We start from the raw sequence: 57,671 nt of genomic DNA, 5'->3' as shown, positions 1-57,671 counted from the left end.
GAAAACCGAAGCGGGTACCGACTTCATCTGGAATTAATGGTTTTTTAAGCTTACTATCAATATGAATATCGACGACATGATCCAGAGTATGTTGACTCTCTGTTTTTACAATTGCAGAAATCGCTACCGTCTGAATTCCGTTCCTTCGAAGTTCTTCAGCTAGCTTGATCGCTTCTTCATCGGTTGAAAAACGAGTTATTAATAGAACAGAATCGACACCCTCCATCTCGTTCATTTTTCCATTCGTAAATAAAGGCTTAGCGGACTTTAACGGCTCAGCGCCAACCAAAGCTTCGGTTACAACGGCTGCCATCTCACCAAAGCCATGTACGAATATGGCTCCCTCGCTAATTACAGACTGGGCAAGAATTCTTGCGCCATCCTCCATATTCATTTCCTCTTGCTCCATGATCCGATTAAAATGTCCCTGAAGCTGCGTCGTAAACATTTTTAACATATATGTAATTTTCCTTTCTAAACAATTTATATATTTCCATATATTATCATTATAACGTTATATGAAAAAAATAAGAAATGATGTCGAATTATGTTGATTAAACTTATTTCGCTCTTTGAAATAAAGTTTTCTGCGTAAAAAGAAGGAAATTTGTTACTTTTGGTAGAATTAAAAATGAATAACGATATAATAATATTCGAAAAAACGAACGTCCAAAAAACGGTCGTAAATACCAAGGCAAGTAATCCTATTATTTTTATCTATTTAAGGGGGGTTTTTACAGAATGTCAGAAAAAATCTTAATTGTGGATGACCAATACGGAATACGAATTTTGTTAAACGAAGTTTTTCAAAAAGAAGGTTACAAGACATTCCAAGCAGCTAATGGAGTACAAGCAATCGATATTGTTCAAAAACACTCTCCAGATTTAGTTTTACTAGATATGAAAATACCTGGTATGGACGGGATTGAAATCTTAAAAAGACTTAAAAAAATTAATCAGGATATTCGAGTCATTATAATGACGGCATATGGAGAGCTTGATATGATTCAGGAAGCGAAGGATTTGGGAGCAATTACCCATTTTGCAAAGCCTTTTGACATTGACGAGCTACGTGAAGCAGTTAGGGCAAATATTCCATTAAAATTCGAATAAAAAACACAAAAAATGATTAAACCGCGTTATTATTAAAATGAAAACGCTTCAGGTGAAAACGCGTGAAATCAGGTCTCTTGCGAAATCAAAATCTTGTGATATGCTTAGTACTGTATTGTTGCTATTCCTTATTACAAAAGGCATTTTTATGTGCTTTTTGTCATGTTTTCTATCTACGTTTTACATATTATGATTTTGTTTCGGTCATTCTATTAGGTGATACGAAATCTTTGGAATAGGATACAATTAGCCTCGGTGTTTCTTTGCCGTGGTTCTATGTGTATAGGGCATAAACCCTACATAAAAAACGGTACAAAAGGAGGAAATTCACATGCCTTTGGTTTCAATGAAAGAGATGCTTGAAAAAGCAAAAGCAGAAGGGTATGCAGTAGGTCAATTTAACTTAAACAACCTTGAGTTTACACAAGCGATTCTACAAGCTGCACAAGAAGAAAACTCACCAGTTATTCTAGGTGTATCTGAAGGTGCGGGCCGATATATGGGTGGATTCAATACCGTTGTTGCAATGGTGAAAGCACTTATGGAAGACTATAAGGTTACGGTTCCAGTTGCTATCCATCTTGATCATGGCTCTTCTTTCGAGAATTGTGCAAAAGCCATTCACGCTGGATTCACATCTGTTATGATTGACGCTTCTCATCATCCATTTGAAGAGAACATTGAGATTACATCTAAAGTTGTTGAACTTGCACATTTCCACGGAGTATCTGTAGAAGCAGAGCTTGGTACTGTTGGTGGACAAGAAGACGACGTTATTGCAGAAGGTGTTATTTACGCTGATGTAAATGAGTGTGTTGAGCTTGTCAACCGCACTGGTATTGATTGCTTAGCGCCTGCTCTAGGTTCTGTTCACGGTCCTTACAAAGGTGAACCAAACCTTGGCTTCAAAGAGATGGAAGAGATCGGAAATAAAACTGGTTTACCACTAGTACTTCACGGTGGAACTGGAATTCCAACAAAAGATATCCAAAAATCAATTTCTCTCGGAACTGCAAAAATCAATGTAAACACTGAAAACCAAATTGCTTCAGCGAAAGCAGTTCGTGAAACACTAGCTGCTAAGCCAGATGAGTATGATCCACGTAAATATTTAGGACCTGCTCGTGATGCGATTCGTGAAACAGTAAAAGGCAAAATGCGTGAATTCGGATCTTCTGGAAAAGCGTAAGAAACCTTTTTGAATTTCGAACGTCTAATTAAATAGATTGGAGAATTATCTCCAAACCATATAGAAAAGCCGCTAATTTCCTGTTATGTATAACGTGATTTGGAAATAGCGGTTTTCTTGCGTTATAATAAGAAAAGCGCAAAGCGCGCCCGAAGCTAGAGACAAAAAAGCGCAAGGTAATCCTTGCCGAAACTGGGAGTCAAGGGGTAATTGCAGATCATCAACACATAGAAAAGTGGAAGGAGCTGATTTGTGTAACTTACCCAAACGAGATTGAAACCTAGACGAACGTTCAAACGTACATCTATTAGACCTTCAACTAGAATCACTTCAATCACACTTCAAAAAAAGATCCACAACTTTAGTACTATGGAAGAATTCCCTAAAGAAATATCTTTAGTGGACGAATTTGATTGTTTTAGTGAAAAGGTATAAAATGAAACATGATTTTTATATTTTTGAGTAAACTAAGAATTAATACTTGTACATTTATGCAGTGAATTCGTGTTAAAATATACCAATTCGAGTGAAGTGATGTTACGTGCTACGTAACGTAAATAGGGAATAGAACTGCCGAAACACTGATTTTAGTCACCAAACAGGGTGTATCCGCGGCATTCAAGGTTCCCTTACAATACCGTTATCTTCGCTAGAAGGGAGCCACATATGGAAAAACTAAAAATAGCAGGCGGTTATCCACTAAAAGGATCTGTAAAAATCAGTGGGGCAAAGAACAGTGCGGTTGCTCTCATTCCAGCAACAATCCTTGCAGAATCGCCGGTTACAATTGAAGGACTACCTGATATTTCAGACGTGCAAATTTTAGGTGATTTGCTTGAAGAAATCGGGGGTCATGTAGAGATAAGTAAAGAAGAAATCTACGTTGACCCAACTAATATTGTGTCAATGCCATTACCGAACGGAAAAGTAAAAAAGCTTCGTGCATCCTATTATTTAATGGGTGCCATGCTTGGTCGTTTTAAAAAGGCGGTAATTGGTTTACCCGGTGGCTGTCACCTAGGTCCAAGACCAATTGACCAACATATCAAGGGCTTTGAAGCATTAGGGGCAGAAGTGACGAACGAACAAGGTGCAATCTACCTTCGTGCCGATGAACTACGCGGTGCTCGTATCTACCTTGACGTTGTAAGTGTTGGTGCAACGATAAATATCATGCTCGCAGCAGTCCGCGCAAAGGGACGTACTGTCATTGAAAATGCTGCAAAAGAACCGGAAATTATTGATGTTGCGACCTTATTGACAAGCATGGGAGCCAAAATAAAAGGAGCCGGAACAGATGTCATCCGTATCGATGGCGTTGATTCCTTACAAGGCTGCCGTCATACCATTATTCCTGACCGCATAGAAGCTGGTACATATATGATTATTGGTGCCGCAATGGGTGAAGGTGTCTTAATTGATAATGTCATCCCACTCCACTTGGAATCCTTGATTGCCAAGTTCCGTGAAATGGGTGTAACCGTTGAAACAAGTGACGATCAAATCTGGGTTGCCGGAAATAAGGATTTAAAATCTGTTGATATTAAAACGCTTGTGTATCCAGGTTTCCCAACCGATCTCCAACAGCCTTTTACATCCTTGCTCACAAAAGCAAGTGGAACAGGCATTGTGACAGATACCATTTATGGCGCAAGATTTAAGCATATCGATGAGCTTCGTCGTATGAATGCACAGATTAAAGTTGAAGGCCGTTCAGCCATTGTTACTGGACCTGTACAGCTTCAAGGAGCAAAAGTGAAAGCAAGTGACCTACGTGCAGGAGCTTCACTAGTTGTTGCTGGTCTTATGGCAGAAGGCATTACAGAAATTACAGGACTTGAGCATATCGACCGTGGTTATAGCCATTTAGAAGAAAAGCTAACAGGCTTAGGTGCAACGATATGGAGAGAAAGTCTAACAGAAGATGAAATTGAACAGCTTCAAAATTCATAAATGTATGAAAAATGCCAAACTCCCACTACAAAAGGTGGGAGTTTTCATGTATCCTTAAATGGAAAAGTAGAGAGAAAGCGTTTTTATGTTATGGGGATGTTACACATAAAGGAAAAAGAGACTACTATCTGCAAGGGGGAAGGAACATGGAAAGAAGCTTATCAATGGAGCTTGTACGGGTTACAGAAGCAGCAGCATTAGCATCAGCCCGTTGGATGGGGCGTGGCAAAAAAGATGAGGCTGACGGTGCAGCAACTTCTGCAATGAGAGACGTATTTGACACAATTCCTATGAAGGGACAAGTTGTTATCGGCGAAGGAGAAATGGATGAAGCACCGATGCTGTATATCGGTGAAAAGCTTGGAAATGGTTACGGGCCTAGAGTGGACGTCGCGGTCGACCCACTTGAAGGCACCAATATTTTAGCGTCCGGTGGATGGAATGCGCTTTCTGTGTTAGCGGTAGCTGATCACGGTAATTTGCTCCATGCCCCAGATATGTATATGGAAAAAATTGCAGTTGGCCCAGAAGCAGTGGGGCTAATCGACATTGATGCACCGATAATCGACAACCTGAAAGCAGTCGCTAAAGCGAAAAATAAAGATATTGAAGACGTCGTGGCAACAGTCTTAAACCGTCCAAGACACGAGCATATCATCGCACAGCTTCGCGAAGCTGGTGCGCGGATAAAATTAATTAATGACGGTGACGTTGCAGGAGCGATTAACACAGCATTTGATCATACAGGTGTTGACATTTTATTCGGTTCCGGTGGAGCTCCTGAGGGTGTCCTTTCAGCAGTGGCGCTAAAGTGTTTGGGAGGAGAAATCCAAGGGAAGCTTATTCCACAAAACGATGAGGAAATGGCTCGTTGTATAAAAATGGGATTAGATGTTTCAAAGGTGCTCCGGATGGAAGACTTAGTCAGCGGTGACGATGCCATATTTGCAGCAACAGGAGTGACAGACGGCGAGCTTCTGCGCGGGGTTCAATTTAAAGGATCAATCGGGACAACTCATTCTCTTGTTATGCGTGCGAAATCGGGAACTGTAAGATTCATAGATGGCAGACATAGTTTGAAGAAAAAGCCAAATTTAGTAATTAAATAGAGTAGGGCGAGTCTTTGGGCTCGCTTTTCTTCATAAAATAGGCCTTTGCCATGAATACGTCATAACTCTATCAAAATAAGGGTATTGATTAAAATTACGAGAATAGGGTAAAATAGAGTAGACTATTGTGCATAATACTTCTGAACAATTTCAAAACATGGGATTTCATTTGCCCAACTAAAAAAATGAGTACCGCTGTGAAAACTTCAATGCAAGCCTCAGAATGCTTCTACATCATTCCATCCATACCGATTCATATAAATTGCTTCAAAGGATCCCTTTCTTATAAAAAGGGGAGGTGAGAAAACGCTTTTATATGATGGACGAATGAACCATTCATCAAATGCGCCTTAGCGTATCTGCTGAACGTTAAAAGCCAACCAATTGGAGAGCATTACGAGAAATAGCAAATAAACAAAAATATAAAGAGTGGTGTACGAATGAGTATTACAATTTCAAGCTTAGAAAACATGAAGCTAAAGGAATTATATGAATTAGCACGTGAATTTAAGGTTTCCTACTATAGCAAATTAACAAAGAAAGAGTTAATTTTTGCGATTCTAAAAGCGCGTGCTGAGCAGGATGGCCTTTTATTTATGGAGGGTGTTCTTGAGATAATCCAATCAGAAGGATTCGGATTCTTACGCCCAATCAACTATTCTCCGTCCTCAGAGGATATCTACATTTCAGCCTCCCAAATCCGTCGTTTTGATCTGCGAAATGGGGATAAGGTATCAGGTAAAGTTCGTCCTCCAAAAGAAAACGAACGTTATTACGGTCTTCTTCACGTTGAGGCTGTAAACGGGGATGACCCAGAATCTGCGAAGGAACGTGTACACTTTCCAGGTTTAACACCTCTATATCCAGATCGCCAGGTGATTTTAGAAACAAAACCAAACCATATTTCAACTCGAATTATGGATATTCTAGCACCAGTTGGTTTCGGTCAGCGTGGTCTGATTGTGGCGCCTCCAAAGGCGGGTAAAACAATGCTGATAAAAGAAATTGCAAACAGCATTACGACCAACCATCCAGAGGCTGAATTGATTGTCCTCTTAATCGACGAGCGTCCAGAAGAGGTTACAGATATCGAACGTTCTGTAGCAGGTGATGTAGTAAGTTCAACCTTCGACGAAGTACCGGAAAACCATATTAAGGTAGCTGAACTCGTCCTTGAAAGAGCGATGCGTCTTGTAGAGCACAAACGCGACGTCATCATTCTTATGGATAGTATCACACGTCTTGCGAGGGCTTATAACCTCGTTATACCTCCAAGCGGTCGTACGTTATCCGGGGGAATTGACCCTGCAGCATTCCACCGTCCAAAGCGATTCTTCGGAGCAGCGAGAAATATCGAAGAAGGTGGAAGCTTAACCATCTTAGCGACTGCGCTTGTTGACACAGGTTCACGTATGGATGATGTCATCTATGAGGAATTCAAAGGTACAGGTAACATGGAGCTTCACTTAGATCGCTCACTTGCTGAAAGACGTATCTTCCCTGCCATTGATATTCGTCGTTCTGGAACTCGTAAAGAAGAGCTTCTCATTGAAAAAGACAAGCTTGATAAAATTTGGGCGATCCGTAAAGCAATGTCAGACCAACCAGATTTTGCAGAGAAATTTTTACGCAAACTTAAGCAAACTAAAACAAATGCAGAGTTCTTTGAAATGCTTGAAGCGGAAAAGAAAGCAGCGGTTGCAAGAAGAAGTAACAGTAGACCAGAAGCGTAATAAGTGTGCAGTGTCGTGATTCTTCCTTAAATGATTGTTGGAAAAATTAACGTTTTTTAACAGCAGGATTAAGTTGCAATTCACGCCTTCACTTGTTATAATTTCAACATGTGCGTTTTAGGTATTCAAAATTGCATGTGCAGTTTTGCTAAAACGTAACTCTGTTTCGATCAATGATTCAGGGCGGAAGGAGATGAGACGAATGAAATCAGGAATTCATCCAAACTATAAAAAAGTTATGGTGAAATGTGCTTGTGGAAATGAATTTGAATCTGGTTCTGTAAAAGAGGAGTTACGCGTTGAGGTATGCTCAGAGTGTCACCCATTCTATACAGGCCGTCAAAAATTCGCTGATGCAGGTGGACGTGTAGATAAATTCAACAAAAAATACGGTATTAAATAATAATACTGATTTAAAAAGCCAGAAACAGGCAAGTCTTTTCTCCTTGCCTGTTTTTTGTGCTACTAGACCTATTTTTACTCGCAATTATTCTTTTTTTACCTCATAGAAAAAATCCTCATACTTACGGTCAATAGATGACTCAGGTAGAAATAACCGAGGAAAGGAGACCTTCGTTTCATGTATATTATGAAGCAAAGTGGCTGGCTTGAAGTAATTTGTGGAAGCATGTTTTCAGGAAAATCCGAAGAATTGATTCGACGTGTTCGTCGTACTGAATTTGCCAGACAATCTGTTCAGGTATTTAAGCCTCAAATTGATAATCGCTATAGTGATAACTCTGTTGTATCTCATAATGGGACATCCTTTATTGCAAAACCAGTGGCAACCTCTGTTGAGATTTTGGAACAGGTTTCTGCAGATACAGATGTAGTGGCAATCGACGAAGTCCAATTTTTTGATGATAAGATTGTAGAAGTTGTCCAAATTCTTGCCAACCGTGGCCATCGTGTCATTGTTGCAGGCTTGGACCAAGACTTCCGCGGTGAACCATTTGGAAAGGTTCCTGAGCTTCTTTCATTAGCTGAGCTTGTAACAAAACTTCAGGCGGTTTGCTCTGTATGCGGTTCTCCGTCAAGCAGAACACAGCGTTTAATTAATGGACAACCAGCATCCTACGATGATCCGGTTATTTTAGTTGGTGCTTCTGAGTCATACGAGCCGCGTTGCCGTCACCATCATGAAGTACCAGGAAAACCACTTTTAACATCAGTCACACAAAAGGATACAATGAAATTATAAGGCACTCCGAGTGAGTGCTTTTTTTGAACATAAAAAAGATCAGGCTGTCTGTCCTGATCTAAAATAGAAACCCGAGTACTTTTTTACGTTTTCTTGACCCCTCTACTGTTTCAAGGGTTGCGGCAGTTTGTGTTTGAAGCTCTTCTTTTTCTCTTTCAAGCTGTTCGATGTAAGCCTCCAATTTCTGCATTCGTTTTTGTAGCTCATCGATTTCTTTGCGATGCTGCAGAAGCTGGTAGGAGACAACATCACTTGCTTTTTCCTCTATCCTTCTTTCGTTCTCCTTAATCCGTTCCATGATGGTGTTTAATTTATCTGAGAGTGTTTTATCTGAAGCTTGTACCATTTTCCGTACGGTCCCCTTCCTAGGCTCTGGTGGTGCTAGTTCGATTTTATCAAATGGGACCCCAGATTTCACTTGATTGCGAATTTCTTCGAATAAAGGTAGGTCAGATTCCTCAAACACATAATGGCCGTATTCATTTTTTTCACATGGGATATTAAAGTTTTTAATCCATTTCCGAACCGTTTTTGTTGAAACCCCTAATTTTTTTGCAAGCCTCGCCGTATTCACACCAACCCACTCCCCCTTTTTTCCGATTCCTTTTATAGTAGTACCATTCTCCCTTTATCTGCAAAATCCTTCTAGGTAGACAAAACTAGTATCATTTCGTCAAAGATAGAACTAATCTTACATAAAACCTGTATTTCGACAGCATAATTGGAATAAATGGTGTTTATTATAGTACACATTTAGTCCTGTTAATATATGAAAATAGTATTATATCCGAGGATATTAGAACATGATAGTTATATTTACTTTATTGTAATAATAGTATGAAAAACATGGGGTGTAGGAATTGCTTTGGCAGAAGTCCACACTTCTATAGCACATAAGGGTTTAAACTCCGACTGGTTAATGATTTGGTGCCAATACACCAGGGAACATTTAAAAGGAGGATTTATAATGACCAATGAAGTATATCAATTATTAGCAATTATTATTTACATGGTTGGAATGGTATTCATCGGTTGGTATGCATATAGACGTACATCAAACCTGACGGACTACATGCTTGGCGGGCGTGGACTTGGGCCCGCGGTGACGGCTTTAAGTGCCGGTGCTGCGGATATGTCTGGCTGGCTACTCATGGGTCTTCCAGGGGCTATTTATTTGAGCGGGCTTGTTGAGGCATGGATTGCTATTGGTCTGATAGTCGGTGCCTATTTAAACTATGTACTAGTTGCACCACGTCTTCGCGTCTACACGCAAGTATCAAATGATTCTATTACGATTCCGAGTTATTTAGAAAATCGTCTGAAAGATAAATCTCGTCTCTTACGTGTTGCTTCAGGTAGTATAATTCTTATTTTCTTTACCTTTTACGTATCTTCAGGCATGGTGGCAAGTGGTAAGTTTTTCTTCAGTTCTTTCGGACTTGACTACCACACTGGCCTTTTGATTGTATCAGGTGTCGTAATTTTCTATACGTTGTTTGGCGGATTTTTAGCGGTCAGCTATACGGATGTTGTGCAAGGGCTGATTATGTTTTTTGCACTTCTTCTCGTTCCGATTGTCGGGATATTTCTTACAGGTGGATTCTCAGAAACGGCAACGAGCATTCGGGAAGTTAACCCACAATTGTTGAACCTCGTTTCTGGTGCTTCATTCCTTGGGATATTGTCTGCGGTCGCATGGGGCCTTGGTTATTTCGGGCAACCACATATTATTGTCCGTTTCATGGCGATCACCTCGGTAAAAGAAGTGAAAAGCGCACGTCGAATCGGAATTGGATGGATGCTCCTAAGTGTATTTGGGGCTATAGCAACGGCACTTATAGGGTTTGCTTATTATCAGCAAAATAGCGATACACTTGCTGATCCGGAAACAGTTTTCATCGTTATGGGGCAGATTATTTTCCATCCATTTATCGCGGGAATTATGCTTGCGGCTGTACTTGCAGCGATTATGAGTACAATTTCTTCGCAGCTAATCGTCACATCATCTGCACTCGTTGAAGATTTGTATAAAGCGGTCTTTAAGTCAGATGCATCAGATAAGCAATATGTGTTTTTAGGAAGAATGGCCGTACTTGTTGTATCGATTATCGCGATGGTACTGGCTTGGCCGAATAACGAGTCCATTTTGAAAATCGTATCGTTCGCATGGGCAGGATTTGGGGCTTCGTTTGGTCCAGTCATCTTACTATCCTTATATTGGCGGAAGGTTACAGCTACTGGTGCCCTGTGGGGAATGATTACAGGTGCAATTACTGTTTTGATTTGGGGGAACGTGAAACTATTGACAGATACGCTTTATGAGATTGTTCCAGGTTTCTTAATCTGTTGGATTGTAACGTACGTTGTAAGTTTGGTGACATATCGACCAAATGCCGAGATTGATAGGGAATTCACTGAAGCACTTGAAGTGTTAAATAAAGAAAGCTGAAGGCCTGCGGTTATACCGTGGGTTTTTTGGTCTTTATTTTAAGTGTAGCCCTCTTCTATTGTCCAAAACCAACAAAAGTGTGGCTGATTTATTGTTTTGAAAGAACATTGTTGAGAGATATCTCAAAATTGTAAAATTAGTTTTAATATTAAATCTTCTGGGAGGTGTTTCGTAAAATATGGAAGCGATTACAAGGGGTTTTTTCCTATTTTTATCGAAGAACAGCACACTTAATAAAATTGCTCAAAAAAGGGGCGGGAGTTTTGCTGCTGGAAAAATTATTGGCGGCACGAATTTTCAAAGCTCAATTCATTTTATTCGTGAACTAAATAAACAAGGATTATCCGTTACGGTGGATCATCTAGGTGAATTTGTTGATTCAGTAGAGGTTGCTAATGAACGAACGGAGGAATGTATCCAAACAATCGAAATGATAAGCAAAGAGAATCTTGATTCTCAAGTGTCGGTGAAGATGACTTCTTTAGGCCTTGATATTGATAGAAACCTTGTTGTTGAAAACATGACTAGAATCCTAGATACAGCTGAAAAGCATCATATTATGGTCACGATTGACATGGAGGATGTCCCGCGCTGCCAAGCAACCATCGATCTATTCAAGCAATTTAGAGAGAAATATACCTGTGTCAGCACAGTTTTGCAGGCGTACCTATACAGAACAGAACAGGATTTAAAAGACCTAAGCTCCCTCAAGCCATTTTTACGGCTTGTAAAAGGGGCATACAAAGAACCAGCAGATGTAGCTTTCCCTGATAAAAAAGATGTTGATGAGAATTACAAAAAGCTGATCGAACAAAGTTTGTTTAATGGTAACTATACAGCCATTGCTACCCATGACGATGCGATGATCAACTACACAAAAGAGTTAGTAAAGAAACACAACATCCCAAATGATCAGTTTGAATTTCAAATGCTTTATGGGATGAGAACGAAGACGCAGTTAGAGTTGGTTAAAGAAGGGTATAAATTTCGTGTCTATGTACCGTATGGCATGGATTGGTATGGTTATTTCATGAGAAGGTTAGCTGAAAGACCAGCAAATATTTCGTTTGCTTTCAAAGGAATGGTCAAAAGTTAACAAGAGCCATTCTTTATATTTAGGAGACTACTAAAACATTTTACATGAAAAGGAGAATTATAATTTATGATTCCATACAAACATGAACCTTTTACAGATTTTTCAAATCAAGAAAATAAAAAAGCATATGAAGCGGCACTCCAGCTTGTTGAAGGATATTTAGGGCAACATTATCCGCTAGTTATCGGAAACGAAAAAGTAACAACAGACGATAAAATTGTTTCTTATAACCCTGCAGATAAGCAAGAAGTGATTGGCAGTGTTTCAAAAGCGAATAAAGAACTTGCTGAAAAAGCGATGCAAACAGCTGTTGCTTCATTTGAAATTTGGAAAAAAACAAAACCAGAAACTCGTGCAGACGTGTTATTTAAAGCTGCAGCTATCATTCGCCGCCGCAAACACGAATTTTCCGCTCTCTTAACAAAAGAAGCAGGAAAACCATGGAATGAAGCGGATGCAGATACTGCAGAGGCGATTGACTTTCTTGAGTTCTATGCTCGACAAATGTTGAGGATCAAAGACGGTGTACCAGTTGAAAGCCGCCCGGGAGAATATAACCGCTATGACTATATTCCGCTAGGCGTTGGAATCATTATATCGCCTTGGAATTTCCCATTTGCGATTATGGCAGGTACAACTGTTGCTGCAATCGTTACTGGTAATACTGTCTTATTAAAACCGGCTTCGACAACACCTGTTGTCGCGGCGAAGTTTGTGGAAGTGATGGAAGAAGCAGGTCTTCCTGCAGGCGTATTGAACTTTGTACCAGGAAGCGGTGCTGAAGTTGGAGATTATCTTGTGGACCACCCAAAAACGCGCTTTGTCTCCTTCACGGGTTCACGTGATGTCGGCCTTCGAATTTTTGAACGTGCATCTAAACTAAATGATGGCCAAATCTGGTTGAAGCGTGTCATTGCGGAAATGGGCGGAAAGGATACAATCGTTGTTGACAAGGAGGCAGACCTTGAATTGGCGGCACAATCAATTGTTAAATCGGCCTTCGGTTTTTCCGGTCAAAAATGCTCTGCCTGTTCCCGAGCTGTGATTGTGGAGGATGTGTATGATGAAGTATTAAATCGTGCCGTTGAACTAACAAAGGAACTCACAGTTGGGAATCCAGTTGACAATCATTTTGTCGGTCCGGTCATTGACCAAGCAGCATTTGATAAGATTATGAGTTATGTAGAGATTGGAAAAGAAGAAGGGCGCATCTGCACGGGTGGTGAAGGGGACAGCTCTAAAGGCTATTTTGTTCAACCAACAATTGTGGCAGATGTCGATCCGAACGCCCGCCTTATGCAGGAAGAGATTTTTGGACCTGTCGTTGCATTCGCAAAAGCAAGGGACTTCAATCATGCGCTTGAAATTGCCAATAACACAGAATACGGACTAACAGGTGCAGTGATATCAACAAATCGTGCCAACATTGAAAAGGCACGTGAAGACTTCCATGTCGGAAACCTATATTTCAATCGTGGCTGTACAGGAGCAATCGTCGGCTATCAGCCGTTCGGAGGGTTTAATATGTCAGGAACGGATTCGAAAGCAGGCGGACCTGATTACTTGCAACTTCATATGCAAGCCAAAACGACCTCTGAGATGTTCTAAGGAAATAAAGTCAATCCTATCGAAGGTTGCTTGTAAACGTTTCGATAGGATTGCCAATCGATAGTGTTTCATCAAAATTAAAAAATAACGATTTTAATACAAAATAAGGATAAGACTTCTATTTTTTGATTTTAGACAATAGTAGTTATATATCATATTAAAACAATATTTAGAAAAATATGATAGTATAGGAGAATACTAATTTCAAAAGGGGGAATTGCTTTGACCAATGAAATTTATCAGGTAATAGCAATTATTATTTACATGGTTGGGATGGTACTCATCGGATGGTATGCATATAAACGTACATCGAACCTGACGGATTACATGCTTGGCGGTCGTGGACTTGGCCCGGCGGTGACTGCGTTAAGCGCCGGTGCTGCGGATATGTCAGGCTGGCTACTCATGGGGCTTCCGGGAGCCATTTATTTAAGCGGTCTTGTTGAAGCTTGGATTGCGATCGGTCTAACAGCTGGCGCCTATTTAAATTATGTGCTTGTTGCACCACGTCTGCGTGTCTTTACGCAAGTGTCAAATGATTCTATTACGATACCAAGTTATTTAGAAAATCGTCTGAAGGATAAATCTCGTCTTTTACGTATTGCTACAGGTATTATTATTCTTATCTTCTTTACTCCTTACGTATCTTCAGGCATGGTTGCGGGTGGCAAGTTTTTCGATAGTTCATTTGGGCTTGACTACCATATGGGTCTTTTGATTGTTTCAGGCGTCGTCATTTTCTATACGTTGTTTGGTGGATTTTTGGCGGTCAGCTATACAGATGTTGTTCAAGGGGTTATTATGTTTTTGGCACTCATCCTCGTTCCGATATTCGGATTATTTCTTACAGGTGGTTTCTCGGAAACAGCAACAAGCATTCGGGAAGTGAATCCACAATTATTGAACTTTGTTTCAGGTGCTTCGTTCCTCGGGATTCTATCAGCGGTTGCATGGGGGCTTGGCTATTTCGGACAACCGCATATTATTGTTCGGTTTATGGCAATTAATTCGGTAAAAGAATTGAAAAGTGCACGCCGCATTGGAATTGGGTGGATGTTCCTCAGTTTATTTGGAGCTGTTGCTACGGCACTCATCGGGATTGCCTATTATCAGCAAAATAACTTAACACTAGCTGATTCGGAAACAGTTTTCATTGTGATGGGACAGATTATTTTCCATCCATTTATCGCGGGAATTATGCTTGCGGCTGTACTTGCAGCGATTATGAGTACAATTTCTTCCCAGCTGATTGTAACTTCATCGGCACTTGTTGAAGACTTGTACAAAGCTGTCTTTAAGACAAATGCATCTGATAAGCAATACGTATTTTTAGGAAGAATGGCTGTTCTTGCTGTATCGATTGTCGCGATGGCGCTTGCTTGGCCAAATAACGAGTCTATTTTAAAAATCGTATCGTACGCGTGGGCAGGATTTGGTGCTTCATTCGGTCCAGTCATCATCCTTTCTCTATACTGGCGTAAGATTACAGCGAAAGGTGCTCTTTGGGGAATGGTCGCAGGTACTATCACGGTTATGATCTGGGGGAATGTTAAAGTATTAACAGGTACACTGTATGAAATTGTTCCTGGTTTCATCATCTGTTGGGCTGTTACGTACTTTGTAAGTTTGGCGACATATCGACCAAATGACGAGATTGAAAAAGAATTCACAGAAGCACTTGGCATTCTGAATAAAGACTAATAAACGAAAGGCCTGCACTGTATGCTGCAGGCTTTTTAAGCATTCTGGAATAAAGAATGACTATACAATTGTCTTCAATGAAAGTATGATAATAGGTAACTACCATTTGTATGGCGAAAGATAGGAGGAGCTGTATGCGCCAGCCATTGAGTGAAATATTGACCATGACCGATATCGATCAAATTACAGATAAAATCAGTGCCTTTTTAAAAAAGCCAGTCGTAATTGAGAGTGATCAGTTTTCCTTGCTTTCCTACAGCTCTTATTATATCGATCAGTTTGATCAGGCAAATCAACAAACCATTTTTTCGAAGCAGTGGACCCCAAAAATTTTAGAGAAGTTTATAGATGAAGGAATCGTTGAACAATTAAAGACGATCCCTAAGCCGTTTCGTGTGAAGCGCATTAAAAGTATTGGTCTTAACCAGCGAGTTGTCGTAAGTGCAAAATTTAAAGACAGAATTTTCGGGTATATTTGGATCCAAGAAATAGATAGACTGCTATCTGCTGATGAGCTTGAGTTTTTACATGAGGTATCATTTCATATTGGAAAGCTTATTTATCAGAAGAGCGAAATAAAACATAGAAATGATGAAGAAATCGATCGTTTTTATAAAAAAATAATCAATAACACCTTTCAAACGGAAAACCAAATCAAATGGGAAGCTGCGGATCGAAAGGTGATTCTTCCAGCTGCTTTTCTAGTTACTGTTTTTACAGTGGCCCAAATGGATGAGACTGTTTTTGATGAGCTTAGAGAGAAAGTCCAGTTATTTGCAAACGCTATCAGCCAGCCGACTCATCTACTTACAGATCAACTCAATATCCTTGTCATCATCGGAAGCACCACTTCGGACCCGGGAATCGTAACGAAAAGCGCAAATGAACTAACAACCACAGTGTTAAGCCAATTTAAAAAGCACACTGTTTTTGCTGGAATTGGCAATGTTTATACGTCCATCCTTCAGCTTAGTAAAAGCTATGCAGAAGCACAGGAAGTGGTTGCGGCTGCGAATTTTATCGGATTACCTGCTCAACCTGTCTATGAGTTTAAAAAGCTTGGCATTTTCCGGTATTTAGAAGCAATCAATCGGCAACACAGTGAGACAAATTACAGAAATGAAGATATTCTAATCCTTCAAAAGAAAGATCTTGAAAGTCAAACGAATTTACTGGAGACCTTAGAAGTATACTTATTGAATAATGGCCGACTAAAGCCGACAGCCGAACAACTTTTCATCCATATTAATACATTAAAATACCGGCTTAATCAAATTACCGACTTAACGGAGATTAACTTTGATGATTTTAATATGAGATGCCAGTTGTATATTGATATTCAGCTTGAAAAAATGACTGCTACCGTACAAACGGTTCAGAATTAAATTTCATCACTGTTCCAGAGATTAGCGTAATTTGCTTTGACCTATATGGGTACCCTATACTATAATTATACTGTTATGGACTAAATTTTGAGGTGAAGAGCGTGTTCGATCGTTTAGAGGCTGTTGAAGCTCGTTATGAAAAACTAAATGAACTATTAAGTGATCCAGATATCGTTAGTGATACAAACAAACTTCGTGAATATTCAAAAGAACAATCTGATATACAAGAAACTGTTGAGAAATATAGAGAGTACAAAGAGGTTAAGGAACAGTTAACCGACGCAAAAGCGATGCTTGAAGAAAAGCTCGATGCAGAGATGCGTGACATGGTGAAGGAAGAAATCCACGAACTTGAGGACCAAATGGAGGAACTTGAGGAGCGTCTTCACGTGCTCTTATTACCGAAGGACCCGAACGATGACAAAAACGTAATCATGGAAATCCGGGGTGCTGCAGGTGGAGATGAGGCTGCGCTATTTGCCGGTGATCTTTATCGCATGTACAGCCGTTTTGCCGAGCACCAAGGCTGGAAGACCGAAGTCATGGATGCAAACTCGACGGGTGTTGGTGGCTATAAAGAGATCATCTTTATGATTAGTGGAAAAGGTGCTTATTCAAAATTGAAGTTTGAAAATGGGGCACATCGTGTGCAACGTGTTCCAGAAACGGAATCAGGCGGACGTATTCACACATCAACTGCAACCGTTGCGGTGTTACCCGAAGCAGAAGAGGTTGAAGTCGAAATCCATGAGAAGGATATTCGTGTGGATACATTTGCTTCCAGCGGACCAGGGGGACAAAGCGTTAACACGACAATGTCAGCGGTTCGTTTAACGCACTTGCCAACTGGAACTGTGGTTTCCTGTCAGGATGAGAAATCTCAAATCAAGAACAAGGAAAAAGCTATGAAGGTATTGCGTGCGCGTGTTTATGATAAGTTCCAACGAGAAGTACAGGCTGAATACGATCAAAACCGTAAGCAAGCAGTAGGTACAGGTGACCGTTCAGAGCGAATCCGTACGTACAATTTCCCGCAAAACCGTGTAACCGACCACCGAATTGGACTAACGATTCAGAAGCTTGATCAAATCTTGACTGGGAAACTTGATGAAGTCATCGAAGCTTTAATCATGGAAGACCAAGCAAGAAAAATGGAGCAAGCCGAATAATGGCAGAATTTCATAAAATATTCGAAGCCCTCAAATGGGCTTCTTCTTTTTTACGGGAAAATGGTCGGGATGAAAATATCGGAGAAATGCTGTTGTGTCATCATTTGGGAATGAGTCGCGCGCAGTTGCTTGCGGAAATACGTGAAGAATTAGAAGGTAATGTGAAGGGAAAATTTGTGGAATCTGTTCATAAGGTGGTGAGCGGAGTTCCGGTTCAACACATCATGGGTTATGAGGAATTTTATGGACGACGATTTTTAGTGAATGAGGAAGTCTTGATCCCAAGACCTGAGACAGAGGAATTGGTTCAGGGGTTGCTTGGGAGGATCGAGCGTTTATTTGGTACAGGCGAAGCTATTAAAGTCGTGGATGTTGGAACGGGGAGCGGTGCGATATCAATTACGCTTGCACTTGAGAATCAGCGACTCGATGTAATGACAGTCGATATTGCGAAAACTTCAATTGAGGTTGCTCGTGAAAATACGGATAGGTTAGAGGCGAATGTGAGGTTTTTTGAAGGTGATTTATTAGCACCGTTAGTGGAAAAAGGGATGACAGTCGATGTGGTCGTCTCAAATCCGCCTTACATTCCAGAAGAAGACATTGAGACCCTGTCTACAGTCGTGAAGGACCATGAACCACTCCGGGCGTTAGTTGGCGGTAAGGATGGATTGGATTTTTACCGTCGGTTTATGAAGGAGATTCCCCTTGTGTTGAATGAAAAAGGAATAGTGGCCTTTGAAGTCGGGATTGGGCAAGGAGAGGCCGTTGCCGAAATGCTGCGGTTGACGTTTCCGAGTGCAAAAGTGGAAGTGATCAACGACATCAACGGAAAAGACCGAATGGTATTTGCGGAAATAGGGTTTTAGAAAAGGCTTGGGGTAGTCTCCAAGCCTTTTTTTAATGACCCATGTTGGATTGCGCTTTACCAGCTATCCGGCAATCTCTGCCTTATATCTATCAGTAATTTCGCTTCCACGAAATAAAATAGACGATAATCTGAATCAACGGATAGAGCAGCAATAAGATAATTGGGAAGTATGGGACGGTGTCTGAGATGAATGGATAGAGTAAAAATAGGGCGGCGATGAATGGGAACGTCAACCACATGCTAATATATGAAGCTCGACATGCCTTTCCGGTGAGTTCCTTTTCGCGCTCGTCACCTTCTTCAAATTCAGATGGTAGCAAAAGGACGTTTTTCCATGACCTTCGCTTGCGCTTTAATTTAGGATAGGTGATAACTGTAAAAATACCCCCAATTAAAATGGTTGCAAAAATCGGCAGCGTGTTAATTTCAATAAACCAGGGTGGCTGGGTATTGTTCTTTACGATATCAGCAAAATCCATTTGTGCGAAGTACAAAGATGTCAATCCCCAGCCGAATAATACGAGCATAACAATCGAAAACATGACATTACGAAAAATACTCATCTTTACTCATCCTCCAAATAAAATATTTCTTCAATTGGCAAGTGAAATGTCCGTGCGATATTCATTGCGAGTAGTAGTGAAGGGACATAGCTTCCTTTTTCCAAAGCGACGATTGTTTGCCGTGTTACATTGACCTTTTCAGCTAGTGCTCCCTGTGTCAGGCTATGCCTTGCGCGGAGCTCCTTCACGCGGTTTTTAATCTCCATTTACAATATCCTCCAATTGTTTCTAACTACATTGTAAAGTAAACTATACATTTTGTAAAGTCAACTTGACAAATATTTTTAGGCCCACAAGAGGTGGGTCACAAAGACGTTGCAACAGGACGTGGCGTCGTTAGTCTTTGATCCTAATCTCGAAAGACTAGTTTAATAGATTTTTCAAATTTGGTAGTTTAGGATTTTGTTTTCTTGGCAAGAATGGGTTGTGAAGGGATGGTGCTAGAGAGTGAGTAAACAAATTGCGATCGTATCATTTGTTTTATTAATGTTAATTGGGGCGAATAGCTATTTATTGATAAAAGAATCAAGTGCAGCGGGTCCACAGGTGATTCCGGATGAGGCGATTCGGCTTCGTATCCTTGCTAATAGTGATTCGGATAAAGACCAGGCTTTAAAGCGCAAGGTCCGCGATGCGGTAAATGCAGAAATTACGGAGTGGGTAGCTGAGTTAACCTCAATTCAAGCGGCTAGAGAATTGATTCAAGAGAGACTTCCAGAAATCGAGAAAATTGTTGCTAGAGTGTTAGAAGAAGAAAATAGCAATCAATCTTATACAGTTGATTACGGACGCAATGTTCAGTTTCCAACAAAGCTTTACGGACAATTCTTATATCCAGCTGGTGAGTATGAAGCAATTCTAATTGAATTAGGTGACGCTGAAGGGGCGAACTGGTGGTGTGTGTTGTTTCCGCCATTATGTTTCTTGGATTTTTCAACAGGTGATGCAGTTGAAGCATCGAATGATGAAGGCAAAGATGTAGCGATGGAGCAAGAGGCTGAAAAGAAAGACAAGGAAGTAAAGAAGGACAAAGAAGACAAGAAAGACAACAAGGACAAGGAAGAAAATAAAGAGGAAGAAGTCGAGGTTAAATTTTTCTTAGTTGAATTTTTCACATCTTTATTTAGCTAAAATTCTAGCATTTGGTTCTATTTTTTCAAATGCCTCATAGAGTAGTTACTAGAAACGAAAGATGAGGTGGAGAAAATGAAACGAGTTAGAACGGCAAATGAGCAAGATATTGAAAAGGTAACAGCATTTTTAGGACAAGCCGAAGTGAGTGCGGATGGAATTGAAGCTATTATTGACCACTTTATTTTATTGGAGGATTCTGAACAAAAAATTCTCGCAACATTAGGGATAGAGAGAATTGAACGGGATGGGCTGCTTCGATCGCTCGTAATTTCTCCAGGTGTGGACCAAACGAATTTATTAACATTATTTAAAAGTGCTATTTCACTTGCGAGGCATAAGGAATTACATAGTCTCTTTTTAGCAACCAATAAGCAAGCGTCGGTTCAGTTTTTTACGATGCTTGGTTTTGAACAAGTTGAAGCGAATGAGATTCCGAATCATATTAAAGACTCGAATCATATTTCACAGCTCCTTGAAAAAGCTGATCCGATGTTCATGGTTTCACAAATTGAAAAATAATGAGCGTTTTCAACCCCTGTGTGTAGGGGTTTTCTTTTTGTGATTGTGGATAATGTGGATAAGTTTTGTTGTTAAAATACGGGTAAATGTGATAGTCTATGGAACGTGATGAAAAATATGGGCTGTGGATGATTTTTTTCCTCTGGGTGTTAAATGTGGCAAAATTGGGTATATCCACAAAACTATCCACATTTATGCACAAATTATCCACAAAATGTGGATAACACTTGTTTTCTGCCCCTTAAAAACCTATACTTTTTTATATTGCGATAATAAAAAAACTTATATCATAAAAGGATTTTCATATAGGAGCTGCGTTACATGGAAACAAAACAATGGGTTGTGGATAAACAACAGCAAAATATCGAATCTTATCCACAAATAAAAGAGGCAGCAAGTCTCTTACAGAAAAATGAAGTGGTCGCATTCCCAACAGAAACAGTGTATGGGCTTGGGGCCAATGCGCTCTCCGATGAGGCTGTTACGAAAATTTACGAGGCGAAGGGTCGCCCGAGCGATAATCCACTGATTGTCCACATCTCTACAATCGAGCAGTTGCGTAAAATTGCAGAGGATATCCCGAAGCTGGCAGAGCGTTTAATGGAAGCATTTTGGCCAGGTCCGTTGACGCTTGTTTTGAAAAGCAAAGAAAATGCCGTGTCAAAAAAAGTGACAGCAGGACTTGAAACAGTTGCGATTCGCATGCCGAGTCATCCAGTGGCATTGGCGTTAATTTCAGCAACAGGTCTTCCACTTGCTGCACCGAGTGCGAATACGTCTGGGAAGCCAAGCCCAACGCTTGCAAAGCATGTGGCCGAAGACCTGACCGGAAAAATCGCAGGGATTCTTGATGGCGGAGCAACTGGAGTTGGATTAGAGTCAACGGTTTTAGACTGCACAGGTGAAGTACCTGTGATTTTGCGACCAGGTGGAGTGACGAAGGAGCAGCTTGAGGAAGTATGTGGTGTTGTTGAGGTGGACCGGGCCATTTTAACAGAAGGTGAGGCCCCAAAATCACCTGGCATGAAATATAAACATTACGCACCGATTGCACCACTCACGATTGTGAATGGCTCCATGGAATTTATTCAATCGCTTGTAAAAGAAAAACAAAACGAGGGATCGAAGGTAGGTGTTCTCACAACGACAGAGCGTGAAAACAAGTATGAGGCGGATAAAATTATTGCTTGTGGATCGCGCGAGGATTTGGAGTCGGTAGCAAATCGACTCTATGATGTTTTGCGCTTATTTGATGAAAGTGGTGTTGATGTGATTTTTAGTGAGAGTTTTCCAAGCGAGGGCATTGGACAGGCTATTATGAATCGCTTAACGAAAGCGGCTGGGCATAAAATAATATCAGAATAATGGAATTCCATCTTCTATTTCATTTTGTACATGCATATGTTGAAATAGGCACGTCCAAGGAGGTAGAAGATGGATATCACGGCATTTCTCGGGGAAATTATAACCTTATTTATTATGGCATTTGCTTTAGGAATGGACGCATTTTCGGTGGGGCTGGGAATGGGATTAATCCGATTGAGGCTCAAGCAAATCTTTACAATCGGGATTACCATCGGTCTGTTCCATATGTGGATGCCTTTGGCTGGCATGATGATTGGACACTTTTTATCAGATACATTTGGAGCTATTGCAACCTATGCAGGCGGTGGGTTGCTTCTATTTCTAGGCTTACAAATGATTATTTCTTCCTTCAAGGACGATGATCAGCAGCGCATGATTACACCTGTTGGATTCGGGTTATTTATTTTTGCCTTAAGTGTGAGTTTAGATAGTTTTTCGGTAGGACTTTCACTAGGGATATATGGGGCAAAAACCGTCATGGTCATTCTTATGTTCGGAGTCGTTAGTATGGCTCTTTCATGGATGGGTCTACTATTAGGTCGAAAGGTCCAAAACTGGCTAGGTACATACAGTGAGGTTTTAGGTGGCAGCATTCTCCTTGTCTTTGGTGTGAAACTATTATTTCCTTTATGAAAAATAGTACAAAATTGTGAGTGCGGACGAAAATCCGTGCTCTTTTTTAAATATAAGGCTATGTCTTTCATGCCAATCTCGATTATAATGGTACTATAGCGAAATTTGTCTAAAGTTAGGTCGAAAGTAGCATAAGGACAACAACATGAAAAGGGTGATGAAATGATACGCGTATTATTTGTATGCACAGGAAATACATGTAGAAGTCCGATGGCTGAGGCAATTTTACGAAAAAAGGCTGGGAATAACGTAGAGGTTAAATCGGCAGGGATCTTCGCAGGTGAAGGAAGTCCTGCATCGGTGAATACCACTCAGGTATTAGAGGAGAATGGGATACAGTGTCAGCATTCGTCCTCCTTATTAAATCAGGACCATATCGAGTGGGCGACTTGTATTTTAACGATGACCAGTCAGCATAAACAGGCCATTCTGTACAATTTCCCGGAAGCTCGGGATAAACTGTTTACGTTACAAGAATTTGTGGACGGCAATGGGGATGTTTCCGACCCTTACGGAGGATCGGTTGACATATATAGAGAAACCTATGCGGAACTTGAACCATTGATTGAAAAAGTACTTTTTAAACTAAAATAGATAGATTCAGGGGGAGAATCGGTTGGAAAAAAGGCGCTACAAATCTGGTCTTAGGTTAAAATTAGTACTATTTACAACCATTTTAGCGGTTGTAACGTATACAACATCGGCATTATTCATTTATTTTGTCTATCCTTTCGTTGAAGAAATGCTAACTCAGCAAATCTTTGTGATTGGTACATTAGCTTTGGGGATTATTTGGTCTGGAATTCTTGCCTTTTTTGCGGCATCTTTCATTACAAAGCCACTCCATAAGCTTGAGCAAGTCGCGATTCGGGCTGCAAACGGTGATATCCGAGAAGATGTACCTGTTTCAAAATCAGATGACGAGATTCGTAGCTTAAGTCTTGCGTTTAATAAAATGCTGCACAATCTACGCGAAATGGTTCACAATATCGAGGAAAACTTTGGAACAACGAATGAAAAAGTGATTGAGATTACGAAGGCATCCAGTCTTGCATCTGAGCAAGCTGAAAATATCAATCGCACCATTTCAGAGATTTCCAAAGGCGCTGACAGCTCTGCCGTTTCGATTCAAGAGACAGTTGAATCAGTAGAGGATGTCATTCAGATTGCGGAAGAGGTTCAACAAAATGCGAAAACGTCGCGAGACTTATCGGTTGAAATGGTGGATACGTTGCATGATAGTAAAGAAGTTGTGCACTCGCTTATTTCGGGAATTAATAAGCTTGTCGAGAACAATCAAACCTCGCTTGAAGCGGTAAATCGACTTGAGACAAATGCGAAGGAAGTCGAACATATCATTTCACTTGTCGGCGATATTGCGGGTCAAACGAACTTGCTTGCCTTGAATGCTTCGATTGAGGCAGCACGTGCAGGTGAGCACGGAAAAGGTTTTGCCGTTGTGGCGGAAGAAGTGAGAAAGCTTGCGGACGAGAGCTCGAAGGCTGTTCAAGGCATTTCTGAGTTGATTAAAAACATCCAGCAAGAGGTTCGAAATGTGGTCGTTCAAATTTCGGAACAAGTGGCAGTTGCAAACGAAGAAGCGAAAAAAGGTTCGATTACAAATGAGGCAATTGCTGAAATGACAACGTCTGTTCATGAGGTAGCGGATGCCGTGAAGCAAATTGCTGCTTTGGTTGAAAAACAAATGGACCGTATCCAAGCAACATCCCTGCAATCTCAAGAGGTCGCTGCAATCGCAGAACAAACGTCTGCCGGTGCACAGGAAGTAAGTGCAGCCACCCAGCATCAAACAAGTGTGATATGTGAAGTGGACAGTTTAGCCCAAGAGCTTGCTGGCCAAGCAAGTCAGTTAAAACAAACGATTCAACGATTTACGTTATAAAACTCTCCTGAAAAATGCTCCCGTTTTGGTTCGGGAGCTCTTTTTTAGGTATAATAAGAGTAAAGTCATGTCTTTGGCGGAAGTTTTAGCCGGGGCGCATTTTAATCTAGGGGGATTTACAATGAAAGTTGCTATTGCATCAGACCATGGCGGTTTAAATTTACGTGAAGAAATCAAGCATTTACTAGATGAACTTGAAATTGAATATGATGACTTCGGTTGTGAGTGCTCTACTTCAGTTGATTATCCCGATTATGCATTACCTGTTGCAAAAAAAGTGGCAGATGGGGAATATGATCGTGGTATTTTAATTTGTGGAACGGGAATTGGAATGAGTATTGCGGCGAATAAGGTTCATGGGATTCGTTGTGCACTTTGCCATGATGTTTTTAGTGCAAAGGCAACTCGCGAACATAATAACAGCAACATCCTAGCAATGGGTGAGCGTGTCATTGGTCCGGGACTCGCACGTGAAATTGCAAAAGCTTGGCTTACAACTGAATTTTTAGGTGGCCGCCATGAAAACAGAATCAATAAAATCACTGAATACGAAAACGACACAGAAGAATAGTAGATATTGCGCCTGAAGTCTTGTTGAATCAGGCGTATTTTTTATAAAAAAGAAAATCGAGGGACGGTGGACCTGTCCTATTAGGAGGTAAATAAATGGCTGCGGATATTGAGGTATGGAGAGGACAGCTTCGGACGATTCTTTCAGAGTTCACGGAAAGGGCTTCGTTGAAAAAAGGGGAGCTCCTCGTTGTCGGTTGCAGTACAAGCGAAGTCATCGGTGAACGTATTGGAACAGCAGGATCTGAGGAAGTGGCGGAAATGATCTTTGCTGAATTGGATACACTCCGTAAAAATCTGGGCATCGAACTGGCGTTTCAGTGTTGTGAACATTTAAACCGTGCGATAGTTGTTGAGCGTGAAACGGCATTACATAAAAATTATGAGCAAGTAACGGTTGTACCAGTCCGAACTGCAGGAGGCGCGATGGCAACCTATGCATATAGCCATTTAAATGACCCGGTAGTCGTTGAGTTTATCAAGGCTGAAGCGGGAATAGATATTGGTGACACTTTCATCGGCATGCATCTCAAGCATGTTGCCGTTCCAATTCGAAGCTCCGTAAAAGAAATTGGCGGAGCTCACGTTACAATGGCCAAAGCTAGACCGAAACTCATCGGCGGAGAACGAGCTGTTTATCCTGATAAAAAAGAAAATAAGAAGTGCTAATAGAGCTACGAGGAGACAGGGGAGGGAGCCTTGTCTCTTTTTATTAAATGAACGATAACTTGCAAATGTTAGTTAAATGTTCGTGTTTTATAAAAAACTGCTATTTTATTAGGTTTCTATTAAAACCAATACTGGCACTGCTTTAACCGCCCTTTTCCTCGTTTTTTAACGATTTCGATGAAAATTAAATTAAAAACTTAATCTTCCTACAACCGAATAAAAGTGTTACAATGGAAAAGTATTTTTAAAATTAGCGAATAATTCATAATAGAAATAAAAGGAGGATTCCAAATGAAACATTTATCGGAGCAAGATCAACAAGTATTTCATGCAATACAAGATGAATTAAAAAGACAACGTACGAAAATTGAACTGATTGCATCTGAAAACTTTGTAAGTGAAGCAGTCATGGAAGCCCAAGGTTCTGTATTAACAAATAAATATGCAGAAGGATATCCTGGCCGTCGTTACTATGGCGGTTGTGAACATGTGGATGTTGTGGAGAACATTGCAAGAGACCGTGCGAAGGAAATCTTCGGCGCTGAGCATGCAAATGTGCAGCCACACTCTGGAGCTCAAGCAAATATGGCTGTATATTTTACAATCCTAGAACAGGGTGACACAGTACTTGGGATGAATCTTTCCCATGGTGGACATTTAACACATGGTAGTCCGGTAAACTTCAGTGGAATTCAATATAATTTCGTGGAGTATGGAGTCGATCCTGAAACACATCAAATCAATTACGACGATGTACGTGCAAAAGCTCAAGAACATAAGCCGAAGCTTATCGTTGCTGGTGCAAGTGCGTACCCTCGTGCAATTGATTTTAAAAAGTTTAGAGAAATTGCGGACGAAGTGGGCGCTTACTTAATGGTGGACATGGCTCATATCGCAGGATTAGTGGCAACGGGTATTCATGAAAACCCAGTACCATATGCGGATTTCGTTACTACAACAACTCATAAAACATTACGTGGCCCACGTGGTGGTATGATTCTTTGTAAAGAAGAATTCGCGAAGAAAATCGATAAGTCCATCTTTCCTGGAATCCAAGGTGGTCCATTAATGCACGTGATTGCTGCGAAGGCAGTTGCATTCGGGGAAGCATTAACAGATGAATTTAAGCAATACACTAAAAATATCGTTGACAATGCGGCTAGACTAGCTGAGTCATTACAAAAGGAAGGCTTGAGCTTAGTATCTGGCGGAACTGACAATCACTTATTACTAGTAGATGTTCGTTCATTAGGCCTAACTGGTAAAGTGGCTGAAAAGGTCCTTGATGATATCGGTATTACCGTGAACAAAAACACCATTCCATTTGATCCGGAAAGCCCATTTGTTACAAGTGGTATCCGTATCGGGACTGCTGCTGTAACAAGCAGAGGCTTTGGTTTAGAGGACATGGATGAAATTGCATCAATCATCGCATTTGCTTTGAAAAATGCAGAGGACGAAGCGAAGTTAGCTGAAGCAAGCCAGCGTGTTGAAGAATTAACTAGCAAGTTTGTACTTTATAAAGAGTATTAAGAAGTTTAGAAGGCAGGGCTCCTATAATGGAGGCCTGCTTTTTTAGTTAGGGCACAATTATTTAGAGTCCGAGAAATTGAAAAATGTGTGCGATATAATCAAAATTTCGTCCGATATCCATGAGAAACCCTCATTCATATTCCCCAAGCCACTCATTCCTCAGCCAAAAGCAAAGCGCCTGGAGCCAAGTCCAAGCGCAACCCCAAAGTTACTGTTTATTTTTAGGTATTCTTCCTGCTTTTTTTGCTGCTTCTCTTAATAGAAACTCGATATGGCTGTTGACACTTCGGAAATCATCGGCAGCCCATTTTTGTAATATTTCATAGAGGTCCGGATCTACTCGTAATGGAAAGCTCTTTTTTTTAGACATGCTTGTCACTCATCAATAGAGAGTTCCTGCGTTGATAACAGGTTGAGTTGATTTTTCAGAGACGATTGCGACAAGCAGGTTATTCACCATCTGTACCTTGCGCTCATCATCTAGGTCAACGGTTTTATCCTGTTCGAGCTGCTTGATTGCCATTTGTGCCATGCCAACCGCACCTTCAACGATTTTTTGACGAGCTGCAATAATGGCTGTGGCTTGCTGACGTTGTAGCATCGCTTGGGCGATTTCAGTTGAGTAGGCAAGATGAGTGAGACGGGCTTCTAACACCTGTACGCCTGCTACCTTTAAACGGTCCTGTAGCTCTGCAGCTAACTCATTTGAGATTTCCTCGGAATTTCCGCGCAATGTTAGCTCAACATTTTCAAAAGTGTCATAGGGATAGCGAGTTGCGACATGGCGGATCGCTGTTTCACTTTGAATTTCAACGAATTCCTCATAATGGTCCACATCAAATACCGCTTTAGCAGTATCAACGACCTTATACACAATTACTGCAGCGATTTCAATTGGATTTCCTTCGACGTCGTTTACTTTGAGCTTTTTACTATTAAAGTTGTTAACACGTAATGACACGGTGCGGCGTAATGAAAATGGAACCGTTAAAAACATCCCACTTTCGCGAATCGTTCCTAAATATTTACCAAAGAAGATTACAACTCCGGCTTTATTAGGTTGAATAATGGTAATTCCCGAAGCTAATATCACTGCAAGAGCGGCAAAAAGAACCCCAAACACGATTTTTGTGTTAATCAACATCATAAGAGCTAATGCGATGAAAACAGCAATAACAAGTACACCTAAAAACCCATTAATCTTCCAAACTTGTTTTTCTTTCATGAGATCAACTCCAATTCATTTGGATATTTAACTTATATTATTATGATATCACTTTTGTATAAAATTGTAAATTACTTTCCTTTATAAATTAAAATAGGAGCATTCTGTGTATTTTCGAGTTTCGTCTTGAACATGCTTTATTTTTTCTGTAAAATTTATTGCAGTGTGAAAAATGAAGTTCGTGGTTATTTTTTCATCTGCAGGAAAATCTAAAAGAAGCATACTCAAAAAAGGAGAGATGAACGATGGGGAAAGTGTACGTTTTTGATCACCCACTTATTCAGCATAAGCTTACATACATACGCGATATCAATACGGGTACGAAAGAATTTCGTGAATTAGTTGACGAAGTCGCAAGTTTAATGGCGTTTGAGATTACGCGTGATATGACACTCGAGGAAGTAGAGGTTACAACACCAGTAGGTAAGGCGAAATCTAAAATTTTGTCTGGGAAGAAAATTGGAATTGTGCCAATTCTTCGTGCTGGTTTGGGTATGGTAGACGGAATCTTACGTTTGATCCCAGCAGCAAAGGTAGGGCATATTGGTCTTTACCGAGATCCTGAAACCCTGCAGCCGGTTGAGTATTATTTTAAAATGCCGTCTGATATTAAAGAGCGTGAATTCATCGTGGTAGATCCAATGCTTGCAACAGGTGGCTCAGCAGTTGAAGCGATCAATGCATTAAAGAAACGTGGCGCTACGAATATTAAATTTATGTGCCTAGTTGCAGCACCTGAGGGTGTGGAAGCCATGAAAAGTGCCCATCCTGATGTCGATATTTACATCGCAGCACTTGATGAGCAGTTGAATGACCACGGTTATATCGTTCCGGGTCTAGGGGACGCAGGAGACCGTTTGTTTGGAACAAAATAAACCGAAAAGTGGAAGCGCCTTGATCAGAAACGAGAAAACTGGCCGACTAAAATCGCCACGTCCTGTGGCGACGTCGGCATTAGCACGTCCTGTGCGTCGAGGCTCCGACAAAGAGGGGTATTTTGCCTCTGTAGGAGGAGTTGAAGTTTCTCGAGTTTCTAGGCGCTGCAACTAGAACCCACATATTCGACCACCTTTTGAGAAATGCTATCTCAAAGAGGTGGTTTTTTTGTGAAAATGTTATTTGCAATTTGTATGTGTAGTGCCCTTCTATTTTCAAGTATTCCTGCTCATGCACACCGTTTTCCGGACAGGCCTCCATTGCCCATTGAAGATATGGAAGAACTGGTGCATGAAATCATCATTACAGACGAAAACCAATTTCAGTCTTTACTTAAAATAACTAAAACAAACTATTCCTCCATTAACATTAACCACATTTACAAGCATGTATTTCCTGGTTTTTCTGTAACGGGAAAAAGACGTGATATTCAAAAATTAAAAACAGAATTTGGCATCAAGTATAGTTCCCCAGTTGCTACCTATCAAGCTTCTGTTGAGGAGAGTGTCCCTTTTATTGGCGGGGACGAAATCCGCAGTCATTTTGATAAAAAGAATCATCGTTTAACTGGAAAAGGAGTCAAGGTTGGGGTGATTGATACCGGTGTTGATTACACACACCCAGACCTGAGTCGAAACTATAAAGGTGGCTATGACCTCGTCGATGGTGACGACGACCCGATGGAGACGAAGGGAGCTGAAGGGCGTAACACCTCACATGGGACTCATGTGGCGGGTATCATTGCGGCAAATGGAAAAATTAAAGGGGTTGCGCCCGAGGCTGACATCATCGGCTACCGTGCTCTAGGTCCAGGGGGAATGGGAACCTCCGAACAGGTAATTGCTGCGATTGACAAGGCAATTGAGGATAAAGTTGATGTGATTAATCTTTCACTTGGTAATACCATTAATGGACCAGACTGGCCAACAAGTCTTGCGCTAGATAAAGCGACAGAAAAAGGGATTGTCGCGGTCACTTCCAGTGGAAATTCAGGACCAAAGGTTTGGACGGTGGGTTCACCTGGAACATCTTCAAAGGCAATATCCGTTGGCGCATCGACACCACCCATGACACTTCCCTACATTACAGTAGGATTTGCCAAACGAAAAATTGAGCTCCAACCACTTCAAGGTTCAATCCCATGGAAGCTTCAAAAAAAATATAATATTGTTCCTGCGGGAATGGGTACGGAAGAAACATTCCCGAAAGCAAAAAACAAAATTGTTCTTATGGAAAGAGGACAAATCACATTTACTGAAAAAGCTGTTCGTGCACTCGAAGCAGAAGCAATCGCGGTGCTTATCTATAACAACACAGATGGGAACTTCTCTGGTGCGCTTGATAAGGACCTTCCAATACCCGTTGCCTCCCTTTCAAAGGCTGACGGGGAATGGCTAAAAAAACAAATTAAATCCCAAAATAATGTTGTCACAACCTCATATAAGCAAGTAAAAGACACAATTGCCTCGTTTAGTTCCCGAGGGCCCGTTACTCACACTTGGGCAATTAAGCCTGATGTGGTGGCGCCTGGAGTCGCGATAGATAGTACGATTCCAAATGGGTATGAAGAGATGCAAGGAACAAGTATGGCAGCACCACACGTGGCTGGAGCGAGTGCGCTGTTAAAACAGGCTCACCCGGATTGGACACCTGAACAAATAAAAGCGTCACTGATGAATACGGCACGACTTTTAAAAAAAGAGGATGGCACCTTATACAAGCCATATGAACAAGGAGCGGGTAGAATACAACTTCATGAAGCCATCCACTCAGAAACGCTCATCTATCCAGGGTCTATTTCCGCGGGGATGCTTTATCATCAGGATAAACGCACAGAAAAAAGTATCAAAATAACGGTAGATAATCAGTCCAATGAAGAAAAGAAGTATTCCTTTGAAATCCCAAAGAACATGAAAGGAATCCAATGGGACTTGCCCATTCCCTTTACTGTAGAACCGAAGCAAAAAAAGGTGATTACAATCCGACTTGATATCACACCAAGTATCATCGGTGCAGGTTTACACCATGGGAATTTGTTTTTAAAAGAAGGGAAAAATCGTTATCACATTCCATATATGTATGTGATTGAAGAACCTGATTATCCTCGAATTATGGGCTTTCAATTTGGAAAAGGGGATAAGGAGGATGTGTTCCGCTATGAATTATACTTACCAGGTGGTGCGGATGAGTATGGAATCGTACTGTATAATCCTGATAGTTTGAGGTTCGTGAGCTTTTTAGATTGGGATCGAAATGTCGCAAGGGGATTAATAGAGAAAGAAGTGAATCGCAAAGAGCAAAACTTAAGCGGGATTTACAAGGCGATTATATTTGTTAAAAAAGCTGGCAAAGAGGATATACTTGAAACAGAAATCTCTTTTGAAGATACAATGATAGGCGGCCATTAGGTTTTGGTCGCCTATGCAATTATGAACTTTTTGTGAACGATGATCGTTTATTGAGTTAGTACTATATCAGTAGGACTAACAAAAATGTTGATTAAAGCGCCTTTTGTAAGCAATATGAAACACGTTGAAATCGCTTGTGAGAAACTGAACTTTTTCCCTGCAAACAATTGACATTAATAGGTGCCTATTGTATGCTTACAAAGGGTATGAATGAGAAGGTTTACATATTGAAATTACTTGAAAAATTAAGTATTTTCTGACATGTCGGAAACCTATCTCAGACACGTAAAGTGAGGTATGTTGATGCCTAAAAATGACAAGCATCCTTTACGAGCTTATGCGCTTATGTCTGGTATTCTATCTCAGTTAGTAGGGTCAATTCTAGTAGGCATTTTCCTCGGTAGATGGATTGATCGAATGCTACACACGGAGCCACTATTTTTAATTCTTGGCCTTCTATTAGGACTAGCAGCAGGAGTCTATGCAACACTTCGACTAGTCAATCACTTTTTTTCAGGAGATTAACTCGATATGCAGGATCTTTCCATAGCGTTTACGAGATATCGTAAATACATATTCTACTTACTGTCAATCTATGTACTGGGCTGGGGATTCACTGCATATAAATCGGTCTTCTTAGGACTAATATTAGGGACACTAGGAAGTTTGTGGATTCTACTCACACTGGCTCGGAAGAACAAGCAATTTACGAAAGCTTTTGAAGAGGGACGAACCGTTCGTTCACTTGGAACAATGTCTCGTATGGCGGTTGCTGGTTTAGCAGTACTAGTCGTAATGGAATATCCAGAAATGTTTCACTTAGGTAGTATGGTTATTGGATTAATGACAGCTTATTTTGTCATTATGATAGATTTCTTTTTTCAAAAACTTCATAAATAGACTAAAGCGCAAAACCCAGGTTTGCGCTGGACAATATGGGAAGAGAGGTGAATACTGTTGGGTCACGAAGCTCCTACGTTTGAATTGTTTGGACTTTGGTTTAGTAAATCTAACATGCTGATGATCACAATCGCTAGTGTGATTGTATTCATTATCGCGGTTCTTGGAACTCGTACCCTTGCAATGAAGCCAACCGGTGCTCAGAACTTTATGGAATGGGTCATGGACTTTGTTCGAGGAATTATTAAAAGTTCAATGGACTGGCAAACAGGCGGACGCTTCCAAGTATTAGGGATAACATTAATTATGTATATCCTTGTATCAAACTTTCTAGGGTTGCCGTTTGCGATTATTTTGGGCCATGAATTGTGGTGGAAATCTCCAACTGCTGATCCAACGATTACGTTAACTCTAGCAGTTATGGTTGTTGGATTATCACATTACTACGGAATTAAGATGAAGGGTGCTAGGGAATACGGTAAAGATTTCTTTAAACCTATGTCATTTATGTTCCCATTAAAAATTATCGAAGAATTTGCAAACACATTAACTCTCGGACTGCGTCTGTTTGGTAACATCTATGCCGGTGAGATCCTACTCGGATTAATTGCTGGTATGGCAGTAAGTGGTTATGAAAGTGGCATTCTCGGAGGAATTCTAAGTACTATCGGAGCCTTTATTCCGATGATTGCATGGCAAGGATTTAGTGTCTTTGTTGGTGCCATCCAAGCATACATCTTTACAATGTTAACAATGGTTTATATTTCTCACAAAGTGAGTACAGACCATTAAAAATAAACCTTGTCCAAAATGAGACTTTTTGGGCAAACAAAAATCAATTAATAATAAATTTTTTTATACAATTAAAGGAGGACTTTTTCAATGGGTTTAATAGCAGCAGCAATTGCAATTGGTTTAGCAGCACTAGGTGCTGGTATCGGTAACGGTCTTATCGTATCTCGTACAGTTGAGGGGATTGCTCGTCAACCAGAAGCACAAGGTAAACTTCAAACTACTATGTTCATCGGGGTTGCGTTAGTTGAGGCGATTCCTATCATCGCAGTAGTTATCGCGTTCATGACATTCGGCGCTAACTCATAAGATGATTTCTTGAAGCTTTCCTTGTTAAAAGTGAAGGCAACATTAACAAAATGGCGAAGATCATTCCAAGAGAACCTTCGCCATTCCTTTGTATTACCCAAAAATTAATGAATCGTGCTCAATCTCGCACGTGATGATGAAATTAAGGACTTCCATTCGAAATTGGAACTCTGAAAGGAGTGAATATTAGGTGTTAGATCTTTTTGTCTTAGGCGCTGCCGCTGGTGGACTGCAAGTGAACCTTGGGGATATCATTTTCCAATTGGTTGTATTCATCATTTTATTAGCGTTATTACGTAAATTTGCGTTCGGTCCAATCATGAATATCATGAAACAACGTGAAGAACATATCGCAAATGAAATTGATTCTGCAGAGCAAAATCACCAAGAAGCGAAAAAATTAGCGGAAGAACAACGTGAGTTACTTAAAAAATCACGTTCAGAAGCTGCTGAATTAATCGAAAATGCACGTAAATTAGGTGAAGAGCAAAAGGAAAGTATCATCCAAACTGCTCGTGACGAAGCGAACCGTCTAAAGGAAGCTGCAAAGCAAGAAATCGTTCAAGAAAAAGAACAAGCTGTTACAGCTTTACGTGAACAGGTTGCATCACTTTCAGTGTTAGTTGCTTCTAAGGTAATCGAAAAGGAACTTAGCCTTGAAGATCAAGAGAAGTTAATTAACGAATATATTCAAGAGGTAGGAGAAGGGCGATGAGCAGAGGAATCGTAGCAAAGCGATATGCAGTAGCTCTTTTTCAATTAGCAAGTGAACAAAATGCACTTGATCAGTATGAAGCAGAAATTCGTACAGTAAAACAAGTGTTTTCAAATAGCGATGATTTCCAATCCGTATTAAGAAATCCAAAGCTTTCAGTCGATAAGAAGAAAGCCATTGTAACAGAGGCATTCCAAGGTTTTTCACAGATGACATTAAATACGTTACATTTACTTATTGACCGTCATCGTGAAGATATCATTGCAGATGTTGCGGATGAATTTATTACATTAGCAAATGACAAGCGCGGAATTGCAGATGCCACTGTCTACTCTGTCCGTCCTTTAACAGACTCAGAGGAAGCAGGAATCTCCAGCGTATTTGCGGTCAAGGTTGGAAAATCTTCATTACGTATTCAAAATATTGTAGATCCAAGTCTGATTGGTGGCGTGAAGCTTCGAATCGGAAATCGTATATTTGACGGAAGTGTAAAAGGTAAGTTAGAGCGCTTAGAGCGTCAACTTATTGCGAAAAGATAGGGGTGAAATTCATGAGCATCAAAGCTGAAGAAATTAGTGCGCTGATAAAAAAGCAAATTGAAAACTATCAGTCTGAAATACAAGTGAGCGAAGTTGGTACGGTTATCAGTGTCGGTGACGGTATCGCACGTGCTCATGGCCTCGACAATGTCATGGCTGGAGAACTCGTTGAATTTTCAAACGGTGTCATGGGTATGGCACAGAACCTTGAAGAAAACAACGTTGGTATTATCATCCTTGGTCCTTTCACAGATATTCGTGAAGGTGACGAAGTACGTCGTACAGGACGTATCATGGAGGTTCCAGTTGGTGAAGCATTGATCGGCCGTGTTGTTAACTCTCTAGGACAGCCAGTAGATGGTCTTGGTCCAATCGAAACTACAAAAACTCGTCCAATCGAAAGTCCAGCTCCTGGTATCATGGACCGTAAATCTGTTCATGAACCACTACAAACTGGTATCAAAGCGATTGACGCATTAATTCCAATCGGTCGTGGTCAGCGTGAGTTGATCATCGGTGACCGTCAAACAGGTAAAACAACTGTTGCAATCGACACAATTCTTAACCAAAAGAACGAAAATATGATCTGTATTTACGTAGCAATTGGTCAAAAAGAATCAACAGTTCGTGGTGTTGTTGAAACATTACGTAAAAACGGTGCATTAGATTACACAATCGTTGTAACTGCTTCTGCATCACAACCAGCTCCAATGTTATTCTTAGCTCCATATGCGGGTGTAACAATGGGTGAAGAGTTCATGTACAATGGTAAGCACGTTTTAGTTATCTATGATGACTTAACAAAACAAGCATCTGCATACCGTGAACTTTCATTATTACTACGTCGTCCTCCAGGTCGTGAAGCATATCCAGGGGATGTTTTCTACCTGCACTCTCGCCTTTTAGAGCGTGCTGCGAAGCTTTCTGACGCAAAAGGTGGCGGATCAATCACAGCTTTACCGTTCATTGAAACACAAGCTGGTGACGTATCTGCATACATTCCAACAAACGTTATCTCGATTACTGACGGACAAATTTTCTTACAATCTGACTTATTCTTCTCAGGTGTACGTCCTGCCGTTAACGCAGGTTTATCCGTATCACGTGTTGGGGGTTCTGCGCAAATCAATGCAATGAAGAAGGTATCAGGTACATTACGTCTTGACCTTGCTTCTTACCGTGAACTAGAAGCATTCGCTCAGTTCGGTTCAGATCTTGATAAAGCAACTCAAGCGAAGCTTAACCGTGGTGCACGTACAGTAGAAGTTTTAAAACAAGGTCTAAACAAGCCACTATCAGTAGAAAAGCAAGTTGCGATTCTATATGCATTAACTCGTGGATTCTTAGATGATATTCCAGTAGAAGACCTTTCTCGTTTCGAGGAAGAATACTACGTATGGTTAGAGCATAACCGTAAAGCTGAAATCTTTGATCACATTAAGTCAACTGGTAAGCTTCCAGAAGACGAAGTATTTGCTTCTGCGATCAACGACTTCAAAAAGACTTTTGCGGTATCTGAGTAATTAACTTTATTCAGCCCCGGCTGATTAAAGTTAAAGCCTCCGGCGGAGACATGCGATTTTCAAAGGAAAATTTTCGAGCATGCTCGAAAAAATCTGGGCGCAAATACGCCAAGGCGCATTTGATTATATTATGAGAGGCGGCGTGCTTTCATAGCTCGTCGCTTATCTGAATAAAGCTAGGAAGACTCGGTTCCAAAGCGTTTTACGATAAATCGAGGAAAAGGTGGTGAGAACCTTTGGCATCCTTACGTGATATAAAAACTAGAATCACATCAACAAAGAAAACAAGTCAAATTACAAAAGCGATGCAGATGGTATCGGCATCTAAATTTAGCCGTGCTGAAGCAAATGCAAAATCGTTCGTTCCATATATGGAAAAAATTCAAGAGGTCGTTGCGAATATCGCAGTGGGCAGCTCGGAAGCAAGTCATCCAATGCTACTTCACAGACCTGTTAAAAAGACTGCTTACATTGTCATCACATCTGACCGTGGATTAGCTGGTGCCTATAACAGTAACGTGATTCGCGGTGCATACCAAGCGATGCAAAAACGTCATAAAAGCACTGACGAATTTACAGTCATTGCAATCGGTCGTGTTGGCCGTGACTTCTTTGTGAAAAGAGGAATTTCTGTCAGCCTAGAAATCGCTGGTTTATCTGATCAGCCATCTTTCGCTGAGATTAAGGATATTGCGAATGCAACTGTAAATATGTTTGCTGATGGTACGTATGATGAGCTTTACATGTGGTATAACCACTTTGTAAGTGCGATTCAACATGATGTAACAGAGAAAAAGCTATTACCGTTATCGGATTTAGCTGCAAACAAAAAACAAACTTCTTATGAATTTGAACCTTCACAAGAAGATATCTTAGAGGTATTGCTACCTCAGTATGCTGAAAGTCTCATCTACGGAGCACTTTTAGATGGAAAAGCAAGTGAACACTCCGCTCGTATGACTGCGATGAAAAATGCGACAGACAATGCGAAAGAGCTTATCGATTCACTTACTCTTTCATACAACCGTGCCCGTCAAGCGGCAATTACGCAAGAAATTACGGAAATTGTCGGTGGAGCAGCAGCACTAGAGTAGGATTTTTACAACATTAGATAGATTTATTAGGCATTCAAAGTGTGCGAAAAATTTTGAGTGACCGCCCAAAAGTAAGTTAGGAGGGAAAACGATGACAAAAGGACGCGTTACCCAAGTTATGGGTCCTGTTGTAGACGTACAGTTTGACAGCGGCCATCTTCCTGAGATTTATAACGCCCTTACGATTAAACATAGTGCGCGAAACGAAAATGAAGTTGATATCAACTTAACATTAGAAGTTGCACTTCACCTAGGTGATGACACTGTACGTACAATTGCGATGTCATCTACTGACGGAGTAGTTCGTGGATTAGAGGTTACTGACACTGGTAAGCCAATTTCTGTACCAGTTGGAGATGTAACCCTTGGACGTGTATTTAACGTTTTAGGTGAGAACATTGACCTTGATGAGCCAGTAGCTGCTGAGGCACGTCGTGATGCAATTCACAGAGAGGCACCAACATTTGAACAACTCACTACAGAAGTTGAAATTCTTGAAACTGGTATTAAAGTAGTAGACCTTCTTGCTCCATACATTAAAGGTGGAAAAATCGGTCTATTCGGTGGTGCGGGAGTTGGTAAAACCGTTCTTATCCAAGAGCTTATCAACAACATCGCACAAGAACATGGTGGTATTTCCGTATTCGCTGGTGTAGGTGAGCGTACTCGTGAAGGAAACGACTTATACTACGAAATGAAAGACTCTGGAGTTATTTCAAAAACAGCGATGGTATTCGGTCAGATGAACGAACCACCAGGTGCGCGTATGCGTGTAGCACTAACTGGTCTTACAATGGCGGAATACTTCCGTGATGAGCAAGGACAAGACGTGTTATTCTTCATCGATAACATTTTCCGTTTCACACAAGCAGGTTCTGAAGTATCAGCCCTACTTGGACGTATGCCATCTGCCGTTGGTTATCAACCAACTCTAGCAACTGAGATGGGTAAATTACAAGAACGTATTACATCAACAAACGTTGGATCTGTAACGTCAATCCAAGCGATTTACGTACCTGCCGATGACTATACTGACCCGGCTCCAGCTACAACGTTTGCTCACTTAGACGCAACAACTAACCTTGAGCGTAAGCTTTCTGAGATGGGTATTTACCCTGCAGTGGATCCATTAGCATCTACATCTCGTGCATTATCTCCTGAGATTGTTGGAGAAGAGCACTATGAAGTTGCGCGTCAAGTACAACAAACACTACAACGTTACCGTGAACTGCAAGATATCATTGCAATCCTAGGTATGGATGAGCTAGGCGATGAGGATAAGTTAACCGTACACCGTGCGCGTCGTATCCAATTCTTCTTATCTCAAAACTTCCACGTTGCTGAGCAATTCACTGGTCAACCAGGTTCTTATGTTCCTGTTAAAGAAACAGTTCGTGGATTCAAAGAAATCCTAGAAGGTAAATACGATTATCTTCCTGAAGATGCGTTCCGTCTAGTTGGTCGAATTGAAGAAGCAGTAGAAGCTGGAAAGAACATGGGTGTTGAAGCATAATTAACGGGACCTAGGAGGGTGTAAAATGAAGACAGTAAAAGTCAATGTCGTGACTCCTGATGGCCCAGTTTATGAAGCTGATGTGGAAATGGTAAGTGCCAAAGCTCAAAGCGGAGAGCTCGGTATTTTACCAGGACATATTCCTATGGTTGCTCCTCTTCAAGTAGGAGCAGTTAGACTTAAGAAGGAAGGCAACACTGAACTTGTGGCTGTGAGTGGAGGCTTTCTCGAGGTTCGTCCTGACCAAGTAACAATCCTTGCTCAAGCTGCTGAAACAGCAGAGCATATTGATGTTCACCGTGCAAAAGAGGCGAAGAAACGTGCTGAACAACGCTTGCAGGCGAAACAAGAACATGTCGATTTTAAACGAGCAGAGCTCGCTTTAAAACGTGCCATCAATCGATTAAACGTAACACAAAACAAATACTAATTTTAGTATTGACCCCCAGAGGCCTTTGGCCCTGGGGGTTTTTGTGTTATTTAGGGTTTTTTGCGTGAGTTGATTAACAGGTGTGAGGATATTGATAAATTCAATAGAATTGGATAGAAGGTGTAGTCTCATTAATTTTTACATGGAGGATTTACTTGTATTTAAGCTACTATCTCTATCATTCAATCCCTTATATAATCGTTATAACAGAACTTGGTTATTAGATATGAAATTTTTATGTTTGTTGAAACCTTTTGCCGTTTTCTTGTATCTAAGGAATAGGTTGACTCGGAAAGGAGAGCATAATTTGGATATCGCTAAAGAGGTGAAAAAGGCAAGGCGTGGGAGCCATTCCTCCTTTGAAAAATTGATTACGGCCCATAAGCTTCTGATGTATCGCGTAGCAAAGACCATTTTAATAAATGATGAGGATTGTGCAGATGCGATGCAGGAAGCGATCATTAAGGCATACGAGAAGATTGATACGTTGAGAGAGCCAGCTTATTTCAAAAGTTGGTTGTGTCGAATTGTTTTGAATGAATGTTACCAGCTGTTAAGGCATAAAAAAAATGTCATAAAGATGGAGGAATGGTTAGAGCCTCATATGAATGAACACGGGTATGAAGAGGTTGAGGTTGAACAGATGCTTAGTATGTTATCGGAAGAGCAGTCTCAATTGTTAAAGCTTTTTCATATTGAGGGAATATCAATCCTAGAATTAGCTCAAATTTATGAGGTTCCGGAAAATACGATTAAAACGAGATTACGTCGTGCCCGTGAAAAAATGCGTGAGCTATGGGATGCAAAGGAGGAGGGATCATCATGGATAAATGGGAAGAGCAAATAAAAAAGAAAGCAAACCCACAGGTTCCTGCAAGTGTGGAGCAGCGTATGAACGAAACACTTCGTTCCCTTCCGAAAAAGAAGTCATTTTCACACCTTTATTATCCAGTTGCGGCAGTATTTATTGTGGGGGTACTTTTATTTGGGGTATCCTTTATGTCACCAACATTAGCTGAGACGATGAGGTCTGTGCCTGTAATCGGATCTATTTTTAAAATGGTAGGGGACATTGGAACACAAAAAGGAGAAGAAGAAGGGCTGACCACATTATTGGGGCAACAAGTAGAAATGAATGGGCAAGTGGTTACTTTTACTGAGAGTCTTTATGATGGTTCACAGATTCATATAGGTTATCTGATTGAATCTTATACACAAGTGGATAACAATTATTCAACGGACTTTCTTTCCGACTTACGGTTAACTATTGATGGGAAGGGTGTTAGCTATGGGATGGGCGAACGTGGTGAATTATTGGAAAACGGAGATTATGCGGGAATCTTGAGTATTAGTATTCGTGAGGAACTTCCTAATGAGTTTAATCTTGGGATTGGTACACATAAAAAGAATTCTGTACTAGTTGAATTACCAATCACGAGGCAAGGAGATAACCGTGCTTACCTTGTAAATGAAACAGTGGAAACGAAGGATTTAACGATGCATGTGGATAAAGTGACATTTTTCCCAACGAGCACGGAAATTTTGTTTCGTCAGATTGTGGATGAAAAGGTTTTTGAGAGTAAAAAGTATGATTGGTTAGATTATCAAGTCGTTGATGACCAAGGAAATGTCCTTCAGCCGTTAAGCGGAGGTGGCGGTGGAGGACCTATGAAAAACGGTCAACTGTTACAAACCTTTCGTTATTACTTTGAGCCGCTTGAGATTGTTCCAAAGTCATTAACGTTTAAACCTTATTTACTTGTTGGAAATGACAAGGTTGAAGAAGTGAAAGGCGACTGGACAGGGGAAAAATTGACGCTTTCACAAGGTGAGATTGGGGAAATTACCGTATTAGACATTAAGAGTGAAAACGGAGTAGTAACTCTGACCGTGGAAACTATGGGCGATGATGCGTTCTGGCAAGCAAATGGGATTTTGATTGAAAAGAAAAACGGAGAAGCATTTCATCAGGAGAAAACACCAAAACGAGTAGAGGGTGCTGTAAACCAATATGAGGTACAGTTCGTTGCTGCTGTAGCTGAGGAGGATATCCGTGTTGTTACCTATAAACAAAAAGCTCCCAAATTCTTGGAAGAGCTTGAGGTTACGATTGAACTTGGAGAGTGAAGTGTGATTTATGGGCTACTTTTGTGTAGTCCTTTTTTCGTTTTTGGCAATAACTTTTAATTTTGGTTGATAATTTTGGGGGTTGGACAATAGGTTATTAGTATAGAAGAAAAATATGGACATGGATTATTGGGGGATTGAATGGGTTGGATGAGTTCTGGGGAGGTAAACGTACCCTCGAGAGGTGGATGGGATTGAGTGAGGGTATGAAAAAGGGTTAATCGTACCCTCAAGGGGATGGAATCGTTTGAGTGATGGTACGAATATTAGAAAACTCTTTGTGGGCGTAACTTCGTTACGAATGTGAGTTATGTTGAAGTCAAAGTTGAGCGGATTGTACGCGAAATTTTGGTGAAACTGGCGGCGTTGCTTTTCGAGTTTTATTTCTAGATTAATTTGGGTTGGTGGGCGTAACTTCGTTACTTAATGTAGGGGTTGGCTGACCCTATTTCAAACAAGGAAGTACGTCAAAAATGCCTGCGGCCTTTTTGGCTAGGTGAGGGGGGCCAAGTGTCGACCAACTGGGGTCTTATGTTCTATGAAGTTCGAAATTCCCATTTTGATGAAACTAAAGTTTCATCATTTCAGCTTTGCTGAAACTGCAAATGGGGAAAAATGGCTTGGGAAAGCGAGCTTTCCCCGCCTGTTTTTTCCCCATTTGTCAGAAATGGTAATTTCGTAGAATAAGTGGCAGGTTTGGTCGACACTGGGCTGGGAAAAGTGCTATAATGTATTCGGTTACAATTTATAATATTTTGATAAAATGTTAGGGGAGATCGGAGGGGGCTGCATGGAGGAACTTTTGAATCAGTATTTGAATAGTTACATGATTGTGTTTGTCTTCTTGTTGTTGGGTATTTTACTCCCGATTGTGGCGTTGTTTCTGGGGAAGTTGCTTCGTCCACATGCACCGAGTGAGGAAAAGGCTACTACATATGAGAGTGGGATTGAGCCGTTCCATGATTCTCGCGTACAGTTTAATGTACGGTATTATATTTTTGCACTATTGTTTGTTATTTTTGATGTTGAGACTGTATTTTTATATCCATGGGCTGTTGCCTACGAAAAACTCGGAATTTTCGCATTAGTTGAGATGTTCATTTTCGTTGTAATGCTCGTTATCGGCTTAGTATATGCTTGGAAGAAGGGCGTGTTGAAATGGATTTAAAAATGGATGGTATTTCAGATTTAGAGATGGAAGAGTTAAAGAGAAGTGTATTTATGACGACGCTGGAGCAGGTGAAAGGTTGGGCACGAAGTAATTCGTTGTGGCCACTTACATTTGGTCTGGCTTGTTGTGCGATTGAAATGATGGGGACAGGTTCTTCTCATTATGATTTAGATCGCTTTGGTTCCTTTTTCCGGACGTCTCCACGTCAGTCGGATTGTATGATTGTGTCGGGTACGGTTACGAAGAAAATGGCACCAGTTTTAAAGAGATTGTATGATCAGATGCCAGAGCCTAAATGGGTGATTGCTATGGGATCCTGTGCGACTGCGGGGGGACCTTATGTGAAATCGTATGCGGTTGTAAAAGGGGTTGACCAAATTGTACCGGTTGATGTGTACATACCGGGTTGTCCTCCAAATCCTGCTGCACTCATTTATGGAATTAATAAATTAAAAGAAAAGATTCGCTATGAGGCTAAAACGGGGAAGAAGGTGATTTAGCGTGAGCGAAGAAAAAGACCTGGAACAACTTAAGCGAGAGGCTGCGGAGAAAACGAAGGAAGCTGCAAGAAAGCGGCTCGCTGAAAAACAGGCAGCTGAAGCGAAAAGTGAAGATGAAGCTAAGGAAGAAAATATAGATATTGCGAAGGCAAAAGCAGCTGCTGCGGCAAAGGCAAAAGCTGCCGCATTAGCCAAGCAAAAGGCGAAACAACAAGCTGATGAGGAAGCAACAGCTAATAAGAATTCAGAATCATCAGAAGAGGAAGATTTGGATTTAGCGAAGCAGAAAGCGGCGGCCGCCGCAAAGGCAAAAGCGGCTGCTGCAGCAAAAGCGAAGGCAGCAGTACTAGCCAAGCAAAAGGCCGCAGAAGCCGCATCAGACGAATCGGCGGAGTCAGATGACAAAGCAACGGCGAAAGCGAAAGCCGCTGCAGCAGCAAAAGCGAAGGCAGCAGCACTAGCCAAGCAAAAGGCCGCGGAAGCCGCATCAGACGAATCGGCGGAGTCAGAAGACAAAGCAACGGCGAAAGCGAAAGCCACTGCAGCAGCAAAAGCGAANNGACGATGACTTAGCGAAGGCAAAGGCAAAAGCAGTTGCCGCAGCGAAAGCAAAGGCTGCTGCACTTGCGAAGCAGAAGGCGGCTGAAAAGGCAGCAGGTTCGGACGATGATGAGCTTGCGAAAGCGAAGGCGAAAGCAGTAGCTGCAGCCAAGGCAAAGGCGGCGGCCGCAGCAAAAGCCAAAGCGGCAGCTGGCGGCGGTGGAGATGATCTAGCTAAGGAAAAGGCAAAAGCCATTGCAGCAGCAAAAGCAAAGGCTGCAGCTGCAGCAAGGGCAAAAGCATCAGCAGGTGGAGTGCCTGAAGAAGTCGAAGAGGCAGCACCATCTCCAAACCAAAAATATTTAGATAAATATGTGAAAGTAATTCGGGAACACCTTGGGGAGGATGTTTTAGAAGATTCATATATTAATACACTATCAAAGGACGTTCCAACACTTGTTGCAAAGCCAGATACATATTTTAAGGTTGCACAGTTTTTAAAGTTTAATGAACAGCTTGGGTTTGATTACCTCTCCGAACTACATGGTACGGACTTCCAGACCCATATGGAAGTATATGTTCATTTATTCTCATATAAAAACCGTCAATCTGTTGCGTTAAAGGTAAAGCTTGACCGTGATGAGCCAACAACTGAATCCTTGCAGCCATTATGGGAAGGGGCAAATTGGCCAGAGCGAGAAGCCTATGATTTACTCGGCATCACATTTACTGGGCATCCAAATTTAACTCGAATTCTATTGCCGGACGACTGGGTGGGATATCCACTTAGAAAAGACTATGAACCGTATGATGTGGAGGTGTAGCATATGATTCGTACAGAAGAAATGCTCCTAAATGTAGGACCACAGCATCCAAGTACGCACGGGGTATTCCGTCTTGTTGTTAAAATTGACGGGGAAATCATCAAGGAAGCTACACCTGTAATTGGATATCTGCACCGTGGTACTGAAAAGCTTGCAGAGGATTTGCAATACACACAAATTATTCCGTACACAGACCGAATGGATTATTTATCGGCGATGACGAATAACTATGTGCTTTGTCACGCGGTTGAAACGATGATGAACATTGAGGTTCCTGAGCGGGCAGAGTATTTACGCATTTTAGCAATGGAATTGGGGCGGATTGCGAGCCACCTTGTATGGTGGGGAACGTATTTACTCGATATTGGTGCAACAACGCCATTTCTCTATGCGTTTAGAGAAAGAGAAATGATTATTAATCTATTAAATGAGCTTTCTGGGGCAAGGCTTACGTTTAACTATATGCGTGTTGGCGGGGTTAAATGGGATGCGCCTGAGGGCTGGATTGAAAAAGTAAAAGAATTTGTTCCTTATATGAGATCACAGCTTCCAGGATACCACCAGCTAGTTACAGGAAATGAAATTTTCCGTGACCGTGTCATTGGTGTTGGCAAGTACACGAAAGAGGATGCGCTTAATTATTCCTTGAGTGGCACGAACCTTCGTTGTACAGGAGTGAAATGGGATCTCCGAAAAGATGAGCCGTATTCGATTTATGACCGTTTTGATTTTGAAGTGCCAACAAGGGATGGCGGAGATGCATGGGCACGCTATCACTGTCGCATGGCAGAGATTGAGGAATCACTAAAAATTGTAGAACAGGCTGTAGAACAATTCCCTGAAGAAGGGCCAATTATGGCAAAGGTTCCGAAAATCATAAAAGCGCCGAAGGGTGAAGCGTATGTCCGGATTGAATCACCACGCGGAGAAATTGGTTGTTATATTTCAAGTGACGGAAAAAAGGAACCGTATCGTTTGAAATTTAGACGTCCGTCATTCTACAATCTCCAAATCCTTCCGAAGCTGTTAAAGGGTGAAAATATGGCAAACTTGATTGCAATTTTAGGTGCGATAGACATCGTCCTTGGGGAGGTTGATGGTTAATGATCGAAAACCTGCTACATTCACCTCCAAGTTGGTCGAATTTTGCTATTTTCTTTGTACTAACAACCGTCTTACTTTTTGTCATCTTAGGGTTCGTTACATACGCAATCCTTGCAGAGCGTAAGGTAATGGGATTCATGCAAGCACGTCAAGGGCCTAATCAGACTGGTGGGCGCTGGGGACTATTACAAACAGTGGCTGACGTTCTAAAGCTTCTTTTAAAAGAAGACGTGATTCCGAAAGCGGCAGACCGCCCATTATTTATTCTTGCACCTGCAATTGCATTTGCACCAGCCTTCATGGTTGTGGCAGTTCTTCCGTTTACGGATAGCTATAAATTTGCAGATATTGGGGTGGGCTTGCTCTACTACATTGCTGTATCTGGTCTTACAACAATCGGAATCGCGGCCGGTGGTTGGGCATCCAATAATAAATATGCCCTCATGGGAGGAATGCGTGCAGCTGCACAAATGATTTCCTATGAGATTCCACTTGTGATGTCAGTCATTGGAGTCATTTTATTATCAGGTAGCTTAAACCTAACAGATATTGTTGAAGCCCAGGATAAGGTTTGGTTTATCTTTGCTCAGCCGATTGCTTTTGTTGTCTTTTTTATCGCGTCTGTTGCAGAGCTCAACCGTGTACCATTCGACTTACCTGAGGCAGAGTCAGAGATTGTCGCTGGTTTCCATATTGAGTACTCAGGATTTAGATGGGCATTCTTTATGCTCGCGGAGTATGTGTATATGTTCGCGATGGCAGCATTAACGACTGTACTTTTCTTAGGCGGCTGGAAACCTGTTCTATTTTTAGACTTTATTCCAGGAGCTGTTTGGTTCTCCTTGAAATTTAGCTTGGTTATCTTTGTATTAATCTGGTTCCGCTCCACCTTCCCGCGTTTACGTGCGGACAGACTGATGGAATTCGGCTGGAAGGTACTACTTCCAATCGCACTAGCGAACATTTTCTTATCGGCTTTGATTAAAGAATTGTTTTTCTAGAGCAATTACCTAATAAAGGGGTGACAAAATATGTTTGGCTTGCTGAAAGGGATGAAATACACCCTTAATCAATTAACCTATAAAAAAGTCACATATGATTATCCGAATGAACCACTACCACTACCAGACCGCTTTCGTGGTATCCAAAAGTTTTATCCAGAAAAGTGTATTGTATGTAATCAATGTGCCAACATTTGTCCAACCGATTGTATCCAGTTAACCGGGAAAAAGCATCCTGATCCGACTAAAAAAGGGAAAATCATAGATACGTATGACATTAACTTTGAAATTTGTATTCTATGTGACCTGTGCACAGAGGTTTGTCCGACAGAAGCGATTGTCATGACGAACAACTTTGAACTGGCAGAATATAGTCGTGATGATTTGTTTAAAAACCTGGAGTGGTTAGATGAAAACGATACGAACGTGCGAAAGGAGAATAAAGTGTGACCGGGGAATTTCTAGCATTCATAGTCCTAGCAATTAGTGCAATGGGTGGCGGTATTTTAATGCTGAACCTCCAAAAGGTCATCCATATGGTTATCGCACTTGTCTTCACCTTCATTAGTATCGCAGGTTTGTACGTCATGCTTTATGCGGAATTCGTTGCAGCTGTGCAGGTCCTAATTTACTCTGGTGCCATTACAATTTTAATGCTGTTTGGAATCATGCTCACGAAGCATAATGACACAAGTGAGCCAAAGGTTAGTCGTGGTCGAACCGTTTTAGTAGTCGGAGGAATCCTTGCATTTGGTATTGCCGTCTACCTCGGTATTTATGATCTCGATTTTGGCCAGCAAGCAATGGACCTTCATGTAAACAATACAGAGAAAATTGGAGTAGAGCTTTTTGCAAAGTATGTCATTCCATTTGAATTAACATCGGTGGTGTTGCTTGTTGCCTTAATAGGGGCAATCATATTATCGAAAAAAGACAATGAAGAGGAGGCGAAAGAGGAATGAGTTCAGTTCCGTTAGCAGCCTACCTTATACTCGCGTTAATTTTATTCTGTATCGGTCTTTATGGCGCATTCACAAAAAAAAATACGGTGATTGTGTTGATCTCTGTTGAGTTGATGCTGAATGCAGTGAATATTAATTTTGTCGCCTTTAGTAAATACGGAATGGTTCCTGGGATAACAGGACAGGTTTTCTCACTGTTTACGATTGCAATTGCCGCAGCTGAATTTGCTGTCGGTCTAGCGATTTTGATGGCACTGTACCGAAATAAACGCACGGTTAATATTGATGAAATGAATTCCATGAAACATTAAAACCGGTAAAGGCGGTGGATTCAAGGCTTCCGCTGGCCTTTAGCGCGAAGATCGAAGAAGGGGATTGTGATACGATGATGGAAAACGCATGGGTCATACCGCTTTTCCCGCTTATCTCTTTTTTGTTCCTTCTTATATTCGGTAAACGAATGAAGGAGTCGAGTGCCTATATTGGGATTCTGCTTACGTTTGTCTCATTCGTCTACTCGGTGTTGGTACTCATCGCGAGACTTGGGAATCCAACATACAAATATGAGAGCACGTGGTTATCAATTGGGGATGTTCACTTAACAGCGGGGTTTGAAGTCAATCAATTAAATGCACTTATGTTAGTGGTAGTATCGCTTGTGGCACTTTTAGTACATATCTATTCAAAAGGGTATATGCATGGAGATGAGCGCTTTCCTGTATTTTATGCATACCTGGGGTTATTTACCTTCGCGATGCTGGGCTTGGTGATTTCACCAAACCTTTTGCAAACGTATATTTTCTGGGAGCTTGTTGGACTCGGTTCATTTCTCTTAATTGGATTCTACTTTTATAAGGAAGAAGCGAAAGCCGCCGCGAAAAAAGCGTTTATTATGACGCGTATCGGGGATGTTGGGCTATTAATCGGGATGATTCTATTATTCTGGCAAGTTAACAGCTTTGAATATGATGAAATTTTTAGCGCAGTTAGCTCAGGGGAAATTTCATCAACCATGATTACTCTGACCGCAATCTTAATTTTTGTGGGAGCCGTTGGTAAATCAGGCCAATTCCCGCTTCACACATGGTTGCCGGACGCAATGGAAGGTCCAACACCTGTTTCGGCTTTAATCCATGCAGCCACGATGGTTGCAGCAGGGGTATACTTAGTGGCTACAACTTTCCCATTATTTGCAGCAAGTCCTGTAGCAATGATGACAGTTGCGGTTGTGGGCGCAATTACAGCCATTTTTGCAGCATCGATTGGCCTTGCACAAAAGGACATAAAACGGGTTCTTGCCTACTCAACCGTGAGTCAGCTCGGTTACATGATGCTTGCATTGGGATCTGCTGGCTATGTGGCAGGGGTATTTCACTTAATGACACATGCTTTCTTTAAAGCATTACTGTTCTTAGCAGCAGGTAGTGTGATCCATGCCGTTCATACACAGAACATCGAGGAAATGGGCGGATTATGGAAAAAGCTACGCGTAACAGGTCCATTATTCTTAATTGGAACCTTGGCGATTAGCGGTGTTCCACTTTTCTCAGGATTTTTCAGTAAAGACGAAATCCTAGTTGCAACTTGGGTACAAGGAAATTATGTGTTGTTCTGGTTAGCGGTAATTGCAGCCTTCTTTACAGCATTTTATATGTTCCGTTTGTTCTTCATGGTCTTTACTGGGGAGTCAAGGGGAAGTCACACAAATGTAAAAGAGTCACCAAGTTGGATGACAATTCCGATGATGGTTCTAGGTGTCCTTGCCATTATTGCAGGTTATGTGAACACACCGTGGTTTGGATCCTTTTTAGGGGATTGGTTAACAGAAGGTACGAACCTGTATGGACCAGGTCATATTGAGGGACCAGGATGGATTGTCGGCGTTGCAACCTTTGCATCTCTAATTGGTATCTTGCTTGCGTATGCGATGTATCAAAGAAAATCGATTCCGAGAGACTTTTTCAGCTCGCGGGCACCGATTACGTACAGTATCGTCTCCAACAAATATTTTATTGATGAATTTTACAACATGACCATTGTCTATGTGACAAAGGTATTCAGCTTATTCTTACGATATATTGATGAATTTTTAGTAGGTGGCATTGTAAAAGGTGTGGCACAGGCGACACAAGGAATCGGAAAGCTTGGGGCTAAGTTACAAAATGGCCAGGTACAAATGTACACATCCGTTGCCTTTGTGGGATTAGCAATCCTACTTCTCGTTGTGGCACTGACAGGGGGGTACTTAAGATGAGTTCATTGATTCTTTCACTTTTAGTATTCTTCCCGATTTTAGGTATTGTCGTTCTCGCGTTTGTACCAAAAGATGACGAAAAAACAATCAAGCTTGTTGGCATTTTAGCAACGATCCCTTCACTTGTTCTTGCTTTATATGCATACGGGTTTTATACGGGTGGAGGAGACCTCGAAAAGCTAAAGGAAACCGCCTACTGGTTTGGTTTTTTACCGAAAGGAAATCCGTGGGAAGTTAACTATGAGATGGCACTCAACGGCCTAACCTTAGTGCTCGTCCTGTTAACAACGGTGATTTCAACACTCGCAGCCATTGCATCCGTTCATATTAAAAAGGAATGGAAAGGTTATTTCATGTTATTCCTTTTACTTGAACTTGGCATGCTTGGTGTGTTTACAGCAGGAAACTTGCTTTTATTCTTTGTCTTTTTTGAAATGACATTGATTTCAACATTCTTCCTGATTGGAAAATGGGGCTATTTCGAAAAAGAAAAGGCAGCGTTTAGCTTCTTAATTTATAACGGCCTTGGGTCTGCGATTTTATTGATAGTCATTATGATTATTTTCGCAAAGGCTGGAACAACCAATATTGCGGCATTAACCGCAATATTTGCAAGCCCGCCAGACAGTTTACCGATACCGGGGCAATTTTCTGAGGATTTACGTCTCGGATTATTGATTGCGATTATTATCGGATTTGGCATCAAATTGCCGATTTTTCCATTGCACACATGGATGCTTCGTGTTCACGTTCAAGCACCGCCATCAATTGTCATGATTCACTCGGGGATTCTTTTAAAAATTGGAGCCTACGGGATTATCCGATTCGGGATGGGATTCTTTCCGGATGAGTTCAGCACACTAGCACCGATTGTTGCTGTGCTTGGGGTTATCAACCTTTTATATGGAGCATTTTTAGCATTTGTCCAAAAGGACTTCAAAATGGTTCTTGCTTACTCGAGTATTTCCCACATGGGGATTGTGTTGATTGGACTTGGTGCGATGAATGAAGCAGGAGTACAAGGAGCGGTATTCCAGGTTGTATCACACGGTTTGATTTCGGCATTATTGTTCTTCTTAATTGGGGTCATGTATGAGCGTGCCGGAACATCGTATATTGACAAGCTGGGTGGACTAGCGAAGGTGATGCCACTAACGGCTGGCTTTTTGTTAGCAGCGGCAATGGCTTCACTTGGACTACCGGGAATGTCTGGATTTGTGAGTGAATTTATGGCCTTCCTTGGATTATTCAAGGAAATGCCAGTACTTGCTGCAATTGGGGCAATCGGCATCATTTTAACAGCTGTGTATTTATTACGTGCCGTATTAAATGTGACTTACGGAAAAGCAAATCATTCGTATGAGGGAGCATTTGATTTACGTCCAATTGAAATGGTTCCGGTACTTGTCTTACTTGCGTTTATCGTCTTAATTGGTGTTTATCCTAACGTGCTTACACAGCCACTTCAGGTTGCACTTGAAACAATCATGCTAGGGTTAGGAGGGTGAGCCGATGGATACAGAAACTTTGCTAAGCTTTGATTGGGGAGTTATGGCACCAGAATTTATCATCCTCGGTGTTGCAACCCTTCTATCATTACTTGATTTATTTATGGGGAAAGATAAGGACCGTCGCCCACTTGGTTGGATTGGCATTGCCGGAATCCTTGTGGCAATCGGGTTTACAGTTTCCTTAATTGGAACTGACGTCACGTCCATTTTGTACGATACATTCAGACTGGATTCCTTTGCGATAGCGTTTAAATTAATTTTATTAGTAGGAACTGGTCTCGTAATCTTGCTTGCAATGAGCTACGAACCGAAAGCTGGTATTGGTGAGTATCGTGGAGAGTTTTATTACTTACTCCTAGCGGCGCTTTTAGGTACGATGATTATGACCTCAAGTGGTGACCTGATTACACTGTTTGTCGGTTTGGAACTACTTTCGATTTCTTCCTATATTTTAGCTGGAATTCGAAAGCGCAATAAGCTTTCAAATGAATCAGCAATGAAATATGTGATTAACGGAACAGTTTCAACCGCGATCTTTTTATTCGGTGTCAGTTATGTGTATGGATTAACTGGAACCTCGAATTTAAAAGAAATCTTTAGAGCGTTCGGGAATCTACAGGATCCACAGCATATTTATCTTGTCGCCCTTGCGCTGTTTATGATTGTAGTCGGTCTATCCTTTAAAATTGCGGCAGCTCCATTTCATATGTGGGCACCAGATGTATATCAAGGAGCACCAACACCTGTTACAGCCTTTTTAAGTGTTGTTTCAAAGACAGCGGGCTTTGTGATTCTTTTGAGAATTGTGGTAACAGCGTTCATCCAGGTACCATCTGGAACTGAAGAAACACCATATTTAGTGTACCATCTACAGGATCTGTTAGCGATTATCGCGGGTGCCACAATGATTATTGGAAACACCATTGCACTCAGACAACGAAATGTAAAGCGGATGATGGCATATTCAAGTATTGCCCACGCTGGATATTTATTAGTAGCATTTGTCGTTTTCTCCTATTTTATGATGGATGCAATTTGGTTCTATTTAGTGGCATATCTCTTCATGAGCCTTGGATTTTTTGCCATACTTCAGGTCGTTTCGCAAAAATCGGACTCAGAGGACATTAGTCAGTTTGCAGGACTGTATAAGCGTTCACCTGTACTAGCTGTTGCACTTGCTGTATTTATTCTTTCGTTAGCGGGAATTCCAGGAACAGCTGGTTTCATTGGAAAATTGGAGATTTTCATTGGGACATTTGTGACAAGTCCGTCGCACTATGTGTTGGCATCGATTATGATTGCGACAACCGTAGTATCGTATTTCTATTACTTCGGAATCCTTACACAAATGTTCTTTAGACCGGCAGAAGACGACAGTCAAATAAAACTACCTTTAGGTGTGCTCATTGTCGTAATCATTGCTGTAGTCGGAACGATAGGATTCGGAATTTTTCCAGGTGTCGCCTTCGAATTCATTCAACAATTCGAAAGCTTTGCAGACTTTTTCAATTAAGTTTCCGGTCATTTTCAAACAAATAGGGGTATTTACAAAGGGAGAGGTATGGGGATGCCTCTTTCTTTTTTGATGCTTGTTTTTAGCGGACTTTTGTCATAATAGATGGTAAAATGGAGTGGTGTGATTTAGGCCGACACGAAGTGGGACATAAAGGCGTTGCCAAATGTAGTGGCGTACATAGTCTTTGATTCCAAAGGAGTGGTTTTATGTTAGCGGGTTTTGGACAACAAGCACTTATTAGTATTATTTCGCATTTGATTTTTATTGCTGTGACATGGTGGGCCCTGCAAAGTATTCGATATGAGCATTTGGTGAAGCCGAATCATGTTTTCCAGGTGCGCGTCCTTTTAGTTCTAGTGACAATTGCAATTGGATCCACGGTCAGCAATTTCTTTTTAGATTATCTCCTCTGGTCACAACAATTACCAAGTATTCTTGACTAAAAACGCTTTATACAAAAAAGTTTGTGAAAAAGCCGCTTAAGTAAGCAGTGGCATATGTTCTCCACTACTTTCCACGTATTCTAAGTGATGTTCTGGTAAAAATGTAAGTAAGGAGAGGAATTCAACTAAAAACATTCCTTAGTATGCCATTGCATCGGAAAAATACATTGGATATTACTGGAATGACCTAATTGAGATGTGTGGGATATACTGCTATATCCTCTTACTTTCTCAGGATAATTTAATCAAGAAAGAAAATTGTCGAATAAGGAAGACAAACCCTCAAAAACAAGAAGTTCTTTACGTATAATTTGTACTATGTGAACTATGTATTGTTTGCACTCAAAAATATTCCTTCAAATATTCAAATATTTGTCGACAATTATTGCGAAATTCCCACAAATTTCACTTGTGCCCATGCATGCTACAGTGATATGATGTAAATTGGTTTTGTGTAAAATTTGTACATCAAAACAGCTGTTTCAGAGCTGTTTTATCCAAATTTTATCAATCGATGTACGAAATGCATCCACACCCAAATAGAGACATTTGCCCGGTAGCTTGCATATACTACATCAGTGCGAATGAAATTTTCCACTAAAAGTAAAGAATCTGTAAAGATTGGGTTCTATAAACAACAGTCAAGATGGAACACCAATTGTTAAGAATGAATATGAATATATAGAAAATGGGACGCGGAGGGGAATACCTTGGAAAAAATCATCGTCCGCGGCGGTCATAGGTTAAACGGCACAGTCAAAGTAGAAGGCGCAAAAAACGCTGTTTTGCCAGTAATCGCTGCATCCTTATTAGCAAGTAATGGTAGAAGTGTTATAAATGAAGTACCCACGCTCTCAGATGTGTATACGATTAATGAGGTATTGCGCCATTTAAACGCAGAGGTTACATTTGCTAACAATCAAATCGTTGTCGATGCATCAAGAGAGCTAAAAACGGAAGCACCTTTTGAATATGTTCGAAAAATGCGCGCATCTGTGCTTGTTATGGGGTCTTTGCTTGCCCGTAATGGTCACGCAAGAGTTGCTCTTCCTGGCGGGTGTGCAATTGGCTCAAGACCAATTGATCAGCACTTAAAAGGATTTGAAGCAATGGGTGCGGTTGTAAAAGTTGGTAATGGATATATTGATGCCGAAGTCAATGGAAGACTTCGCGGTGCAAAAGTATACATGGATTTCCCAAGCGTAGGAGCTACTGAAAACATCATGATGGCTGCTACACTTGCTGATGGAGTTTCCATCATTGAAAACTGTGCGAAGGAGCCAGAAATTGTCGACCTTGCCAACTTCCTAAATACGATGGGAGCAAAGGTAAGAGGCGCAGGGACTGGAACCATTCGTATTGAAGGTGTTAAAGAATTGAATGGCGCAACACATAATATTATCCCTGATCGCATTGAAGCAGGTACATTTATGGTGGCCGCTGCAATAACAGGTGGTAATGTCCTTGTTAAAGGTGCAGTACCAGAACACCTTAGTTCACTAGTTGCAAAAATGGAAGAAATGGGCGTTACCATCATTGAAGAACAAGATGGTTTACGAGTCATTGGCCCTGAAAAACTAAAGGCTGTTGATATTAAAACAATGCCTCACCCTGGTTTTCCTACAGATATGCAATCACAAATGATGGCATTATTACTTCGTGCGCAAGGCACAAGTATGATCACAGAAACTGTATTTGAAAATCGCTTCATGCATGTTGAAGAATTCCGACGCATGAATGGTGACATTAAAATTGAAGGCCGTTCTGTTATTATCAACGGAGAATCCCAGCTTCAAGGAGCTGAAGTAGCCGCAACTGATTTACGCGCTGCCGCTGCACTTATTTTATCCGGATTGGTTGCAGAGGGCTACACACGTGTAACAGAACTAAAGCACTTAGACCGTGGTTATGTGAACTTCCACCAAAAGCTTGCGGCATTAGGTGCTGACATCGAACGTATTAAAGAAGAAACAGAAAGCCTCGTAGCAGAAGTGAAAGTGAACTTTTGACTAACCACAAAAAGCTAGGGACATTACCCATACAAGGTAATATCTCTAGCTTTTTTATTTTTATACATACAAAGTTCATCCTTTTTTAAAAGTGAAAATCAGAATGTCCTTTTTTAATTTTTTTTGAGTCATAAATGCTTGTCCATCACCATAAATATTGATATATAGGTGCATGAACGATATGCATTAATTTTGATGTGGAGGCTTGCATTCATGAAACAGATTAAACCAATCATTGTACTAGTTTCTGTCCTTTTTGTCTTGATTTTATTGATTCCATCTATGCTCGTCATTCCGTTCTCCGGAAAGGATTCGGTTAAGCTGGCAGAAGAACGACAATCAAATCCAGAACCGCCTCAAATCGCCTCAGGCCCGACTGTAGAGGTAGCTGTCCACCGCGTCAGTGCACAAAAAATTGAAAATGTGCCACTTGAGGACTATGTGGTAGGTGTGCTAGCTCAAGAAATGCCTGCGAAGTTTGAAATGGAGGCATTAAAGGCACAGGCGTTGGCTGCAAGAACGTATGTCGTTCGCCATATGTTAAGTGACCAAAAAATAGGTGTTCCAGATGGAGCGGATGTATCAGATACGACAAACCATCAAGTGTACAAGAGCATTGAGGAATTGAAAGCGGAATGGAAAGGTGATTACGACTGGAAAATCAAAAAAATTACGCAAGCCGTTAGAGAAACACAGGGTCAAATCTTAACCTATAACGGAGCACCGATTGATGCCCAATTTTTCTCCACAAGTAATGGCTACACGGAAAATTCCGAGGATTACTATTCAAATGAGTACCCCTATTTAAAAAGTGTTGAAAGTCCGTGGGATGTAAAATCAGAGAAATTTTACGACCAAGTTCAAATTCCAGTTGCTGATTTTGAACAAAAGCTTGGGATAAAACTCGGGAATGGGAAAGATGTCGGAAACGTAACAGCGAGAACAAAGTCAAAACGTGTTGCATCGGTTGAGGTTGGTGGAAAAAGTTTTACCGGCAGAGAGGTACGTGAAAAGTTAGGTTTACGATCCACTGATTTTTCTTGGGAGCGTAAAGGCAATAACATCGTCATTCAAACAAAGGGCTACGGTCACGGAGTTGGTATGAGTCAGTATGGGGCGGACGGAATGGCGAAAGAAGGAAAGAACTACAAGGAAATTGTGGCTCATTACTACCAGGGTGTAGAAGTTTCATCGACAGAGAACTTTTTAAATAAATTAACAGTGAAAAAATAATGGCAGAGGGATTAGTTCCCATCTGCCTTTTTGTTGTTTAAACCCTCTACCCTTTGAAGGAATTTTTTGAATCTCGGTAGCTTTTCTCCAAAATAACTTACTTTTACGATTGAAAAAAGCACGAGCACGCCGATTGTGTCTTTGATGAGGTCAATAACGGTCGCGGACCGGTATGGGACAAAGTATTGATGAAGCTCATCTGAGAAGCCGTAGGCGATAGAGAGAACCGCAGCCAGTATGCTTACTTTCGGGGTGAATTTCCCTTGTACAAGGAAAAACAATACCCACAAACCGTAGAGAATCCCGAATTCGATTAAATGGAGGGATTCTTTAAAAGCCTGGTCCCACGAAAAGGGAGTATCCACGATTGCGTCGGATGGAAGGCTGGATAAAATGAAAATAAAGATCATATATAAAAATGGCGCAATTAATAGTAGAAATCGTAAAAAAGCTTTCATGATCATTCTCCTTTTTGAAAATGTACTTACATAGTATAGCATTCATTGGACAAAGTGCGGGACCAAATTTAGGTTAGAAGCGGGGAAGAGGATTTTAGTGAGATGATCGTAGTCCGTTTTTCGTGAAGTATGAATAAATCCGCTTCATAGGGTTTATGAAGACGGGAA

The 57,671-nt window shown here is 41.1% G+C and carries 57 protein-coding genes and 1 pseudogene (1 of these 58 running past the window's edge); 51 read left to right on the top strand and 7 right to left on the bottom strand.

All coding sequences use genetic code 11. The features are described 5' to 3' along the window. A protein-coding gene (locus V7138_RS02960) for a DUF2529 domain-containing protein (protein ID WP_335394128.1) crosses the window boundary here: on the bottom strand, positions 1-457 show its 5' portion. It extends 77 nt beyond the left edge of the window; only the first 457 of its 534 coding nucleotides appear in the window; its start codon is at positions 455-457; its stop codon lies beyond the left edge, outside the window. A 284-nt stretch (positions 458-741) separates the two neighbouring features. On the opposite strand from V7138_RS02960, the gene V7138_RS02955 reads away from it, so the two are divergent. From V7138_RS02955 to V7138_RS02925, 7 genes are all read left to right on the top strand, one after another. Next, positions 742-1,113: a response regulator gene (locus tag V7138_RS02955; protein ID WP_335394126.1), complete on the top strand. Its 372-nt coding sequence runs from the start codon at positions 742-744 to the stop codon at positions 1,111-1,113. Positions 1,114-1,444: 331 nt separating this feature from the next. Then, complete coding sequence (locus V7138_RS02950) at positions 1,445-2,302, top strand: class II fructose-bisphosphate aldolase (RefSeq protein WP_335394124.1); 858 nt, start codon at positions 1,445-1,447, stop codon at positions 2,300-2,302. Positions 2,303-2,968: 666 nt separating this feature from the next. Continuing rightward, entirely contained in the window at positions 2,969-4,255 is a 1,287-nt protein-coding gene (locus V7138_RS02945; protein ID WP_335394122.1) for a UDP-N-acetylglucosamine 1-carboxyvinyltransferase, read from the top strand. A gap of 146 nt (positions 4,256-4,401) precedes the next feature. Further along, positions 4,402-5,364 carry a class II fructose-bisphosphatase gene (gene glpX, locus V7138_RS02940; RefSeq protein ID WP_335394120.1) on the top strand — a complete coding sequence of 321 codons (963 nt, stop codon included), beginning with the start codon at positions 4,402-4,404 and terminating at the stop codon, positions 5,362-5,364. Between the two features lie 440 nt (positions 5,365-5,804). Next, positions 5,805-7,097, top strand: a complete 1,293-nt coding sequence (rho, locus tag V7138_RS02935) for a transcription termination factor Rho (protein WP_335394118.1) — start codon at positions 5,805-5,807, stop codon at positions 7,095-7,097. A gap of 202 nt (positions 7,098-7,299) precedes the next feature. Next, the gene (gene rpmE / locus V7138_RS02930; protein WP_057998188.1) at positions 7,300-7,500 is read left to right on the top strand and encodes a 50S ribosomal protein L31; all 201 of its coding nucleotides are present in this window, start codon (positions 7,300-7,302) and stop codon (positions 7,498-7,500) included. A 177-nt stretch (positions 7,501-7,677) separates the two neighbouring features. Continuing rightward, on the top strand, positions 7,678-8,298 hold the full coding sequence (locus V7138_RS02925; protein ID WP_335394116.1) for a thymidine kinase: 621 nt from the start codon (positions 7,678-7,680) through the stop codon (positions 8,296-8,298). Between the two features lie 58 nt (positions 8,299-8,356). Here V7138_RS02925 and V7138_RS02920 read toward each other — a convergent pair whose 3' ends face one another. Beyond that, the gene (locus V7138_RS02920; RefSeq protein ID WP_335394115.1) at positions 8,357-8,872 is read right to left on the bottom strand and encodes a MerR family transcriptional regulator; all 516 of its coding nucleotides are present in this window, start codon (positions 8,870-8,872) and stop codon (positions 8,357-8,359) included. Positions 8,873-9,265: 393 nt separating this feature from the next. Between V7138_RS02920 and putP (V7138_RS02915) the strand changes: the two genes are divergently transcribed. The 7 genes from putP (V7138_RS02915) (at position 9,266) to prmC (ending at position 18,575) form a co-directional block, all read left to right on the top strand. Next, complete coding sequence (gene putP, locus V7138_RS02915; protein ID WP_335394113.1) at positions 9,266-10,747, top strand: sodium/proline symporter PutP; 1,482 nt, start codon at positions 9,266-9,268, stop codon at positions 10,745-10,747. A gap of 178 nt (positions 10,748-10,925) precedes the next feature. Then, positions 10,926-11,843: a proline dehydrogenase gene (locus V7138_RS02910; RefSeq protein WP_335394112.1), complete on the top strand. Its 918-nt coding sequence runs from the start codon at positions 10,926-10,928 to the stop codon at positions 11,841-11,843. A gap of 66 nt (positions 11,844-11,909) precedes the next feature. Then, positions 11,910-13,451: an L-glutamate gamma-semialdehyde dehydrogenase gene (gene pruA / locus V7138_RS02905; RefSeq protein ID WP_335394110.1), complete on the top strand. Its 1,542-nt coding sequence runs from the start codon at positions 11,910-11,912 to the stop codon at positions 13,449-13,451. Between the two features lie 222 nt (positions 13,452-13,673). Next, complete coding sequence (gene putP, locus V7138_RS02900) at positions 13,674-15,152, top strand: sodium/proline symporter PutP (protein ID WP_335394108.1); 1,479 nt, start codon at positions 13,674-13,676, stop codon at positions 15,150-15,152. A gap of 134 nt (positions 15,153-15,286) precedes the next feature. Then, positions 15,287-16,537 (top strand): PucR family transcriptional regulator, encoded by a 1,251-nt coding sequence (locus V7138_RS02895; RefSeq protein WP_335394106.1) that lies wholly within the window; start codon positions 15,287-15,289, stop codon positions 16,535-16,537. A 101-nt stretch (positions 16,538-16,638) separates the two neighbouring features. Next, positions 16,639-17,706 (top strand): peptide chain release factor 1, encoded by a 1,068-nt coding sequence (gene prfA / locus V7138_RS02890; protein WP_335394104.1) that lies wholly within the window; start codon positions 16,639-16,641, stop codon positions 17,704-17,706. After that, positions 17,706-18,575 (top strand): peptide chain release factor N(5)-glutamine methyltransferase, encoded by an 870-nt coding sequence (prmC, locus tag V7138_RS02885; RefSeq protein ID WP_335394102.1) that lies wholly within the window; start codon positions 17,706-17,708, stop codon positions 18,573-18,575. The genes prfA and prmC overlap by 1 nt, the downstream gene beginning before the upstream one ends. 91 nt (positions 18,576-18,666) lie before the next feature. Here the strand turns inward: prmC and V7138_RS02880 are convergent, their stop codons facing one another. Together V7138_RS02880 and V7138_RS02875 are read right to left on the bottom strand one after the other, a co-directional pair. After that, positions 18,667-19,140 (bottom strand): hypothetical protein, encoded by a 474-nt coding sequence (locus V7138_RS02880; protein WP_335394101.1) that lies wholly within the window; start codon positions 19,138-19,140, stop codon positions 18,667-18,669. Between the two features lie 2 nt (positions 19,141-19,142). Beyond that, positions 19,143-19,346 carry a helix-turn-helix transcriptional regulator gene (locus V7138_RS02875; protein ID WP_335394100.1) on the bottom strand — a complete coding sequence of 68 codons (204 nt, stop codon included), beginning with the start codon at positions 19,344-19,346 and terminating at the stop codon, positions 19,143-19,145. Positions 19,347-19,587: 241 nt separating this feature from the next. On the opposite strand from V7138_RS02875, the gene spoIIR reads away from it, so the two are divergent. The 9 genes from spoIIR (at position 19,588) to glyA (ending at position 27,466) form a co-directional block, all read left to right on the top strand. Further along, positions 19,588-20,271 (top strand): stage II sporulation protein R, encoded by a 684-nt coding sequence (gene spoIIR / locus V7138_RS02870; protein ID WP_335394098.1) that lies wholly within the window; start codon positions 19,588-19,590, stop codon positions 20,269-20,271. Between the two features lie 75 nt (positions 20,272-20,346). Beyond that, positions 20,347-20,793 carry a GNAT family N-acetyltransferase gene (locus tag V7138_RS02865; protein ID WP_335394096.1) on the top strand — a complete coding sequence of 149 codons (447 nt, stop codon included), beginning with the start codon at positions 20,347-20,349 and terminating at the stop codon, positions 20,791-20,793. Positions 20,794-21,114: 321 nt separating this feature from the next. Further along, on the top strand, positions 21,115-22,158 hold the full coding sequence (locus V7138_RS02860; protein ID WP_335394094.1) for an L-threonylcarbamoyladenylate synthase: 1,044 nt from the start codon (positions 21,115-21,117) through the stop codon (positions 22,156-22,158). Positions 22,159-22,227: 69 nt separating this feature from the next. Further along, positions 22,228-22,791 (top strand): manganese efflux pump MntP, encoded by a 564-nt coding sequence (locus V7138_RS02855; protein ID WP_335394093.1) that lies wholly within the window; start codon positions 22,228-22,230, stop codon positions 22,789-22,791. Positions 22,792-22,953: 162 nt separating this feature from the next. Beyond that, complete coding sequence (locus V7138_RS02850) at positions 22,954-23,385, top strand: low molecular weight protein arginine phosphatase (protein WP_335394091.1); 432 nt, start codon at positions 22,954-22,956, stop codon at positions 23,383-23,385. 22 nt (positions 23,386-23,407) lie between these two features. Next, complete coding sequence (locus V7138_RS02845) at positions 23,408-24,694, top strand: methyl-accepting chemotaxis protein (protein ID WP_335394089.1); 1,287 nt, start codon at positions 23,408-23,410, stop codon at positions 24,692-24,694. Between the two features lie 121 nt (positions 24,695-24,815). Next, positions 24,816-25,265: a ribose 5-phosphate isomerase B gene (rpiB, locus tag V7138_RS02840; RefSeq protein WP_335394088.1), complete on the top strand. Its 450-nt coding sequence runs from the start codon at positions 24,816-24,818 to the stop codon at positions 25,263-25,265. A 95-nt stretch (positions 25,266-25,360) separates the two neighbouring features. Then, on the top strand, positions 25,361-25,933 hold the full coding sequence (locus V7138_RS02835; RefSeq protein ID WP_335394086.1) for a TIGR01440 family protein: 573 nt from the start codon (positions 25,361-25,363) through the stop codon (positions 25,931-25,933). A gap of 291 nt (positions 25,934-26,224) precedes the next feature. Next, a complete protein-coding gene (glyA, locus tag V7138_RS02830; protein WP_335394084.1) occupies positions 26,225-27,466 on the top strand; it encodes a serine hydroxymethyltransferase in 1,242 nt (413 codons plus the stop codon). Between the two features lie 208 nt (positions 27,467-27,674). Here the strand turns inward: glyA and V7138_RS02825 are convergent, their stop codons facing one another. After that, entirely contained in the window at positions 27,675-27,836 is a 162-nt protein-coding gene (locus V7138_RS02825; protein WP_335394082.1) for an Arc family DNA-binding protein, read from the bottom strand. Between the two features lie 12 nt (positions 27,837-27,848). Beyond that, the gene (locus V7138_RS02820) at positions 27,849-28,691 is read right to left on the bottom strand and encodes an SPFH domain-containing protein (RefSeq protein WP_335394081.1); all 843 of its coding nucleotides are present in this window, start codon (positions 28,689-28,691) and stop codon (positions 27,849-27,851) included. A 245-nt stretch (positions 28,692-28,936) separates the two neighbouring features. Between V7138_RS02820 and upp the strand changes: the two genes are divergently transcribed. From upp to spoIID, 28 genes and pseudogenes are all read left to right on the top strand, one after another. Further along, positions 28,937-29,566: a uracil phosphoribosyltransferase gene (upp, locus tag V7138_RS02815; RefSeq protein WP_335394079.1), complete on the top strand. Its 630-nt coding sequence runs from the start codon at positions 28,937-28,939 to the stop codon at positions 29,564-29,566. Positions 29,567-29,803: 237 nt separating this feature from the next. Next, positions 29,804-32,035, top strand: a complete 2,232-nt coding sequence (locus V7138_RS02810; protein ID WP_335394344.1) for a S8 family serine peptidase — start codon at positions 29,804-29,806, stop codon at positions 32,033-32,035. 303 nt (positions 32,036-32,338) lie between these two features. Next, entirely contained in the window at positions 32,339-32,560 is a 222-nt protein-coding gene (locus V7138_RS02805; RefSeq protein WP_335394077.1) for an AtpZ/AtpI family protein, read from the top strand. Positions 32,561-32,566: 6 nt separating this feature from the next. Further along, positions 32,567-32,935, top strand: a complete 369-nt coding sequence (locus V7138_RS02800; RefSeq protein WP_335394075.1) for an ATP synthase subunit I — start codon at positions 32,567-32,569, stop codon at positions 32,933-32,935. Between the two features lie 57 nt (positions 32,936-32,992). After that, positions 32,993-33,727, top strand: coding sequence for a F0F1 ATP synthase subunit A (atpB, locus tag V7138_RS02795; RefSeq protein WP_335394073.1), 735 nt, complete (start codon positions 32,993-32,995; stop codon positions 33,725-33,727). Positions 33,728-33,817: 90 nt separating this feature from the next. After that, entirely contained in the window at positions 33,818-34,036 is a 219-nt protein-coding gene (atpE, locus tag V7138_RS02790) for a F0F1 ATP synthase subunit C (RefSeq protein WP_335394071.1), read from the top strand. A gap of 190 nt (positions 34,037-34,226) precedes the next feature. Further along, positions 34,227-34,751 (top strand): F0F1 ATP synthase subunit B, encoded by a 525-nt coding sequence (gene atpF, locus V7138_RS02785; RefSeq protein WP_335394070.1) that lies wholly within the window; start codon positions 34,227-34,229, stop codon positions 34,749-34,751. Then, entirely contained in the window at positions 34,748-35,290 is a 543-nt protein-coding gene (locus V7138_RS02780) for a F0F1 ATP synthase subunit delta (protein WP_335394068.1), read from the top strand. Before atpF ends, V7138_RS02780 begins: the two co-directional genes overlap by 4 nt. Positions 35,291-35,301: 11 nt before the next feature. Then, positions 35,302-36,813, top strand: coding sequence for a F0F1 ATP synthase subunit alpha (gene atpA / locus V7138_RS02775; RefSeq protein ID WP_335394066.1), 1,512 nt, complete (start codon positions 35,302-35,304; stop codon positions 36,811-36,813). Between the two features lie 236 nt (positions 36,814-37,049). Beyond that, entirely contained in the window at positions 37,050-37,907 is an 858-nt protein-coding gene (locus tag V7138_RS02770; protein WP_335394064.1) for a F0F1 ATP synthase subunit gamma, read from the top strand. Positions 37,908-37,998: 91 nt separating this feature from the next. Then, positions 37,999-39,420 (top strand): F0F1 ATP synthase subunit beta, encoded by a 1,422-nt coding sequence (atpD, locus tag V7138_RS02765; protein WP_335394062.1) that lies wholly within the window; start codon positions 37,999-38,001, stop codon positions 39,418-39,420. A gap of 25 nt (positions 39,421-39,445) precedes the next feature. Beyond that, positions 39,446-39,850 (top strand): F0F1 ATP synthase subunit epsilon, encoded by a 405-nt coding sequence (locus V7138_RS02760; RefSeq protein WP_335394060.1) that lies wholly within the window; start codon positions 39,446-39,448, stop codon positions 39,848-39,850. Positions 39,851-40,157: 307 nt separating this feature from the next. Further along, positions 40,158-40,697, top strand: a complete 540-nt coding sequence (locus V7138_RS02755; RefSeq protein ID WP_335394058.1) for a sigma-70 family RNA polymerase sigma factor — start codon at positions 40,158-40,160, stop codon at positions 40,695-40,697. Next, the gene (locus V7138_RS02750) at positions 40,673-41,977 is read left to right on the top strand and encodes a DUF4179 domain-containing protein (protein WP_335394056.1); all 1,305 of its coding nucleotides are present in this window, start codon (positions 40,673-40,675) and stop codon (positions 41,975-41,977) included. The genes V7138_RS02755 and V7138_RS02750 overlap by 25 nt, the downstream gene beginning before the upstream one ends. A gap of 790 nt (positions 41,978-42,767) precedes the next feature. Beyond that, entirely contained in the window at positions 42,768-43,145 is a 378-nt protein-coding gene (locus tag V7138_RS02745) for an NADH-quinone oxidoreductase subunit A (protein ID WP_335394054.1), read from the top strand. Next, positions 43,136-43,648 carry a NuoB/complex I 20 kDa subunit family protein gene (locus tag V7138_RS02740; protein WP_099354573.1) on the top strand — a complete coding sequence of 171 codons (513 nt, stop codon included), beginning with the start codon at positions 43,136-43,138 and terminating at the stop codon, positions 43,646-43,648. Before V7138_RS02745 ends, V7138_RS02740 begins: the two co-directional genes overlap by 10 nt. Before the next feature lies 1 nt (position 43,649). Further along, positions 43,650-45,012, top strand: a pseudogene (locus V7138_RS02735) (NADH-quinone oxidoreductase subunit C). A gap of 3 nt (positions 45,013-45,015) precedes the next feature. Further along, complete coding sequence (locus V7138_RS02730) at positions 45,016-46,116, top strand: NADH-quinone oxidoreductase subunit D (protein ID WP_335394052.1); 1,101 nt, start codon at positions 45,016-45,018, stop codon at positions 46,114-46,116. Next, positions 46,116-47,117 carry an NADH-quinone oxidoreductase subunit NuoH gene (gene nuoH / locus V7138_RS02725; RefSeq protein WP_335394049.1) on the top strand — a complete coding sequence of 334 codons (1,002 nt, stop codon included), beginning with the start codon at positions 46,116-46,118 and terminating at the stop codon, positions 47,115-47,117. The genes V7138_RS02730 and nuoH overlap by 1 nt, the downstream gene beginning before the upstream one ends. A gap of 30 nt (positions 47,118-47,147) precedes the next feature. Continuing rightward, a complete protein-coding gene (gene nuoI / locus V7138_RS02720) occupies positions 47,148-47,567 on the top strand; it encodes an NADH-quinone oxidoreductase subunit NuoI (RefSeq protein ID WP_136380709.1) in 420 nt (139 codons plus the stop codon). Then, entirely contained in the window at positions 47,564-48,079 is a 516-nt protein-coding gene (locus tag V7138_RS02715; RefSeq protein ID WP_335394047.1) for an NADH-quinone oxidoreductase subunit J, read from the top strand. The genes nuoI and V7138_RS02715 overlap by 4 nt, the downstream gene beginning before the upstream one ends. Further along, positions 48,076-48,390, top strand: coding sequence for an NADH-quinone oxidoreductase subunit NuoK (nuoK, locus tag V7138_RS02710; protein WP_335394045.1), 315 nt, complete (start codon positions 48,076-48,078; stop codon positions 48,388-48,390). The genes V7138_RS02715 and nuoK overlap by 4 nt, the downstream gene beginning before the upstream one ends. 74 nt (positions 48,391-48,464) lie before the next feature. Next, on the top strand, positions 48,465-50,333 hold the full coding sequence (gene nuoL, locus V7138_RS02705) for an NADH-quinone oxidoreductase subunit L (protein ID WP_335394043.1): 1,869 nt from the start codon (positions 48,465-48,467) through the stop codon (positions 50,331-50,333). Beyond that, positions 50,330-51,841, top strand: coding sequence for a complex I subunit 4 family protein (locus V7138_RS02700; protein ID WP_335394042.1), 1,512 nt, complete (start codon positions 50,330-50,332; stop codon positions 51,839-51,841). The genes nuoL and V7138_RS02700 overlap by 4 nt, the downstream gene beginning before the upstream one ends. Before the next feature lie 4 nt (positions 51,842-51,845). Further along, the gene (gene nuoN / locus V7138_RS02695; protein WP_335394041.1) at positions 51,846-53,357 is read left to right on the top strand and encodes an NADH-quinone oxidoreductase subunit NuoN; all 1,512 of its coding nucleotides are present in this window, start codon (positions 51,846-51,848) and stop codon (positions 53,355-53,357) included. Between the two features lie 209 nt (positions 53,358-53,566). Continuing rightward, a complete protein-coding gene (locus V7138_RS02690; protein ID WP_335394039.1) occupies positions 53,567-53,803 on the top strand; it encodes a DUF1146 family protein in 237 nt (78 codons plus the stop codon). A 710-nt stretch (positions 53,804-54,513) separates the two neighbouring features. Further along, the gene (gene murA, locus V7138_RS02685) at positions 54,514-55,812 is read left to right on the top strand and encodes a UDP-N-acetylglucosamine 1-carboxyvinyltransferase (protein ID WP_335394038.1); all 1,299 of its coding nucleotides are present in this window, start codon (positions 54,514-54,516) and stop codon (positions 55,810-55,812) included. Positions 55,813-56,025: 213 nt separating this feature from the next. Next, positions 56,026-57,045, top strand: coding sequence for a stage II sporulation protein D (gene spoIID / locus V7138_RS02680; RefSeq protein WP_335394036.1), 1,020 nt, complete (start codon positions 56,026-56,028; stop codon positions 57,043-57,045). 11 nt (positions 57,046-57,056) lie between these two features. On the opposite strand, the gene V7138_RS02675 is transcribed toward spoIID, so the two are convergent. Then, a complete protein-coding gene (locus tag V7138_RS02675; RefSeq protein WP_335394034.1) occupies positions 57,057-57,503 on the bottom strand; it encodes a VanZ family protein in 447 nt (148 codons plus the stop codon). Positions 57,504-57,671 lie beyond the last annotated feature (168 nt).

The organism is Bacillus sp. JJ1533, from assembly GCF_036965045.1.
In the GTDB taxonomy this organism is placed as follows: domain Bacteria; phylum Bacillota; class Bacilli; order Bacillales; family Bacillaceae_L; genus Ferdinandcohnia.
The sequence above is the reverse complement of the archived record's forward strand: the minus strand, read 5'-3'. Positions and strand labels throughout refer to the sequence as shown.

Bases quoted from the DNA above. Each gene is read 5' to 3' on its own strand.
- upp (WP_335394079.1), top strand. From the start codon at position 28,937: ATGGGGAAAGTGTACGTTTTTGATCACCCACTTATTCAGCATAAGCTT.
- V7138_RS02810 (WP_335394344.1), top strand. From the start codon at position 29,804: ATGTTATTTGCAATTTGTATGTGTAGTGCCCTTCTATTTTCAAGTATT.
- nuoK (WP_335394045.1), top strand. From the start codon at position 48,076: ATGAGTTCAGTTCCGTTAGCAGCCTACCTTATACTCGCGTTAATTTTA.
- V7138_RS02860 (WP_335394094.1), top strand. From the start codon at position 21,115: ATGGAAACAAAACAATGGGTTGTGGATAAACAACAGCAAAATATCGAA.
- atpA (WP_335394066.1), top strand. From the start codon at position 35,302: ATGAGCATCAAAGCTGAAGAAATTAGTGCGCTGATAAAAAAGCAAATT.
- V7138_RS02825 (WP_335394082.1), bottom strand. From the start codon at position 27,836: ATGTCTAAAAAAAAGAGCTTTCCATTACGAGTAGATCCGGACCTCTAT.
- nuoL (WP_335394043.1), top strand. From the start codon at position 48,465: ATGATGGAAAACGCATGGGTCATACCGCTTTTCCCGCTTATCTCTTTT.
- glyA (WP_335394084.1), top strand. From the start codon at position 26,225: ATGAAACATTTATCGGAGCAAGATCAACAAGTATTTCATGCAATACAA.
- V7138_RS02950 (WP_335394124.1), top strand. From the start codon at position 1,445: ATGCCTTTGGTTTCAATGAAAGAGATGCTTGAAAAAGCAAAAGCAGAA.
- V7138_RS02855 (WP_335394093.1), top strand. From the start codon at position 22,228: ATGGATATCACGGCATTTCTCGGGGAAATTATAACCTTATTTATTATG.
- nuoI (WP_136380709.1), top strand. From the start codon at position 47,148: ATGTTTGGCTTGCTGAAAGGGATGAAATACACCCTTAATCAATTAACC.
- atpE (WP_335394071.1), top strand. From the start codon at position 33,818: ATGGGTTTAATAGCAGCAGCAATTGCAATTGGTTTAGCAGCACTAGGT.
- pruA (WP_335394110.1), top strand. From the start codon at position 11,910: ATGATTCCATACAAACATGAACCTTTTACAGATTTTTCAAATCAAGAA.
- V7138_RS02945 (WP_335394122.1), top strand. From the start codon at position 2,969: ATGGAAAAACTAAAAATAGCAGGCGGTTATCCACTAAAAGGATCTGTA.
- V7138_RS02875 (WP_335394100.1), bottom strand. From the start codon at position 19,346: ATGGAGATTAAAAACCGCGTGAAGGAGCTCCGCGCAAGGCATAGCCTG.
- V7138_RS02780 (WP_335394068.1), top strand. From the start codon at position 34,748: ATGAGCAGAGGAATCGTAGCAAAGCGATATGCAGTAGCTCTTTTTCAA.
- V7138_RS02800 (WP_335394075.1), top strand. From the start codon at position 32,567: ATGCAGGATCTTTCCATAGCGTTTACGAGATATCGTAAATACATATTC.
- nuoN (WP_335394041.1), top strand. From the start codon at position 51,846: ATGGATACAGAAACTTTGCTAAGCTTTGATTGGGGAGTTATGGCACCA.
- V7138_RS02925 (WP_335394116.1), top strand. From the start codon at position 7,678: ATGTATATTATGAAGCAAAGTGGCTGGCTTGAAGTAATTTGTGGAAGC.
- V7138_RS02805 (WP_335394077.1), top strand. From the start codon at position 32,339: ATGCCTAAAAATGACAAGCATCCTTTACGAGCTTATGCGCTTATGTCT.
- V7138_RS02675 (WP_335394034.1), bottom strand. From the start codon at position 57,503: ATGAAAGCTTTTTTACGATTTCTACTATTAATTGCGCCATTTTTATAT.
- putP (WP_335394113.1), top strand. From the start codon at position 9,266: ATGACCAATGAAGTATATCAATTATTAGCAATTATTATTTACATGGTT.
- prmC (WP_335394102.1), top strand. From the start codon at position 17,706: ATGGCAGAATTTCATAAAATATTCGAAGCCCTCAAATGGGCTTCTTCT.
- V7138_RS02955 (WP_335394126.1), top strand. From the start codon at position 742: ATGTCAGAAAAAATCTTAATTGTGGATGACCAATACGGAATACGAATT.
- V7138_RS02835 (WP_335394086.1), top strand. From the start codon at position 25,361: ATGGCTGCGGATATTGAGGTATGGAGAGGACAGCTTCGGACGATTCTT.
- V7138_RS02745 (WP_335394054.1), top strand. From the start codon at position 42,768: ATGGAGGAACTTTTGAATCAGTATTTGAATAGTTACATGATTGTGTTT.
- V7138_RS02730 (WP_335394052.1), top strand. From the start codon at position 45,016: ATGATTCGTACAGAAGAAATGCTCCTAAATGTAGGACCACAGCATCCA.
- spoIID (WP_335394036.1), top strand. From the start codon at position 56,026: ATGAAACAGATTAAACCAATCATTGTACTAGTTTCTGTCCTTTTTGTC.
- V7138_RS02895 (WP_335394106.1), top strand. From the start codon at position 15,287: ATGCGCCAGCCATTGAGTGAAATATTGACCATGACCGATATCGATCAA.
- rpiB (WP_335394088.1), top strand. From the start codon at position 24,816: ATGAAAGTTGCTATTGCATCAGACCATGGCGGTTTAAATTTACGTGAA.
- rpmE (WP_057998188.1), top strand. From the start codon at position 7,300: ATGAAATCAGGAATTCATCCAAACTATAAAAAAGTTATGGTGAAATGT.
- V7138_RS02750 (WP_335394056.1), top strand. From the start codon at position 40,673: ATGGATAAATGGGAAGAGCAAATAAAAAAGAAAGCAAACCCACAGGTT.
- nuoH (WP_335394049.1), top strand. From the start codon at position 46,116: ATGATCGAAAACCTGCTACATTCACCTCCAAGTTGGTCGAATTTTGCT.
- V7138_RS02820 (WP_335394081.1), bottom strand. From the start codon at position 28,691: ATGAAAGAAAAACAAGTTTGGAAGATTAATGGGTTTTTAGGTGTACTT.
- V7138_RS02690 (WP_335394039.1), top strand. From the start codon at position 53,567: ATGTTAGCGGGTTTTGGACAACAAGCACTTATTAGTATTATTTCGCAT.
- V7138_RS02850 (WP_335394091.1), top strand. From the start codon at position 22,954: ATGATACGCGTATTATTTGTATGCACAGGAAATACATGTAGAAGTCCG.
- V7138_RS02865 (WP_335394096.1), top strand. From the start codon at position 20,347: ATGAAACGAGTTAGAACGGCAAATGAGCAAGATATTGAAAAGGTAACA.
- rho (WP_335394118.1), top strand. From the start codon at position 5,805: ATGAGTATTACAATTTCAAGCTTAGAAAACATGAAGCTAAAGGAATTA.
- V7138_RS02700 (WP_335394042.1), top strand. From the start codon at position 50,330: ATGAGTTCATTGATTCTTTCACTTTTAGTATTCTTCCCGATTTTAGGT.
- V7138_RS02740 (WP_099354573.1), top strand. From the start codon at position 43,136: ATGGATTTAAAAATGGATGGTATTTCAGATTTAGAGATGGAAGAGTTA.
- atpD (WP_335394062.1), top strand. From the start codon at position 37,999: ATGACAAAAGGACGCGTTACCCAAGTTATGGGTCCTGTTGTAGACGTA.
- V7138_RS02880 (WP_335394101.1), bottom strand. From the start codon at position 19,140: ATGAGTATTTTTCGTAATGTCATGTTTTCGATTGTTATGCTCGTATTA.
- V7138_RS02760 (WP_335394060.1), top strand. From the start codon at position 39,446: ATGAAGACAGTAAAAGTCAATGTCGTGACTCCTGATGGCCCAGTTTAT.
- glpX (WP_335394120.1), top strand. From the start codon at position 4,402: ATGGAAAGAAGCTTATCAATGGAGCTTGTACGGGTTACAGAAGCAGCA.
- V7138_RS02910 (WP_335394112.1), top strand. From the start codon at position 10,926: ATGGAAGCGATTACAAGGGGTTTTTTCCTATTTTTATCGAAGAACAGC.